Here is a 57,671-nt window from a genome sequence, read left to right on the forward strand (position 1 = left end):
CCATCTAATGTAAGTATTGGTAAGGAAGAAAAACCTACAGTACCACTTGATGTTAATGGTAAAGGTCGGTTTGCAGGTCAAGATTCAGGTAAACAAATACAAATAGGTGGTTTAACGGGTGATAGAAGTACTTCAATGGGTGTTGTTACCGTTACGAATGGAAATTTACATATTGATGCAGCTACAGGTTTCAATTCTTATATCAACTACTATAATCGTTATCCAACATACATTGGTGGTAATACATACATTGGTGCTGATACAGATTCGGATAGTAGAGTATTAAAGATTACATCAAAAGCAGATGCGGGTATACAACTAATTGCTGATACTGATAATGCAACAGAAACACATAACCCTTATATCTACTTTGCACAAGATGGTGCAGGTGTAAAAGGTAATATTGGTTATAATGATACAGGTTTAGATTCAATGCAAAATACTGTAAGTAATGCTACCACTAACTCTATGATTCTTCATAATCAATCTTCTACAAATATTGAATTTGCTATAAACGGGACACGAAGAATGTATCTTAGTAATAGTGGTACACTTGATGTTACAGGTCTTATTCAAGGTAGTTATTTTAAAGCTGATGGTACAGCAGGTTTTTCTTGTGAATCGGGTAATGGTAGAGGTTATAGATTTTGGAATAGTGATAGTTATAAAATCTATATGGCGCAAGATGCTGATGCAACTTGGGGTGGTGCTTTGGTAGATGATACAGATTACCACACTTACTTTAGGATGTCAGGTACTAAAAGAGGTTGGGTTTTTCGAAATTTATCAACTACTTCAACAAATAATGGTGCAGTACTCCAAATATCAGGTGAGGGTAATTTAACAGCACGTGGTACTATTAAAGCTTATGCAACATCAGATAGAAGGCTAAAGGAAGATATAAAACCTTTATCTAATTCATTAGATGTAGTTAATAAACTGAATCCTGTTAGTTACAAATGGAATGAAAAAGGAGTTGATTTGATGTCATTGAGTGATGATAAAGTTGATGATATTGGTCTGATTGCACAAGAATTAGAAGATGTTGTACCCGAAGCAATAGGTACATTATACGATGATTATAAAGCAATCGAATATTCTAAACTAATACCACACTTAATTAAAGCAATTCAAGAACTTTCAAATGAAGTTAATGAACTAAAAAAGAAATAATTATGAATGGCGTTAAGCGAAACTAATTTAACAATTGATGATGTTAAAACAGCGATTGGTGATAATTCAAATGATGTTGGTGTTTTGTGTACATCGAATAACATCAACATGTATTCATTAAAGAAACCTGTATATCAGGAAAATAACACTGCGTCAGAATGGTATAAATCAAAAGATGGTAATTATTCACTATTAATACCATCATATAGTTATGGTCAAACTCCATCAGATTGGACTTATAATAAACCATCAGGTGGCAGTGTTGAACCGTTCGACCTTGGTCATTTCAGGGGATACAATCACAGCGGAGAAATTCCGATGGTACAACCACAATCATCAATATCTTTTAATAAGTGGTCAGATAGTTATGTAACATTTATGTTTACATTATCACCCCAAAGTGCATCAAATATAAATATGAGTGATTTAGATTATAATGGTATACCATTAGACCAAATGCATCTTGGTGTAGAAGTGAGTAAGTCAGGTGAAGCAACACAATATTTAACTGCACAAGCACCAATATCAGGTGGTGATGGTGCTGTTTTAGATTTCAACCTATCACCTTTTAATGGATGGTCAACAGGTACGGCAACGGTTAAATTTTTCTTATCTAAACTACCACGTGCACAAGGAGCAACAGAACCAACAGCAAATGAGAAATGTAATTTACCATCAGGTACAGGTACATATAGAACATGTACACTAAGTATAACTAATTCAAGTGTGTTAAGTGTTACTGACCAATGGTTAGGTAAAACAAAAACGGGTACTTTTTATGACCCAGAACAAACACCTGAAACACCTATTGTATCGGGTAGTTATGCATCTTGGAAAGTAACCATAAGAAATACTGATAGTGAATCTTATACACTCTATGACCATGATTTAGATTGGGAATTAAATCCCAATATGGCAGGTATGAACACCACTATTGATTGTAATGGAAAAATGTATAACACAAGTGGTACAGCAATCAATTCTGTATCAATTGGTGCAGGTAGTTCAACTACTATTGTTCTTTATGGTTCAGTGCTAAATTCTCAATCTACAAGTGATTGGGTTGAATCAGCGTTTAACCTTTTACACAAAGGCACACAAATAGGTTCAACATTAGCTGTTTATGAAGCAATGGCAGGTAATTATGAAGGTGGTGGAGGACCGATGTAATAAAAAATAATCCTTAATAAATTGACTAATAACAAAGAAACACAGCGTTTAGTGTTAAACTACGTTGCAATAGTATTGACTTGTTTATCAATCTTTTATTATGCTGTTGTGGAGAAAGCAACATTTAAAAATAAACTTGATAATCAGAACGCTAAAATTGAACAATTGGAAGAAGATATTAAAGAATTAGAAGCTGAAAAGGTTGATGTTCAGATATTTCAAATGATAATTGACGATTTAAAAGAAATCAAAGCTGATGTGAGGGATATAAAAAAGAATGGTAAGGGATGAAGCAGCTAATTTTAAACTTGTTATCAGGTGGTGATAAAGCTTCATCTAATCGGTTAATTGGTATTTCAGCATTTTTAATAATGATAGTGTTAATTACTCTATCATTATTTGTTTTTGATGTAAATGTTGAAATATTCAATACTTCAATATCTTATTTATTCTATTTAGTAATCATTAGTTTAGGTTATAAAGGAATTGAAAAAACAATTGGATTTTTTAAAAAATCTGATTCAAAAAAAGATGATGATGAATGATTAAAACATCAATGACTTTAGCAGGTAAAATTTTCATGATTTTATTCTTCTTTTCGCTTGGTTTGGGTGTAGGAATTTACATTTCACAACCTGATGAAATAGAGGATAATACAGGGAACAAGACCGAAATAGTAATAGAAAAAAATAAGGATGGTCAAATTATTATTGAAACTGAATCAAAACAAGGTGAAGAAGTTGATAATGATGATGATGAACCAAAGAAGAAAAAGAAATTTTGGTTATTTTAGCAGTTGATAAAATTTACAGAGTTTTCTAAAAAGAAAAGCATGATAGACAACGGTTTATCATGCTTTTTTTGTGCACATCATTTATTTAGCTTCTAATTTTTTTGCAATTTCTTTAATGGAACCAACAACACCAACAAAGTGATTTTTATCGAAATAAATGATTGTATCACCGTCATCAAATCCATTTTTAAGTTCCTTTACATGGTCTGGATTTACCATCGTAATAGTGTCATTCGTTGTTTTAAATTCTATTAGTTTCATTGATAAACGTTTAGTTAATGGTTATTTCTTTTTGGGTGTTTTACCGCTTGATGATTTTACTTTTGGGTTTGGTTGTAGACCTTTTACTAACCTACCTGTAGGTGGTTTTGGTTTGGGTTTTGAACTTGCTTGATTAGATTTTTTTTCGCTCATAGTTAATAGACTTTAAGTTAATACTATCTGATTTAGTTTTATTTTGCTCTATTTCAATTGTTGTATTCGTTCTCTGTTCTTTGAATAAAGAACTATCGTATGAGCTAATACCAAAGGGTATAGATGTTAAACCAATTGTGATTAGTGTGTAAAAAAGAAACTGTTTGGATTTATATAAATCATATGACCTTGCATCATTTATTTGTGTATTGTTATCTGCATAGGTAATATATTCACTTTCCATGTACTTAATAAACTTCCTTTCCGCTTTAGGTGGTTTCTTTTTATATTGCTCTTTTAGTTCTACATAATACTTATCAATGTCTTTCAGTAAAGCTATTTCTCTATAATCGTAGCCTTTGTGAAAGTTATTAAATGATTTAATTAAGTAGATAATTGATATAAATAAGATTATAGCACTGATTGTTACAAATGATAAAAAAAAGATTTTCAGATACAGACCATTACTATAATCAAAGCTTGTACATAAATAAACAATTGAAGCGGTTAGACCAGATAAGATACCTACAGGAATACTAACGGAGTTATTTAAAACATCACGTCTTAAATTTTCCCTTTCGTAGATAGATTTATAAAACTCTAATTTATTCATACTTAATTAGTGTGATAATCAAATATACCAAAAAAAAAAATGATACATCTTGAGTTCTTATGATAGTTTGAAATATAATTAATACATATGGTAGTTTAATTAACTATGTACAAAAAAAGCATGATAAATTTATATCATGCTTTTTTTGTACATTTACATCAATGTTAGATGTAATGATACATACGTAATTGAATAGCTAACATGATTGCAGCAATTAACAATTGTAAGAACATCACCAACGAATTGAACCACCTTGTGGTTTCAACTGTTTCTTTTAAAAATACTTTTTTTGTCATATTATTTATGATTTTAAAACGAATGACCACCTGTACCAGAGGTGGTTTTTTCGTTATTGGTTAATTACACTGTAAAGATAAGTATTATATTCTATATAGAAACATTCTAAATAGTGAATTTTTCAGTAGTTATCAACACTTTTAATCAGGTAATCAGATACTTAATATTAATATTTCATTGTATTTTTATTGCAATAAGTTTCTGAATTGAACAGTATACTTGATGAGTAGAGGATTAGAATTAAGTATTAATCAGATAGAAGGTGGTACATCAATTTGTATCACTTTTTTTCTAATAGTTTAAATTCGTGATGAGGAAAGAATCCCTTAATACAATATTCCCCTTCAAATAGTTCTTTATAATGTGTGAAATCTTTACTATCCATTTTTTTATAAAAGTTATCAAAATGTTCATGATAATCTGATAAACTTCGGTATGAGTTTTTTGTGTCGAATTTTAAAATTTCGTCAATGACTTTATAGTACATCTTTATATACTTGTAATACTCACCTAAATAGATGAATTTTACACTTTCTCCTCCTCTATTAGCCAATATCTTTAATTTACCATTGAGAAAGTCAATATGATTATCTAAAAATACGGGTTTAGGTGCATTTAGATATTCAATTAAACTATGAAGATGAAAAACAACGTATTTTCTTATCTCAAACTTCTTTACCATAAAATCTTTATCAGCACTTGATGAAATTACCTTTGAGAAGGTATTTACTAATCTCTCTATCTCTTTTGTTGGTTTTTCATCAACAGAGTATTCACCATTACTGCTATTGGGGTAAAATTCTTTGTATAAGTAATTAATGTTGTAGTTATCTATGTTCTTTATGTTCTTTTGTAAGTGTTTTTCAAACTCTTCAATGTGCTTATAATAATTAGAAAAATTATTGGTTTCACTTAGTAGTTCTATTTGTTTTCTTGATTGTTCTGAGCGAGCATATGATATAAAGAAGGCACTCCACGGAATCATAGCAGCAAGAACAGTAAAAGGCAATTTAAATTCGTCTAAAAATGTTGTATATCCTTGTGATGTAAATGAAAATTCATATTGTCCATTAAATAAGATGCCAACGAATAGGATTAAAAATAGGATGAAAATAAATATATTGGGAATATAGAACCACGGACTATGAATAATCGGTTTAGTAGTTTTCTTTTGTTCTGTGTTCATATTTGAATTAATCATTAAGGTAAAATTTCACGTTAACTTAATAAAAATTCATTAATTACAGATATTACTTCTTCAACACATCACACACCCACACAGAATTATCATCGAATTTAAATATGTAATTATCAGTTCTTATCATATCTACACCTTCAACCACATTATCAATAAATACTACTAAAATTTGATGCTGTTCGGGTAATGGTAAAATATGTTCTTTCTTTAATTGATACTTCACATCATTGTGGTAAAATTCACCATCACCACCAATAGAAAATGATGAACGTGTAGATATTACTATTCTATTATTAGTAGATATTACCATGTACCGCTTCAATATTTCCTTTTCTATTTCGGGTAGTTTTTCCCAAAAGTTAGTAATAATGATACTATCAATATCTTTGAAGTATGGGTACATCTATTTATTGAATGATTTATTACCTAATTCTATCACTTCCATATCTTTAACTTCACTTTTATCTAAAGTAAATCTTAACGCAGTTCTGACAGCGTGAAATCCTGAACGACCACAAGCACCTGAATTTAAATGTAGTAAATCGTACTTTTTATCATACATCACTTTAAGTATATGTGAATGACCTGTTATAAGTAATTTAGGAGGTTTTTTATTCAATATTTCCTTTACTTGGTAGGTGTATTTATTTGGGTAACCTCCTATGTGAATAATCATTACATCTACACCATCACATGTAAACCTTTCTATTTCATTTAGTTCATTACGTAGTTTAGCGTCATCTATATTACCATATACAGCAACAGTTGGTTTAAAACTTCTTAACTCATCTAATACACGAATATCACCAATATCACCTGCATGCCAAATTTCATCTACATCTTTGAATAATTCTTTAAGCTTTGTATCAAAATATGAATGTGTATCTGAAATTAAACCTATCCTTGTCATCTACTTTTTTCTACAAAAATAATATAATTTAATAGATGTCTGATATTTAGAAATATTCTAAATAAAACACTAAGGGCTAAATATCAATTAATTAACAGATGACACATAGAGACTACAAGGATATCCACCAATGTGCGTCATCCACACATCCACACCCTCGCACATGAATCGTTCATGGGCTTTTAACTCTTGCCTGATATCCAATCCGTCAATATTACCATAAACGGCCCTCACCGTTTTCAGTTCCTTTAATTTGTCGAGCACTCTGATATCACCAATGTCGCCTGCGTGCCATATTTCATCAACATCTTTAAATAATTCTACAAAGCGCTCATCCAGATAAGAATGCGTATCTGATAGTAAACCTATTTTAGTCATGTGAGTTCGAAATGTCGTAAATCATTGTCAAATCTACCCTATTTTTAATATTTTTAAGCAAGCAAGAGACTAAACTATGCCTATCGAACAACAATTTTTCAATCGGGATATCAGTTGGCTTTCATTTAACCACCGGGTACTCGAAGAAGCTAAAGATACAAGTCTTCCATTATTCGAACGCTTGAAATTCCTCGCTATTTACTCCAATAATCTGGATGAATTTTACAAGGTAAGGGTGGCCGAATATCGCAATGCCACGCTTCATCCCGATAGTTACCCTGATATCCCCCGGGCAGGTCAGATATTGGAAAAAATCAATACAATTGTTGGTCAGCACTGGATAGAATACAGTAAAATATTCAAAGGTGAGATACTTCCGTTGATGGAAAAAAGCGGCATTATTCTGCATCTCGATGGCTATTCTGACAAAAAAGAGCATAAAAAGTTTATTCACAACTTTTTTCATACCGAACTCATACCCTATTGCCAGCCGGTACTTCTTAATAAAGGAACCCGCAGTTTTATGCGAGACAATCGTTTATACCTTGCTGTTAAGTTGTATCGAAAAAGGAAGAAGAACGATAAAAAAAATAAGAACCGACGAGCCAGGTATGCCCTGATAAAAGTACCAACCAACGACCATAAACGCTTCATAAAGCTTCCCCGTGTTGACAACCAGTATCATTATATGTTTTTAGATGATGCCATACGCTATGGCCTGCCGGAGTTGTTTCCGGGTTATGATGTTGTTGGCAGCTGGGGAGTTAAAATTGCACGCAATGCAGACCTTGGCATTGAAGATGAGTTTTGGGGAGACCTGGTTGAAAAGATCAGGAAAAACCTGGCCCTAAGAAAAACCGGTACACCGGCAGGTTTGTATCACGACAGAGCTATACCACCCGATGTATTAAAGTTTCTGATGAAATCGTTTGATATCAAACCGATCGAATTAGTTGAAACAGGCAGTTATCAGAATTTGCATGACTTCTTCTCATTTCCAAATCCCTACTCACCAGACCTGGAATGGCAGGCGCCCGAACCGATAAAACCATTTGAGCTAGAGGAAGCAGGGTCAATGTTTGAAGCTATCAAACGCAAAGAACGGGTTTTGCACTATCCGTATCACTCATTTGACTATGTTATACAGTTTTTACGGGAAGCGGCCACCGACGAGAAAGTGGACGAAATAAAGGTAACCCAATACCGTGTTGCCAGTAACTCAGAGGTTGTGGGCGCTTTGATATTTGCAGCACACAACAAAAAGAAAGTAACTGTTTTTGTTGAAGTAAAAGCTCGTTTTGATGAAGCCAATAACCTTTACTTCGCACGACAGATGGAAAAAGCAGGTATTAAAATCATATACAGCATTCCCGGCCTGAAAGTGCACGCTAAAATGGCATTGGCTATCAGACGTGCCGATGGTGTCAGGAAACGCTCATTTGCCTACTTAAGCACCGGTAATTTTAACGAAAAAACAGCCCGCCTGTATGCCGATCATGGCTTCTTCACCTGTAACGATGCTTACCTGGATGATATGGAATGTTTGTTCAGGTACCTGGAAGATCAAAGCGTTAAGCCAAAACTCAATAAGTTACTTATCACACAGATAAATTTGCGTAAGGAAATAATGAAACGCATTAATCGTGAGATAGATCTGGCAAAAAGAGGAAAACAAGGGTACATACTTCTTAAGATGAACGGTATCCAAAACAAAAACCTGATAAGCAAGCTATACGAAGCCAGCCAGGCTGGTGTTAAAGTCGACCTGATCGTCAGAGGCATTTGCTGCCTGGTTCCAGATCAGGAATACAGCAAAAACATCAGGGTATTACGTTTGGTTGACAGCTATCTGGAACATGCCAGAATATGGGTATTTGGAAATGACAATGACACCGAGATGTTTTTATCTTCCGCCGACTGGTTGAATCGCAATATAAACCGACGTATTGAAACTGCCTTCCCTATTGAGCAAGCAGAACTAAAAGCGGAGATACTGACGATGCTTGAAATGCAGTTGGAGGATAACGTAAAGGTAAGACGCATTGACAAGCATCTGAATAATGTACCGGTAAAAAATACAGATAAACCATTAAGAGCACAACGTGCGTCTTATGAATATTTGCATCAGTTAGATAACATTATCAGAGAGGAAATGAAAGGTAAGCAGCAATTACCCTGAATCTGCCATCTGAAATTTAAAAAACTATAAACAGATGAAAACACTTATTCTGGTTCGCCATGCCAAAACTGAGCAATTGGGATATATGAGCTCGAAATCTGATTTTGAAAGAGCCCTGAAACCTCGTGGTTACAACGATACCAAACTGGTTGCAAAGGATATGATCAACAGAGATAGTAAGCCCGATTTACTGATCAGCAGCAAAGCCATGCGAGCAAAACAAACAGCTCGTTTATTTGCCGAAGAGCTTGGTATTGATAAACAAGAAATAATACTGGAGCAATTCTTATACGACGGCTACACTACCTCAGAACTATTGAGTTACCTGGAGAAATTTGACAGCACACATGAAAGTATAATGATCGTCGGGCATAATCCTGAAATCGCAATGACTGCCATCAGTCTTACCGATAGCGACTATCTGCATTTCCCTACTACAGGAACTATTGCCATTTCATTCAATGTTGACAATTGGGAAGACATTAATGCCCGTGATGGTAAAATTGAATGGTTTGTAACACCAAAGATGTTTAAGTGACCCGTTTTATTACAGCTAAAACAATCCTAGGTGGCTCAGCTTCCAGGGTTGATCCATGGTTTGGAACATCATATACCATAAATTTATACAGGGGCTGTTCTCATGGCTGTATCTATTGCGATTCAAGAAGTACATGCTATCAGATTGATAATTTTGACGACATACAGGTCAAGCAAAACTCAATCGAATTATTACATAAAGAATTGCGTTCAAAAAAAGTAAGGGCCACTATTGGGTTTGGATCAATGAATGACTGTTACATGCCCATTGAAAAGCAACTACAATTAACACGTAAGGCGCTTGAGATAGTGCACATTCATCGATTCCCCATTCACATCATCACCAAGGGAACACTGGTAACACGCGATATTGATTTAATTAAAAAAATATCACAGGTTTACGCGGCCATTTCTATTACGATAACGACCGCTGATGACAGTCTGAGCCAGCTAATTGAACCCAATGCACCTCTCCCTTCAGAACGCTTTAGTGCAATAAAAACTTTGTCGGATAATGGTATATATTGCGGAATAACCCTAATGCCCGTACTTCCATTCATAAACGACACGAAAGAAAACATAGAGCAACTGATTATTAAAGCCAAAGAGTCAGGAGCCAGATATATGATCGGAGGATTTGGACTTACATTGCGGGAAGGCAACAGAGAATACTTCTATCGGCAATTAGACAAGCAGTTCCCTGAGCTCAAACAAAGGTATATTAATACCTTTGGTGACAGGTATAATTGCCACACACAACAATCAGATAGAATATTTAATTTTTTCAAGCAGAAATGCCAGCAATTGGATATTGACACAAAAGTTCTATTCTACAACAACACTATCAACCGTCAAACAAGCCTTTTTTAAAGCTTAAAATTTTTCTGATATGGAACTTACCGACATTTACTGAGGACGTCTTAGTTTAAACCTTATCCTCAGCACACCATCAGCATAACTTGTCGAACCAAGCACAAACTCCCCTACTTCGCGGGTGTTTTTCACATGCTCTCCAATACAGGGGCAGGCATCATAAGTCCCCACCCTGACGATCCGGATCTCTTCTCCCGATGCATCCGGCAGTTTAGCTAAGTTGAATTCCTGTGATGCATCATCCCTTAACACAAGCTCCTCGGTTACATCAACATGCTGCTGCAATACTTCATTGACCTTTGTATTGACATTTCGCTCTTCTTCTACCGTTAGAGCACGATCAAAATGATAATCACATTTTGATTTTTTTCGCTCCAGGTGATTGGAGAAAGAACGATCACATCCAAATAACTGAACCATCGTTTGGTTTAAAACATGTTCAGCCGTATGCATTTCAGGGTTATATGTTTTCATTAAAATGGCTTTATGATATTTGGCAGTTTTGTCATAAGGAAAAATACAGAACCTATTAACTTATTACTCCTGAACCTATTAACTCATCATCATCGTACCATGATGCAAACTGTCCCGCTGTGATACCTCGCTGTGGTTCATCAAAAACCAGAAACATTCCATTTTCGCGACAATGCAGTACGCCTTTTTGCAGTGGCTGTCGGTATCGAATACGCAAATTCAATCGTCTCGACTCTCCCACCTTCATGGCTTGATCATCTCGTACCCAATGAATCTCATCAGGCATGATACGAAGTACTTTTCGAAACAACCCCGGATGTTGTTTACCCATCCCTGCATAAACCTGGTTATATTCCACATTGGTTCCTATAATGAACAAAGGCTCAGGGAATCCTCCAATATTCAATCCTTTACGTTGTCCTATGGTATAAAAGTGGGCACCATTATGGTCACCAATCTTCTTACCATATTTTGGATGAAACATATATGGCATTGACAACTCTTCGAGATCAGCATCAGCAGGGTTCTCAACTTCTGCTTTACTCCAGTCACGAACAAATAACTCACTGTCTTTATCTACGATGAAAACACGTCCCTTCTTTGGCTCAAGCTTTTGCTGAAGAAAAACCGGCAAATCAACCTTTCCAACAAAGCAAATACCCTGAGAATCTTTCTTATGCGCTGTCACCAGGTTTAATTCATTGGCTATGCGACGTACTTCAGGCTTAACAATGTCTCCTATCGGGAAAAGAGCTTTTGCTAATTGCTGCTGGCTTAACTGGCATAAAAAGTAGCTTTGATCTTTATTGTCATCACTTCCGGCCAATAGTCGATGTACTTCTTTTCCATCAATCACCACCGTCTCTTTACGACAGTAATGTCCTGTTGCCACATAATCAGCCCCAAGCTCAAGTGCCTTATCCATAAACACATCAAACTTTATTTCACGATTACATAACACGTCCGGATTAGGCGTTCGTCCACGTTCATATTCAGCAAACATATAATCGACTACACGCTGTCGGTAAAAGTCGCTTAAATCTACTGTATGAAACGGGATATCCAATTTCATCGCCACAGCCTTAGCATCAAACTGATCATCTAACCAAGGGCAATCTGCTTTTAAAACGCCGGTGGTATCGTGCCAGTTTTTCATAAACAGACCTATTACCTCATAGCCCTGCTCTTTTAATACATAGGCTGCTACACTTGAATCTACTCCTCCAGACAGACCGATTACAACTTTCTTCTTTTGCATTTCTTATTCTCCTTCATTGCCAATTAGCGCACAAAAATACTATTTTTTCCTGAGTTTAAACCTGTTTAACAAATTGCTAACACGTTCCTGTTTTGAATACCATTCTTTCATTTTAAAATTATGTACCCAGGGCATGGAAATAGAATATAATAAGACGGGCAGGTAGAGATTGGCGTGGGTGCATAATAGTCAATCTGACCAGGCAAATCGTTGTATAAGGTAAGAAGCGATCATAAGTTGAAAGTTCTGCCAAACAAAAACCGCTACTTCAATGAAGCAGCGGCTCGAATATTTAAAGTACAAACAAAAATTACACGTTAATCATCATAGGCATCAATAACATTAATTCTTCTTCATTTTCACCATTTTCAAAAGGTAACAAGATACCTGCGCGAGATGGATCAGATAATTCAAGAATAACATCAGTTGAGTTAAGGTTGTCCAGTATATCAGCTAAGAAACCTGATTTGAAACCTATTTCCATTTCATCACCTTCGTACTGACAATTCAAGCGCTCATGTGCTGAAATACTAAAGTCGATATCCTGAGCTGAAACAACCATTTCTCCAGGAGTCATTTTCAACTTCACCAAATTACTCGCCTGGTTAGAGAAAATAGATACACGACCTAATGTATTATGGAATTCACTTCTGTCAATAATAACCTTATACGGATTATCCTGTGGAATAACAGCATTATAGCTTGGGTAATTCCCTTCTACAAGGCGACAAACTAATTTATAGTTCGGCAAAGTAAAAAAGGCATTCTTATCATCAAATTCAATAGAAACCTCACCACTTTCCTTAGGTAAAACATTCTTCAGAAGTCCGGCAGGTTTCTTAGGTAAAATAAATGACGCTGAAAATTCTGTCTTGGCATCTAAACGACGATAGCGAACCAATTTATGTGAATCGGAGGCCACAAATGTCATATTTTCCGGAGATAGTTCGACTAATATACCATTCATTACCGGACGTAACTCATCATCAGCTGTAGCAAAAAGTGTTTTATTAATACCAACTTCCAACAGATCAACCCCTACCTGAAGACTTGAACTCTTATCTGCATCAAGCTGCGGTAACTCAGGAAAATCAGCTCCATCCTGCCCTACAATACTGAACTTACCTTTTTCAGTAATAATATTAACACCGAATGTATCCATGTTAATATCAAAATTTAACGGTTGTTCAGGAAATTTCTTTAATGTTTCCAATAAAATACGAGAAGGTAAAGCAATGATCCCTTCACCATCAGAATTATCTATTTCTAAGGACGTAACCATAGTAACCTCCAAATCGGAAGCCGTCAATACAAGCTTATTGTCTTTTAGGTCGAATAAAAAATTATCGAGGATTGGCAATGTACTTTTATTACTAATCACGCGACTGATGGCTTGTAGATGCGATAGTAATTCTGTACTGGAAACTACAAATTTCATAAATTCTTACAGTTATTAGTTCTTATCAAATATATCAAAAAAACAGATAATTACGCGCTTATACAATCTCATAAATTATGCTTAAAACGCAACATGCAAGATACGAAAAAACACTACTGTACAAAACTTGATCTCAGCAATCTTTTCAGTAGTTATCAACATACATCAAATCAGAAAAGAATGCACTGAAAATCACTTACCAAACCTACGATGACGGATGTATATAAACACCAGGCTGCCTATTCCCATTAGTAGAATTGGCAAGACAACATTTAACCACTTTAACCACGCTGTACCTTCTGCTATTCGTTGTTTATCCAGCAAGCGCAGGGTCAAATGACGACCACGCAACTGCATCCAACCATCCTCATCGCAAAGGTAATTAACCGCATTAACGATAAAATCCTTATTCCCATATTGCTGTTGTGAACCCTCATCATACCCAAGAGGTAATATCTGAGGATTAGTTTCCTTAAAACGAACCTGGTTTCTAATGATATCCCCATCTGCCACCACCATAATTCGCGTATTGACACTCTTATCCTTTCTCTCATTAGCTCCCCTTATGCCGGCAGGCATCTGACGATTGGTGAAAACAGAAGGAAAGCTGCCTTCCTGGATGATCGCAACTGTTTGGTGCGGCGTATTGAACTCAGCCTGCTTAGGTTGCTTATTTACATCGGCCATAGAGATAAAAACCGGCGTTTGATTAACCTTGGTATACTGAGATGTGCGCAATAAAATATGGCGCGTTATATCAGGGTTATTGCCGACAGTGTCAATAGTACCGGTAAATCCACCTCGCACCAGATTGATATTACGGGTTATCGGGTGATTTTGTGAAGCAGACAACAGTGGACTGTACAACCATGGCACCGGCACAAGTTGTGGCTGCCCCTGTGGCTTGGCGTTCATCAGGATGCGTCCGGCCTGAACATCTTCAACAACAACGGGGTTAACACGAACACCGTACTTAAACAGTTGATCATCAAGATTAATATCATTATATAAACCAATGGTTTGCGGAGCCTGTCGCAAGCTGTCGAGGGTTACATTAACGGCATCAACCAAATACAGTAAACGCCCTCCATTCATCAGGTACTGATCAAGAACAAACTTATCTTTCTCACTGAATGGTTTTGAAGGTTTGGCAATGATAACCACTTTGTATGGAGCCAGCACAGAAGCATCAGTCCCTATTTGCCCCCTGTCAACCTGATAGTAGGCCGATAAAGCATCTGTGGCTTCAATAACATCCAATTCATCCAATTCGCCATGCCCTTCAAGAAAGGCAATCCTACTCTTTTCTTCAGTGAGCAGTTTCCTGAATGCATTGGCAAATTTGTATTCAAGTCCTTCAATGGAACTGTTTAAATTCTCAGATCCGCTTCTCGACGGCAAATTATCCAGCAAATTAACCCCAACAATACGATCATTGAGGTATACCAAAGCATATGGAAAAACATATGACTGAATCTGGCGCCCGTCCTCAGCATTTTCGAAAACACTTTGGGGTTCAAATCCATACTCCGAAAGCTCGCTTAACAAGGCTTTCTTTTCTTCGCCGTTACTATCATCAGGATTAATAAATTCAAAGTACATTGAACGCCCTGCCTCTGACTTGAATTCCTCCAACATCTCACGAGTGGCTTTAGACAAGCGCGAAAAACCAGTATTTAAATCCCCATCCAAATACACCTTCACATACACTTCAGACCTCAGGTCTTTCATAAACTGCTTTGATGTTTCGGTTAAGGTATAGCGTTTTTCAGAGGTTAAGTCAATGCGAAAAAACACCTGTCGGCTAAGCCAGCTTATGGCTATTAAGCCTAAAAAAACAACAGCCAGTTTTACCAGTTTATTCGGATGATTAATACTTATACTCATATAACTAACCGTTAACGTTTATTTTTTGAAAGCGATAGCTTTGAAAGAAACAAAAAGAAAAATACCAATGATGCAAGATGCACAACATCCCGCGAATCAATCACACCACGACTTAATGAGCGATAATGGCTATCAATACCCAGGTAGGTAATTGTATCGCGCCAGTTACTTAAACCCGGAATAGCAGCCATAGATTCAAAGCCTGAATAGAACATAAAACAAATCAAAACGGCTAGAATAAATGCAACGATTTGATTATCTGTCAATGAGGATGCAAACACCCCGATTGATACATAAACAGCCGCCAGAAAGACAAGACCTATATATGAGCCCCAGGTTCCACCCATATCAAGGTTACCTAATGGATTACCTAACTGATAAACGGTGTAAACATAAATTAATGTTGGCAATAAACTAAGTAAAACAACAGTCAATCCGGCTAAAAACTTTCCGAAAACTATTTGCATTTCCGACACAGGACGTGTTAATAGAACATCAAGTGTACCCAATCGTTTTTCATCTGCAAAAAGACGCATTGTAACAGCAGGAACCAGAAACAAATACACCCATGGGGCAATGTAAAACAACGATTCCAGAGTGGCATAGCCACCATACAGGATATTTAAATCATTTGGGATAACCCAAAGAAACATACCGGTAAGTAACAAAAACACTGAAACCACCAATGCCCCTGTCACCGAACTGAAAAATGATGATAGTTCGCGCTTAAAAATAGCCAGCATACTCTACTATTTATTGTTTTTATCGTTTTTTAATGACTCCAGCATCAGTTGGGCTGTTCGGGCACTTGACCCAGGTCCCCCCATGCGTTTATGCAATTCTGAATAATCATTCAACATTTCACTACGCCGATCACTATCTGCCAGCAACAGTCCTAACTCTTTCTCCAGCTTATCAAGAGAGAAATCTTTTTGAAACAACTCCAGAACAGCTTCCTTTTCAAGGATAAGGTTAACTAAAGAAATAAAAGGCACCTTAATCAATATTTTCTTGGCAATAAAATCGGTGAAGCCCCCGCCCCACATTTGATAGCATACTACCTGCGGACAATTAAGCAAAGCCGTTTCCAGGGTAGCTGTTCCCGAAGTTACCAGCGCTGCGCGCGATTGCTGCAGCAGTTCATAAGTCTGACCACTGACCACTGCCACATCCATATCTTTAATATACGGCTCGTACTCTTCCACAGAAAAGGATGGTGCTCCGGCGATTACAAACTGATAACCGGGAAATTTCCCAACCATCTCAAGCATATCGGGCAGGTTCTTCGTTATTTCTCCTTTCCTGCTTCCAGCCAGCAAAGCGACTTTGGGTCGCATATCAAGATTATTACGCCCAACAAAATCATTAAATGATTCATCCTTATTAGGGCGGTTATCTATGGCATCTAAAACCGGATTGCCACTGTATTGCACTTCAACATTATGCTCTTCAAAAAACTTGGTTTCAAAAGGTAGAATGGTAAACATCCGGTCAACATTGGCCTTTATTTTCTTGACACGTTTTTGATTCCAAGCCCATATCTTGGGTGAGATATAGTAATATACCAACAGCTTATTATCATGGGCGAATTTTGCCATACGCAGATTAAAACCAGCATAATCAACAAGAATCAAGACATCGGGTTTATAAGCCATCAGGTCATCCTGGCATAACTTGAAGTTCTTTTTAATGGAATTCAGATTCATCAGCACATCCCATAAGCCCATAACGGCTGTATCCTTATAGTGACGAACGAGGGTCCCGCCCTGGGCCTTCATCAAATCTCCACCCCAGTACCTGAAGTCTGCATCAGGATCCTGCTCCTTAAAAGCCTTCATCAGATTCGATGCATGCAGGTCACCGGATGCTTCTCCGGCTATTATATAATAACGCATAATGATATATTAAAGTAAAAAACGGAACGCAATAACAACAATGGCATACAAAACAGTTGAGGTAACAATACCCCTGGCAGCCAATAATCGTTCTTTATTGATGGCTATTAAAAAAACGATCAGATTGGGTAGAACACTAATACTCAAAAGCTTTCCAATACTACCCATGTTAACCATTTGTTTAATAAAGGGCCAATAACTCATGTCACCCTTATAAACAAAATAATACAGAGCAAAAGACATGATAATGGGTAACACCACCCCTATTAAAATACCAATATAGAGTTTATTGCACTTACAATTCATAATTCTGTTCTTTCAAATAAGGTAAAAGGTTAAAGTTTGTGGCATCCAAATGACAGGGAACAATAGCTGCATAGCCTTTTGCCAGATAGTATTCATCCGTATCTTTGGCTTCAGGCTCCATGTTTTCAAAATGTCCGGTCAACCAATAATATTTACGCCCCCGCGGGTCCTCCCTTTCTACAAATTCTTCGATCCATTTTCCTTTACTCTGACGAGCTATTTTGGCACCCTTTACAGGATGAGCATCCGGAATATTAACATTTAAGAATGTTCCAGCCGGCAATTTGTCATTTAATACACTGCGAACCACATGTTCGGCAATCCTGGCCGCTTCTGAAAAATCGGCACCATAGCTGTAATTCAACAATGAGAATCCAATGGCAGGAACCTGATTCAACGCACCTTCACGTGCAGCACCGACAGTACCTGAATAATGCAGGCTGATGCTTGAGTTAGTTCCATGGTTAATACCTGAAACCAACAGATCAGGTTTGCGTTCCAGCAATACATTAATGGCCAATTTAACACAGTCAACAGGCGTGCCGTTAACCTTATAAAGTTTTAAGCCCTCCTTTTCTTTAACAAGCTTTGCATACAACGGAGTTTTAACCGTTATGGCATGCGACATTCCTGAATATGATTCATTGGGGGCCACTATAACAACGTCACCTATGGTTTTTAAAACCTTTACCAGCGACTCCAGACCACCTGCTTTAATTCCGTCATCATTAGTGACAAGAATTAGTGGTCTCAAACTTTTTTCTTTTACCATTTTTGAATCTATATGAACATCAAAGATATGGATTCGCAATTGAAGGGACAAAAGCCATTATTTTATTATTGGAATAAATTCCATCTTTATATTTAAGGATAAGATAATAACGGGACCGGATTTAATTATTTAACTATACATCGCATTAACAGTCATATTTCTGCTTTTTTAATTATCTGAAATGGTCAATTCCCTGACGAGCTGATACAAAATTTACTATCTAAGCCAGTTTGTTACTTAAATCAAATCTTATTTTTTTCGTTATTCGAAATCTAATTAACTACTTTTGTTAGCTCTTTTTGAAAGAGACTAATGATGCATATCGCATCATATTGATGTTCAACTTATAATGATTTTAGACGAATGAATATTTCATACAACTGGCTAAAGAACTACCTTAATATTGATTTAGCACCAGGAAAAGTTTCTGAAATACTTACCGACATTGGATTGGAAGTTGGTGGAATGGAAGAAATTCAATCAATCAAAGGTGGCTTAGAAGGCCTGGTTATCGGTGAAGTTTTAACTTGTGAAAAACATGCTAATGCTGATAAACTAAGTGTTACAACAGTTAATGTCGGTGGCGAAGAGCCCCTGCCAATTGTTTGTGGCGCACCCAATGTGGCAGCCGGCCAAAAGGTTATTGTTGCAACTGTTGGAACTGTATTATATAGCGGTGACGAGAGCTTTACCATTAAAAAATCTAAGATCAGAGGCGAACAGTCGATGGGAATGATCTGTGCGGAAGATGAAATTGGTCTCGGAGCAAGTCACGATGGCATCATGGTACTTCCTGAAGATGTTAAACCAGGTACATTGGCCAAAGAATATTTTAACATTGAGAATGACATTGCCATTGAAATTGACTTAACACCTAACCGTGTTGATGGCTCATCTCACTACGGTGTAGCACGCGATTTAGCAGCTTACTTAAAGCAGCATCAGGAAGGCGTGGAATTAACACTACCTTCTGTTGATGACTTTAAAGTTGAAAACACCAACTATCCTGTCAAAGTTACTGTTGAAAATACGGAAGCATGTCCTCGTTACTGCGGTGTTACAATAAGTGATGTAACTATTAAAGAATCTCCCGAATGGTTACAAAACAGATTAAAGGCCATAGGCCTTAGCCCGATCAACAATGTTGTCGACGTTACCAACTTTGTTTTGCATGAGCTTGGCCAACCACTTCATGCATTTGATGGTGATGAAATTATTGGCGACGAAGTAATTGTCAAAACACTTGCCGATGGTACTGAATTTATCACTCTCGATGAAGAAAAAAGAGAGCTATCTGATAAAGACCTGATGATATGTAATGCGCAAAACGGCATGTGCATAGCGGGTGTATTTGGTGGAATTAAAAGTGGTGTTAGCGAGAAGACTACCAAAGTTTTCCTTGAAAGCGCCTATTTTAATCCGGTATGGGTACGTAAAACAGCCAAACGCCATACGCTTAGCACTGATGCCAGCTTCCGCTTTGAGCGCGGTGTAGATCCTAATATGACCATCTATGCTCTTAAACGTGCTGCTCTTTTGATCAAAGAAGTTGCCGGAGGAACTATTTCAAGTGAAATTACTGATATTTATCCGGAGAAAGTTAACAATTTTGAAGTTAAGGTAACATATCATAATATCATACGCCTAATTGGTAAAGAGTTAACAAAAGACACTATTAAAAGTATTCTGACTGCGTTGGATATTGAAATTGTTACGGAAACAGAAGAAGGCTTAACACTATCTGTTCCTCCATACAGAGTTGATGTACAACGTGAAGCTGATATAATTGAAGAGATTCTTCGCATCTATGGTTATAACAACATTGAGATGCCATCATCGGTCAATAGTACGATAGTCTATTCTCAAAAACCAGATGACCATAAATCAAAGAACATTATTGCTAATCAGTTAACATCACAGGGTTTTAGTGAAATCATGTGTAATTCACTGACCAAGGCAGCTTACTATGAGTCTTTGGAGTCATATCCTCGACAAAATGTGGTTGAATTAGCTAACCCTTTGAGTAATGACCTAAATGGTATGCGTCAAACATTATTATTTGGTGGATTAGAATCAATCAACCATAATGTTAACCGACGCAACAGCGATTTGAAATTCTTTGAATTCGGTAACAGCTATCACTTTAAAGCAGAATCAGACAAAAGCGACTTAAACAACTATGATGAGGAGCAAAAACTTGCTTTGTTTATGGTTGGTAACAAAGCTACCTTAAACTGGAATACACCTGAACAAAAAGTTAGTTTCTACGATTTGAAAAACCTGTTGGAAAATATCTTGTTACGCCTGGGCTTAACTTTCACTGATCTCAAAGAAACAGAAACTGATTCAGATCTTTTTTCAGAAGGTTTAAGCTTGTCGCAGGGAGATAAATCCGTGATTGATTTTGGTTTAGTTAATGGTAAACTGCTTAAATCATTTGACATTGATGTACCCGTATATTTCGCTGAAATTAAATGGGATATAATACTTAAGAAGAGTAGTAAGAAAACTGTTACTTATACTGAAATATCAAAATTCCCTGAGGTTAAAAGAGATTTGGCCTTAGTACTTAATAAGGATGTGAAGTTTGAACAGGTTAAGCAAATTGCACATAAGACAGAAAAGAAATTACTTAAACGCGTTTCTTTATTCGATGTTTTTGAAGGTGAAAAACTAGGTGCCGACAAAAAATCTTATGCAGTTAGCTTTATACTGCAAGATGAAACAAAAACGCTTAACGATAAGCAGATTGATAAAATTATGAATAAAATGATGAGCAACTACGAAAGAGAGTTAGGTGCTTTAATCAGAAAATAAAATTCATGACCACAAAAGAAATGGGCTATCCAAACCGGATAGCCCATTTCTTTTATATTCTCCTTAATACTTAATTCTACAAATAAGCCAAAGTCCATTTATAAGCAGCATTTGTAAAAGCATTAGACCATTTTATGTAATAAGTCTCTCCCTCTTTCACCTCTACAATAACCTCTGACTGCAAAGTCCCCTTTGCAAAATTACTGGAACCAATGACAATTTCACACGATTTGTCATAAACAAACAAACATGTATTTTCAGTCGTTTGACCATAACTTGAGAATGCAACCTCACCTGTACGATCTGCAGTATATGCAAACCAACTGTCATAGCCGTTATCGTGATTGACCTCCATCAGACCCTCCGATGCAATGATGGCATTTGAAAAATTTATTCCCTTTTGTTCAAGCTGCTCCACACTCCATACTATATCAATATTATCTTGCTTTAACTGCCATACTATATGATATACTTCACCTGCTTTGGATATAAAAGATATAGGCTTTTCATTTCGGTGAAGACTTTGCGTCACTATCGTCTTATAGTTGTTTGTAAAAACCGTTACAAGCCCAATTTCATCAGACAAACCATCACTATCAATAGTAATAACCCCATCGTAATTAGCTTTAACTTTAAACAGCGTATTACCTTGATTAGTAACAAGACCTTTGCTGTTTACATCAGAAATAATAACGGCGTCATCCCCAGCTCCTAACGCTTTAACACCTTCTCTGGCAAGCATATTGCCACTTACAACAATCGTAAAAAGAAACAAAAAGAAGCTTCTTTTAATAATAAATCCCCAATTCATAACTCAATAATTTACATTCCCCGATGCAAATATATTAAAAACCGTATAAAATGAGTATCAATTTATAATAAGAATAACGGTTATATACTATAAATTAACAATAATAAGACATTAGTTTCAAATTGCTTACATATATTTGAATTTATGACCGTTTTAGTCCATTTAATAACAACATAACGGCCCAGTACTTATATCAAAAAAGGAGTTATTGAATAACTCCTTTTCCTTCTAACCTTAACTCAAAATCCAAATCTATGAAAAAAATCTTAACTGATTATATAACACCCTAATGCATAAATGGTTCAGTTAGCACAAAAAAAAAGAGGAATGTTTGACTTTTCAAACATTCCTTCTTCAACCTAACCTTAACCCTAACTTATGAAGAAAGCTTCATAAATCTTTATACTCAATTCGCATATATAAAGTTCTCTAATAATTACTCTAAAAGCAATCTTTTAAACTTTTTTAACGCGACTTTGTAAATCTAAACTATTGTGTGATTTCCCATTTATAATTATTCACACATTTTAACATTCACAAATATGAAGCTTTTTTAATTAATTCAAAAATTTTTTTTCAAAATCTTCATAAGATAATACTTCAGCATAACTTCTAAGTGTTGATAATGTGGAATAATGTACTTGTTCGGCGGAAATTATTTTTTCATCAAATTTTAAATCCCTCGTCGCACAAGCTTCATTTACAACACTTACTTTATAACCATAATCTGCGGCTGCCCTTACAGCTGCTTCCAGGCACATATGTGTTTGCATTCCAATTATAACCAACTCATTGATATTGTTTTTGTCTAAAAACTCTTTTAAACCGGTATTTTTAAAAGCATTAACATCTGATTTAACAAATACCTTTTCACTGTCCCGGGCTTCAACTGCTCTATGTATATCACCACCTGATTTAACCTGATGTGCTACATGCACAACTAAATCTCCATTGTCTCGAAAGCATTGCAGAACTTTTGAGGCTACCTCTGCAGCTTCAAGTGCACCAACCAACTCTGCATTACCGCCTGGGAAATAAAAGTCCTGAATATCGATTAAAAGCAATGCTTTAGACTCCTCAGATTGAGCGCCGGCATCAATTAAGCCCATCAGGAAAACTGCAAAAATCACTAATGTTTTCATACTTTCTGTTATTGATACATTTAAAGAAATAAAAAAAGGGTGACTTTCGCCACCCTTTCTTAATTGTATATCATAGAAATTACTTGATACCAAGCTTTTTCTTTAAATCTTTAGTCAAAGCATTCTTATTGATCATGATTGACATTGTTTTATACTTCACAAAAGCTTCTGAGGCATAAAAATAGCCATCGTACTTATTGTTTGTATTCCATGAGTTTTTAACCTTGAAATACTTCGTACCATTCTGATCAGTCACCATACCTGTAATCTGCATACCATGATCATCAGTAGTCTGATAATTGTCGTATGCTTCCTGACGTATTTCAGGGGTAATTACTTTTTCTTTTACAGGCTTATCGAAGCTATAAAGAGCTTTGTTACGATCAGCACGTGACATGCTTTCCCAACGAGAGCGCTCTGAGCCTGACATTTCTTTCGCATCACTTTCCGGTACAATGGCAACACCATTGGTATGAGAAAATCCTTTTTCACTAACATCAGCAGCCCAGCCAATAGTATAACCATTCTCTAAAGAGTGCTCAAATATTGTCATCAGGTCATCTAATGTTACATTGTAAACTTCACCCCATAACCAGTTATCCGGCACTTCGATAATAAAGGTTTCATATGTTGGGTGGTGTGTATAAGAAGTTACCTGAATATAGTCATCCATATCCAAACCAACTTTCTCTTTCATATATGTCTGTGGAGTATAAGATTGACCATCTACTTCGAAAGATGTTGGTTCTGCACCTAAATATGCATCTAAAACACCATCAAAACCAACTTTCCATGCCGGAGACAGTTTCTTATTCTTATTCTTAATAACAGCGTCTACATAGTTTTTAAGAATAGCGTCCATTTCACCGTGAACATGTGATTCTTCACCATATTCAAGCCCTGCATAAACTTCTTCAGGAACCATACCATACTTTTTCATAACGTATACAGCATCATGAAAAGCACCTCCGGCACCAAAGTTCAATGAACCATGCAGGCGCACATATTTTTCAGCTTTATCTGAATAGCAGTGACGTACAACAAACATCTCAGAAAGATTTGAAGGCTCTTTACCAATACGAATCATCTCAGACTCAAAAAAGCCTAATGCCGAAAAGCTCCAGCATGTTCCTGAACGATGCTGATCTTTTACACATGTAGCTTCCAGGTCATAAACCGTTTCAAACTGATAACCATCCTTTTCCTCCTGCGCCATAACCATCAGGCAAAACAGGCTAAGTAGTAGTGTTGATAATACTTTCATTTGATTCTATTTGATTTTAATAATTTGACAATAAAAGACTAATCCTAATCGTATCAGGACCACAAATAAATAAAAGATTAGCCGATAGTTAAATGATAATATTCATCTATTGGTAATTGCTAAGTCATTAACAGCATACTAATATGCTATTCACTCACAATCTGATTGATTAATAACTGACCGTTAGCAACCATCTGCTTAGCGCTTTCACGCGGAATCCGGTTAATAACAAAATCACTGAGAACCTCATCGATCAACTCTAAATTTTTAGCATTTTTCTGCTCATTCACAGATGACAACTGCTCCTTTAGTATCAACAATTTTTCATAGTCCTGTATTCCCTCAATTAACCTTTCAAATCTGATTGAACTTCGTGCATTGGGGTAAATAAGAAAATTGCTGCCCGAACTTGATCCCGCCAGTCGGGCCTCAGTTAAGGGCTTACGGCGCCAGTTATTAAATTGCTCGACATGAATCCCATCAATTCCCTGGGATGCTGCATACCAACCCAGCCAGGTCGCCTGTGCAGATGGTGATGACAAGTTCAAATTAGGATAGTGATCTTTCGCCTCTACCATATAAGAAGTTTCTAATCCTTGTTGATGACGGATCTTAAACCATTCTTTAAGATTACTGAACTGAGCAGGAACATTAGCAGCATACACATTTTTCATTGTACCCGAACTCCACTCCTGCGCGACAAGCTCAAACTTAATTCCATTATCAATGGATACAATAAGCTCTTTAATAAATGATATATCTTCTGCACTGCCAGCTCCCAAAACAAAAACAGATTTATTAAAACGCCCGGTTTTCTTAAGGTGTTCAACTACCTGACGGTAGCAATCTCTGATCAATGAGGCATCACCATAAACATCTAAGGATTTATTGATAATTTGTCCTGCATTATCCTTATATGTAATTGTATTAGTTCCATTGGGACGATAAGCCAAACAGTCAAGCTGCCCATTTATTCCAAGGTCACTTATGGCAGCAATCCACTTATCGAAATTTGTAAAATCAGCAATCAGTTTACCTTTATCATATTCTCTCCAGGATATAAGTGGCGACTGAGACGGACTGTTAAACTGATTAAAAATGGGAACATTAATATTTTTCTGTCCAGCCAGCTTCATTAAGCCAATATAAGCGTCAATTTGCTTAATATGCTCATCAGACCACAGTTCGACCTGATGCCAATCAGCTACCGAAACCGGATTAAAGTACATGTTTGTTTGAAATCGCCACTCATCAGCGGAAGGTAATTCCTTATCAATAACATTAAGCTGAACACGCAGTTCCTGTGGTGGGTTTTGCCTTGAATAAACTTTCAATGATGCATTGTATACTCCCTGGTTGATATTATGTGGCAACTTAATGGTCACCCAAATTGGCCGTACCGATTCAGCTTCAACATCAATACAGGGTAAATCATCCAGCATATCAGGCATCAGGCATGAATCGCGCCTGGTTATTTCATTCGATTCTTCACTGACAAAATTAACATCACTCATGATATAGCGTACAAAGTGAGAGTCAATGATATCATTTGAAAGAGTATCTCCGCTTGAGGATACAAAATCACTCCACACACATTCAACCTGCTGAACATCAAACGAGCTCCACAAAACCGCCTGAAATGAGACACGCTCTCCTTTCCATGCTGTTAATTGTAACTCTTTGTTTACGGCTTTCATTGGAACCACACCTTTCTTATACTTGACATCTTTTGAACCAAAAGACAGATGCAGTCCCCGCCCGGTTGCCTTCCAGGCTTCTGTATCTTTCTTTTCAGGATTTGAAGGTTCAACAAAGGTATTATAAGTGATTTTTTCACGCTGGTTGTAGCACGATGTAAAACAGAGCATCAGAGCGATGCAACTACCTAACAGATAAGCTCTCATTGTAAATATTAAAAATAAGTGTGCAGCAAATATAACATATTGCAGTCTGCATAGCACTATTTATCGATGAGTTGTTGCAATTTCTCGCGTTGTATTTTTCCGGTTTCTGTTTTTGGTATCTCATCAATGCATATTATCTCCTTAGGTAACTCATACTTTGCCAACAAGGTCCAATCAACATCACTCAAAGACAGAGGCTTTAGTGACTCACATACCAAGACAACTTTCTGACCTAAAATATCATCAGTCTTCCAGCTAACAGCAAAAGGTATTGAAAGAATTGCGCACAACTTTCGTTCAATCTCTTCAGCCATCACTTTTACTCCTCCTGTATTTATAATGTTATCAAAGCGACCTTTTAAAACAAATTCCTTATCTGACTTAAGCTCGACTATATCATTCGTTACCAGCCTCTCCTCATTAACATCAGATGGTTCAACAACCAGGCAATCGCGATCATCTGTCGTAACGGAAAGTCCGGGCAATACAATAAATGATGCATACGCATCCTTAATACTTCGCAGAGCAATATGCGAAACAGTTTCAGTCATTCCATAGGTTTCCCACGACCGGGTTGTCAACTCTTTTAATTGAGCCGACACCTGAGTATTAACACTTCCCCCTCCTATGATCAAATGGTGAATATTATTCAGGGCCTCTTTATTCTCATTGAGTATTTTAATTACCTGCATGGGCACCATTGCAACAAAATCAAATCGTCGATGCAATGATTTCAGGGGAATTCCACTTACCGGAGAGGTAAAGAGTCTTAAGTGCCCAACCAATGCCCTTACCAGCATCATTTTACCTGCAATATACCTGGCCGATAAACACAAGAGGGCACTTGAATCGGGCTTTAATTCAAGAAATTTTAAAGTACGTTGAGCAGATGCGATCATTGCGTTCTTATGCACTCTAATTATTTTGGGAGTACCTGTGCTGCCTGATGTTTGCAATTCAATGGTTTCATCTTCCTTAAGCCAATCGATTAGAAAACGGCCAATATGATTCTTTTCTTCGTCCTTTTCGTTCAATAGTAATTGCGCTAAAGACAGCAATGACTCTTTACCCTCATGTTTTATTCCATTAAAAATCAGGGTGTGACAGGACAGGTATGACTTAACATTTTTCATTGAAACGGATTAGCCCAATTAGCATGAGGATCATAAAATAATTTCTCACCCGAAAGATAAAGAGGTGAATCGATATTATTGGTAAAAACCTGGCCTGTTCCAAGCCCCTGGCGCAATGTGTTATTTTTGGTGTATACCCACTGGGCTATGGCATTGAGCCCCACATTGGCTTCTAAAGCTGATGTGGCCCACCATTCTATATTCAACTCTTCAGCCAGCTGTATCCATTCATCACTGGCTTTGAATCCCCCCAGCAAACTTGGTTTCAATATAATGTATTGCGGCCTGATCGACTCCAGCAACTCTTTCTTGGTCTCGTATTCATTGATCCCTATCAATTCTTCATCCAGAGCAACAGGAATGGAGGATACTTCGCAAAGCTTACGCATATCATTGATCTGACCGGCTTTTATAGGCTGTTCAATTGAATGAATTTTAAACCTTGACAGATCGTGTAATTTCCTTTCTGCTTCATCAACAGCAAAAGCACCATTAGCATCAACCCTAATTTCCAGGTCATCTGCTGTATACTTATTTCGAATAAGCTCCAGGAGCTGAAGTTCCTTATCAAAATCAATAGCACCCACCTTAAGCTTTAGGCATTTAAAACCACTCTGAAGCTTTTCATTAATGCGGCGTAGCATCTCATCGGGCTCTCCCATCCAGATTAAGCCATTAATAATGATTGAATCATTGCCATCAACGAACTTTGAATTGAATAACTGAAGGTGTTTTTTGCCAGATAGATCAAGTAAAGCCATTTCAATGGCGAATCGTAAGGCGGGATAATTAATTAAGGTCTCATGCAAGTTCGCAGCATAGTCATCAATATTCAGGCATACATCTTTGATCTTTCGTTCAAGATTGGAGTTATCATCAATACTCAGACCAGGAATAATTGAACATTCGCCTATCCCAAAATTTCCATATGCATCAGATACCTTGATAAACCAGCTTGGTTTCGTATGCAATACTCCCCTAGAAGTTCCTCCGGCTTCTTTAAATATCAATTCTCGTTTTACAAAACTGGCTTTAAGCATATTTTAAAATACTACTAATCCGACACCAAATAAAATAACAAATACAAGAGTAGAAAGAGCCAGTTTCTTTAGTTCCGGATCAAAATCAGATGCCTCTTCCGCTTTTTTGACAACATTTAAATGACGGATAAACAGTGGTATACCTAACAGGAAAATGTATTGAAAAAGACCAAAACCATTAATAATTGCAAATATTGCGATATTGAGTATGGCTGCTACGATTAAGAACGAATGATAGGTTTTAGCCCATTTTATACCATTTTTGACAACAAGGGTGTTTTTCCCGGCTGCTCTGTCACTTTCCTCATCACGCATATTATTAAGGTTTAGTACACCTGAACTTAGGAATCCTACAGAAAAAGCTGGTAATAACACCTTCCAGTCAAAGTAATTGGTATATAAATAAAATGAACCTGCCACCCCAACTATACCAAAAAATATTAAAACAAAAATATCACCAAGTCCATTATAGCCATAAGGGTTGTTCCCCATGGTATATTTCATGGCTGCTGCAATTGCGGCCAGTCCAAGAACAAAAAAGAATAAACTGACATAGGCACTCGCACTACCAAAGGCCACATATATTAATAACAGACCGGATAAAAGGGAAAAAACAGAAAAAAGGATGATGGCCATGCGCATACTGGTCAATGATATGGCACCAGTCTGAACCATCCGGTCTGGCCCTTTGCGATCGGCATGATCGGCACCATTAACTGTATCACCATAATCATTCGCCAAATTAGATAATACCTGTAGAAATAAGGTGGTGAATGAAGCAAGTATTAATATTGACCAATTAAAGGCATTATAGTAGGCTGCCAAAAAACTCCCCATTATAATTGAAGAAAGTGCCAATGGTAAAGTACGTAAACGAAATGCACTTATCCATGCTTTTACTTTTGTCATAAATCTGTTTTACCACAAAAGTAAATATTTGCTTTTATAAACGAGCAGTTAGATGCATTTCATCTTCATGTGATCTTATCTCGCTGCAACATTACACAACTTATTTTTACCATATACAAAGCGATATAAGAGATTACGCAGTTCTTTAAATTCGTTATAGCTAATGGCATGCGGATAACTTAAAATCCTTTGTGGAAATGAGGCATAGCCTTTATGGTAAGCAGGTTGAATGTAAACAAAGGGGTTCTCAACAAAACCAGAGAGTTTATACAGCTTCTTAATGATACTCTGTGATTTATTTTGTAGTATATCGATTTCTGCAATGACAATCACCCCCTTTTCTGTTGTACTAAGCAATTGTTTTAATAAGGTGGGAATGATCAGCATTTCGTCCTCCCCTGATTGCACTGCCATGTGTTCTATCGCAATCCACTTACTGAAGTCCCAATAACCAACAAACCCCTGGAGCTGATTATTATTGCGCAACTCTATCAGGCTATATGAAGAACGTTGACATATCTCTTCAAATTCCTTTTTACATCGTCTACGTTCATAATCAAACGAACGACTCATCAAATCCCAAACATCATTTGCCATCATAACCTTTTCATTTTGAAAAATATAATCAATCGGCATACCATTATTATTGAATAAATTAAAAAGAATGTGAAATAACCTAACCCGCCAATTAGCAAAAAGCTGATTTCTTACTGAGAATGATGAGTAACTTATGAATGAATTGACGACAAGATATTGAGAGCTTTTTGAAAGGGCAAAACATAAAAACGATCAGCCAAATTAGATAATTAAAGGTTGTGAACTAATAATCAGGCCCTTGGATTACAATATTTAAGCGGCAAGAAGGGGGATTAGAATGTTATCATTACGAAACTATAGTCATTCGACATATATTAACACCAATTCAATAATCCTATGGGGCATTTTAGAGAACAGTAACGCAATTTAACCAGAATACAAGCACCTAAAGGTGAGATTTCAAGTAGTGTATTGAGTATAATCTTTCATTAATCAAATAATATTGGAAGTTGAATAATAATTTCCGTATCATTGATGCGGGAATGTGAGAGTCAGGAAAATAATCCAAAATCTGAATGTATGAAATGGAATGATTTAAGACTCAGCAGAAAATTTTTGAGTGCTTTTGGAATTATTATCCTATTATTAGTAGTAAGTGGTCTGTGGGCCATATTCGGCATCAATGGCATAGTTGGCGATGCTACGGAAACCATAGATGGTAACAAGCTTCGGTCTGACCTGGAGTCCAAATATGTTGATCACTTAATTTGGGCAAAAGAGGTAAACCGTTTGTTAACGGATGAAAATGTTACGGAATTAACCGTACAAACAGATCCTCATCAATGTGCCTTTGGGAAATGGTACTATGGTGAGGGCAAGCAGCATGCTCTGGCTTTAGCACCGGAATTAGAGCCTATATTGAAAGAATTTGAAGAACCCCACAAGCATCTTCACGAATCTGCAATAAAGCTGTCTGGTGTTTTCAAGCAGATGGACTGGCATGTCTCCTTACAGCTTAAACAGGCAGAGCTGGATCATATATTATGGATGGGTAAAGTAAAAGATGCCATATTTATTAACAACTCAAAGTATATCAATGTCACCAAAGACCCGACACAATGTAACTTTGGTAAATGGTTAAAATCTGATGGCCTGGCGAAACTAGTTAAAGAGCATCCTGAGGTGCAAAATTACCTGGACAGAATTATTGACAAGCACAATAAACTTCACACAAGTGTATATAAGGCAGAATCATTACAGAGAAATGGTGATAACGCAGCTGCCCGAAGTTATTTTAATTCAACCATTAAAAAGAATACAGAAGATGTCCTGGCCGAATTAGGTGAGTTAGGTAGCTGGAGTACCGAGAACCTTAAAGGCATGGATGATGCCAATGCTATCTATCAGAATGAAACCATGGCCCACCTTGAAACCATGGGCAAATTATTTGACAAAACTATTGAGGCCTCCAAGGAACACATTCTGACGGATGAAGTTATGCTTGGAAAAGCTAAAAACACGCAGTCAATGGTGTTTATCTTTATCATTGGGGCTGTACTTATTGCCGGAGCACTTGCCTATTTTATAACAGGTAACCTGGTTAATCCAATCAAAAAGTCGCTGGCCTTCGCCAATAAAGTCGCTGAAGGAGATTTAACGGCTAATGTTAAAATCGAGCAAAAAGATGAAATCGGTCAGTTAGCCGGTGCACTAAGCAATATGGTATCACAGCTCCAAGGCATTGTGACGAATATAAAAACAGGATCAGACAACCTGGCGGTAGCTAGTCAGCAATTGACAGGTGGAGCCCAGCAAATATCTAGCGGTGTGAGCGAACAGGCAGCATCAGCCGAAGAGATTTCTTCTTCGATGGAAGAAATGACCGCCAACATTCAGCAAAATGCCATTAACGCCAAAGAAGCTTTAAAAATATCAAACGAAGCTTCCAATTCTATTACCGATGTTGCAAGCGCTTCTGAAAAGAATGTGGAAGCATCGGCCAACATCAACTCTAAGATCAAGATCATTGTTGAGATAGCCCAGCAAACCAATATCCTGGCTCTGAATGCTGCTGTTGAAGCAGCACGAGCGGGTGATAGCGGCAAGGGTTTTACTGTTGTCGCTACCGAAATACGAAAGTTGGCGGAGAGAAGTAAGAATGCAGCTAATGATATTGTTGAGCTGGCCGATAGCGGTGCAAAAATATCTGAAAATTCGCATGACTTATTGAAAAAAATAATTCCGGGCATCAATAATACATCCATGTTGGTGCAGGAGATAGCTTCAGCGAGTATGGAGCAGGAACAAGGTGTTAACCAGGTCAATTCGGCCATTCAGCAGTTTAGTATGGTTACTCAGCAAAATGCCACTTCGGCTGAAGAAATGGCCAGCAGTTCAGAAGAATTATCAGGACAAGCCAGTGAATTGGATACGATGATCAAATTCTTTAAAGTGGATGCAACAGTTGAAAATATACAGGCTCCGAAACCAGAATTAAGGTCAGAAGATACTGGCTCAAATGGTAATGGTAGCCAAAATAAACAAACACTAATTAATCTTAATGAAATTATTGAAGAAGACGAATACGTCAGCATGTAAACTAACAAGCTGAATTACATTAATATTTACAAACCCAGGTTTTATCGTACCAGGGTAAAAACGAACGATAACAAAAAGGGGAGTCAGTAAGGCTTCCCTTTTTACTTATAATCGGCAATTATTCTTATATCTTTGTGTGTTCAAGAATTAAGACATGATAAACACCACAAACAAGGTCAGCTTGCGTCAATACAACACATTTGGCATTGATGCAACTGCAAAAGAATTAATTATTTGCAACACCATTGAGTCCATTCAGGAAGCCCTTTCATACCTGAATAATAATCCTCAGCCTTACCTTGTGCTTGGCGGAGGTAGCAATATATTATTTCGCAATGACTTTGATGGAATAGTTATTCATCCGTGCCTGACTGAGATCGAACTTATTAAAGAAGATGAAAAGAACGTATGGCTTGAAGCAGGAGCAGGTGTTGAATGGGATGAACTGGTTAAATACAGTGTGGACCACAATTGGTATGGCCTTGAAAATCTGTCTTATATACCGGGTAACGTAGGAGCTTCACCTGTGCAGAATATAGGTGCGTATGGAGTTGAAGCCAAGGATACCATCGTAAGTGTTAAAGGCTTTTATATTGCTGATGCCAGTCGCTTTGAACTGAGCAATGAAGAGTGCTGCTTTTCCTACAGGCAAAGTATTTTTAAATCGAAACTTCGAAACAAAACCGTTATTAGCTCGGTCATTTTCAAACTTAATAAAACAGAAAGCTACACCCTTAACTACGGCCACGTTAAAGAAGAACTTGAAAAAAGAGGGAAGCTGAGTTTAAATAATGTACGTCAAACTATTATTGACATACGAAAAAGTAAGTTACCAGAACCTGAAGAATTAGGTAATGCCGGTTCATTCTTTAAAAATCCGGTTATTGATCTTGAACATTTCAAAAAACTGCAAAGTAACTACGAATCAATACCGAATTACCCTGTCGAAAGCAAACATGTTAAAGTTCCGGCCGGATGGCTGATCGAACAATCGGGTTGGAAAGGTAAGGCTATTGGTGATGCTGCCGTGCATAATAAACAGGCTTTGGTCCTCGTTAATAAAGGTAATGCAAGTGGGCAGGACATCATTGATCTTGCTCAGCAAATCATTAACGATGTTTGTGAAAAATTCGGTATCACTATTGAACCGGAGGTGAATATTATTTAATGTCAGCTTGTAATAAGTAAAACCTTAATCGAAAGATATGTCTTTAAAACAACGAAGTAAAACAACCAAACCCAACAAACTACTGATGCGCCTGATTTATGGAGCTTTATTAATGATTCTGGTTGCTGTATTTGTTGGAAAATCTTTTTACAACAAAATATATACCCCAAATATTACAGTTAGCGAGGGTTCAGAGTATTTCTACATCACCACAGGTTCTGACTTTGAAGATGTGTGCATAGCTCTTGAAGAAGGTGGTTATCTTAATGATGTGGAATCATTTAAATGGCTTGCTCAGAAAAAAAACTATACCAGGGTAAAATCTGGTCGTTACCGCATCAAAAACAACTGGACCAACAACGACTTGGTGAACACCCTGCGCTCGGGTAATCAAACCCCTGTAAAAGTCACTTTTAATAACATACGCACCATGGCCGAACTGGCAGGTGAAGTGAGCGATTACCTTGAATGCGACAGCGTTGAGCTTTTAAATGCGCTTAACAAAGAGTCTCTTTTTGAAGAATTGGGCTTTAATAAAGCAACTGCTCCTGCCCTCTTCATTCCTAACACCTATGAATGCTGGTGGAATACTTCGCCTGAAGCTTTTATCAAACGCATGCATAAGGAATATAAAAAGTTCTGGACATCAGATCGACTGGACAAAGCCGAAAAGGCCGGGCTTACTCCTGTTGAAGTAAGCACACTGGCAGCTATTGTTGATGAAGAAACCATTAAGCAAGATGAGAAACCCAAAGTAGCAGGACTATATATTAATCGTTTGAATAAAAACATACGCCTACAGGCCGATCCGACCGTTAAGTACGCCATTGGCGATTTCACTATTCAGCGGGTTCTAAAGAAGGACTTAAAAACAGATTCACCGTATAATACATATATGTACGCCGGTTTACCACCCGGACCTATTCGTATGCCTTCTGTTTCTGGTATTGATGCAGTACTGAATTACACAAAGCATAAATACCTCTATATGTGTGCCAAAGAAGATTTTTCGGGCTATCATAATTTTGCAAAAACACTAAAGCAACATAACATTAACGCTGCAAAATTTCAACGCGCTCTTAATTCAAACCGAATTTACAGATAATTGATTCAAGAAGGGATTCGCTCTTTTGTTTCAAAATGACTATTTTAAGCTCATATAAAAGCAATTGAATTTTTTATAAAGTCTAGTGCGAAAATTATTTAAACTACAATGGTTAATGCAAAGAGTCAATTAAAGAGCCATAATGAGTGAAGTCAGAATAAGGTTCAGCCGATGGTTATCGGGTTTAATAGCTAATCGGTATAATTGCTTCATCTTATTTAAAACATCACACCATGAAAAAAGATAAGCGAGAGTTACTCATCGAAATACGCAATTATTTGCACAAGGCACAGGCAAAGAAAATCAACATGCTTGATGTTTGCAGGCACATTAATTGTGAATTAAACGAGATAACACACTGGGCTCCTACTCCTGAAGTTTTAATTGAGCAAATACTTGATTTAAAAAGCCAGGAGCTGATCGATGTGTTGAATTTTGACAAATACAAGTCAGAAAATGCTATTGACAGCATGGTAATAAGTGGTCAGGAAATTTATGAACGCTTCGAACAGCTATCTCCAGCCAATTATGTTTTTATTTCTGACATCAACCCGGAGTTGTATCACAAGTGTCAGGCTAAGAAATTTGATCTGATAAGAAACCACCTTAGTAACAACCTTGATAAGGGACGTGAAACTGGTGAATACAAGCAGAACATTGACAAAGAGTCAATTCTTGACAAATACATTCAACGCATTAAAGACCTGCATACACCAGAGTTTCTGAAATCAGAGCACTTTACCTTTTCCAATGTTTTCAGTAATATTTTTGAAGATTATTTAGAAGAAGTAGCAACAGAAGAAAATTGGAATTATTTTCGCAAACGCAAACAGTTTTATGAAGCAATAAGCTTTATTAATCGATAATATTTAAATACGATCAAATGCAACTATTTAAAAACTTAACATTAGCCGTAATCTCAATATTTATTGTTTCCTGCGCATCTTTTAACGGAGGTTCTTCAAGCTTTGATGACAGTGACAGTCCTTATGTGCAGGAAGAAACAACACCCGTTGTCAAGGAACAACCAAAACCTAAAAATGAAAAAATTGTTGTAAAGGAAGAGAAGGTAACGGTTGTTGATGATAAAAGTGCTGAAACATTTAAGTACTATGTTATTATTGGGTCTTTCAGAGTATTGGAAAATGCCCAGAACTATAAAAAACAACTAATAGAGGAAGGATTTTTACCGGTATTACTTGAAAATGAAAATGGTTTATACCGCGTGTCTGTTTCGGCCTATAACGAAGAAGACGCTGCTCGTTTTAAAATTGGTTCAATCCGCCAGAAATATGAAAAATATAATGATGTATGGCTACTGATCCGTAAAGTGTAAGCATCATGGGATAAAGCACTAAAGCCGGTTCAGATATGTTCCGGCTTTTTTAATACACAAACGACACATATCATGATAATTATTCTTTCTACTCGTTAACTTTTTCCTATTTTTGCGCATTCAAATACCGAAATAAATTAGATAAAATATAAACCAGACAAATATGTACAGACCGGTAAATCTTTCTGAAGATATTTTTTACGTTGGTGTCAATGATCGTCGCACAAATTTATTTGAAAACATGTGGCCGCTTGACCGCGGTGTTTCATACAACTCATATGTAATTGCCGACGAAAAGGTTGCTATTATTGACACTGTTGAAGCAGGTCATTTTGAGAAATGGATTGCTAAAGTTAGGGCCATATTAAATGGTCGTCCTGTTGATTACCTTGTTGTTAACCATATGGAGCCTGATCACTCAGGTGCTATCCGTATTTTAACAGAGTTATATCCTGAAATGAAAATTGTTGGTAACAAAAAAACGGTTCCGATGATTGAAGGGTATTATGGCATTAACAGTAACTTCGAAATTGTAAAGGAAGGTGACAACATTGACCTTGGAAAGAATAAATTGACCTTCTACACTGTACCTATGGTACACTGGCCTGAGTCAATGGTTTGCTTCGAAGAGACAAATCAGATTCTTTTCTCATCAGATGCCTTTGGTAGCTTTGGAACACTTGATGGCGGAATTTTTGACGATGAACTGGATTTCGAACATTACACTGACGAAATGCGCCGCTACTACTCTAATATTGTAGGCAAATATGGCAACCCAGTACAAAAGGCTCTGCAAAAATTAGGTAGTCTGGACCTTAAAATGGTGGCACCTTCACACGGACCTGTTTACCGTGAAAACATTGCACGCATGGTTGAAATGTACGATCAGTGGAGCAAATACGAAGGCGAAGAAGGTGTTGTTGTAGCTTACGCTTCAATGTATGGAAACACTGAAGAAATGGCAGAAGTAACAGCCAGGGCCATTACTGAAAGCGGAATAAAAAATGTGCGTGTTTACGATGTTAGTAAAACACATCCATCATATATTATTTCTGACATTTTCAAATTTAAAGGTATCATTCTTGGCAGCCCTACTTACAGTAATGAGCTGCACCCAAATATGGAAGCTTTGACAAACAAGTTGCAGCACATGGGTGTTACCAACCACTACTTTGGTGTATTGGGTTCGTTTACCTGGGCCGGTGCTTCAGTTAAAAAGCTGCGTGAAGTAGGTGAAAACCTTAAATGGGAAGAAGTTGCAGATGCAGTAGAGGAAAAACATGCTTTAAAAGAAGATAAGTATGAAGCGTGCTGGCAATTAGGTATTGCAATGGCAGAAAAGCTGAAAGCAAACAGATAATTTGCCCGCCTTATAAAATAGTAAAGAGCAATCAGTATGGTTGCTCTTTTTTTATATCAATGGTTTTAAAATGGCACATATGAATCATGTTCCAAGGTAAGGTCTGATGATTAACAACTCAACTAAATTGGTAATTTGTACTGTGCCCCATACATATTCCATGTCATTAAATACAAAATGACTTAGCATCCAATCATTGGGAATTTGAATATAAAAAAAGCCCGAAACCATATGGTTCGGGCCTGTAATGTTATTCTAAGGGTTTTCGATTAAACATCACCGAACCCAGCTTATTAATCGTTATAAGAATTCGTAACGCACAAAGGCCTCAAACGCCTCGTATTCTGCCATACCCAATTCATTATACAACTTAGCAGTTCCGCGGTTACGATCTTCTGCCCGTTGCCAGAATTCACGCATATCACCCCCCAGGAACATAGCTCCATCTTTTTGAGACTGGTGCTTAAAGATAGCATTACGCTTTCGCATCAGTTCATCAGGACTGATTGGTACGGCCATTTCAATGTTATGTATTTCCCACTCATGCCATGCACCACGGTATAACCATACCCAGCAGTCTTTCATCCATGCTTCTTTCTTCAAAACATCAATGGCCTGGAAAATGGCATCCAGACAAACACGGTGTGTGCCATGCGGATCAGACAGATCACCAGCAGCAAATATCTGATGTGGCTTTACTTCCTTAATAAGATCGGCTACAATTTTCACATCTGCCTTACCCATTGGGTGCTTTTCAACACTTCCTGACTCATAGAAAGGAAGATTTAAAAAGTGAACGTTCTCATCTTTTACATTGGCATATCGACAACCTGCTTTTGCCTCTCCTACTCGAATCAAACCTTTAATACGGCGCACTTCAGGCAGATCAATCTGATCGGGCTTTTTGTTAGCAAGGAACTTACGAATCTTATCGTGTTCTTCTTGTATTTTCTTATCATCGCTGGTCAATCCACCGGTGTAACCGCCAACAAAGTCAAGATAACGCAACACATCATCATCAGAGACTGCAATACTACCCGATACCTGGTATGCCACATGTACTTCATGTCCCTGGTCAACAAGGCGAAGCATGGTACCTCCCATCGAAATTACATCATCGTCGGGGTGCGGGCTAAATATGATAACACGTTTCTTTTCAGGCGATTTACGTTCCGGCCTGTTCGAATCATCGGCATTGGGCTTTCCACCTGGCCAGCCGGTTATTGTATGTTGTAATTCGTTAAAAATGCGGATATTTGTCTGGTAAGCCGAGCCTCTTTCAGCTAAAATATCTCCCATCCCGTTATCGTTGTAGTCGCGGTCGGTTAATTTCAATATTGGCTTTTTAACCTTCTGGCATAACCAAAGTACTGCTTTCTTTATCAAGCGATCATCCCAAACAACACTGTCAATTAACCATGGTGTTTGTACACGAATTAAATCAGCAGCTGCCGCTTCATCCACAATCATTTTACAGTTTTCATGTTTCTGTAAAAATGATGCAGGAATCTCTTCCGTCATATTTCCTTCGATGGTCTTCTTTAAGATGGCTGCTTTACCCTCACCCCAGGCCAATACACGAATGCGCTTGGCATTCAATATTGTTTTAATACCCATTGTAATAGCCTTACGCGGTGAATTATCAATACCAAAGAAGTCTGAAGCAGCTTCGGTACGCGTAATGTTATCAAGAGGAACGATACGGGTTAATGAGTTGGCTGAAGAACCAGGCTCGTTAAGTCCGATATGCCCTGTACGACCTACGCCCAAAATCTGCATATCAATGCCACCTACCTTTTGAATCTTTTCTTCAAAAGCATGGCAAAATTCATAAATACTTTCCTGAGGCAGAGTACTGTCAAGGTAGTTAATGTTCTCCTCCGGAATGTCGATATGATTAAAAAATTTCTCGCGGATATTTCTGTTAAAGCTTTGCAATGCGCTTGGTGTAATAGGATAATACTCCATTACATTAAAAACAATCACATTCTTAAAGCTCAGGTCATCCTCTTTGTGCAAACGCACCAACTCAGAGTATACCTCACTTGGCGCTGATCCAACAGCAAGTCCTAATACACACTTTCCGCCTTCAAGTTCTTTTATTTTAATGATTGAAGCTATCTCAGAAGCAACTGCTTTTGAGCCTTCAGTTGAAGAGCCATAAATTTTTGTTGAGATCTTCTCATCTTTTGTAATTAAAGCCCGTAAATAAGGATCATCGTGATAACCTTCATTCTTGAACTTCCCAGCCGGGGAAATCTTCTGATTGAATTTTTCTATCATAACTACTCTAAATTGAAGTTTTGTGGTTTTAGATTATGCAAATTTACAATTTATAATCAGTAAAAATAGAAATAATAGAAAGTTTTAATAACCTTTTTTGAATAATTTAAAAGTTACCGAAAGTTTCGCATGATTATTTAACGGTTGAAATATTAATTCAAGGAATTATATATTACATCCTGAATTTTAGTCCGCACATTCATTTTAATCAGTTTTTTATTATATGAATGCGGATGAATACGATTGGATAAAAAGATGTAGATAATGTCATTTTCCGGATCAATCCATAATATGGTACCTGTAAAACCTGTATGACCATAGGATGCTTGTGAAACCTTTTGTGAAACATGGCTGTTATTATCGGGATCCAGTTCGGGCTTATCAACGCCTAAACCTCGTCTGTTTCCATGGTTTACCGATGTTGTAAATGTGCCAATGGTTCGAGGTGAAACATATTGCAATCCACCATATTTACCTTCGTTCAATAGCATTTGTCCCAGCTTGGCCAGATCACCGGCATTGGCAAATAAACCAGCATGGGCTGCAACGCCACCTAACATCGCTGCCCCCTGATCGTGCACATAACCATCTAATAGTGTCTTTCTGAAACCCAGGTCTTTTTCTGTTGGCACAATGCGTTTTGATGAAATGCCGTCAAGTGGCTTGTAAACAAGATTTTCAGCCCCAAGCAATCGACTAATACGACTGTAATAAATAGAATCAAGGCTTTCGTTTTCTTCTTTTTCTATTATTCTTTGCAATATATAATACCCCAGATCACTATAGCGATAATCTTTATAGTCCCTCAAAGGCGAAGCATAAATATGTGCATACATCGAATCCACATATTCCTCATTCATAAACATACCCGATGTTAATTGCCGGTTATACTGGTCGTGTTGCTTACGGCTAAAAACATCCTTTCGATACCTGGCATATTTATTCTGATACAAGCGTGAATCGACACGTATATTATATAATCCCGAATAATGACGACTATACAGGGAGCGTTTCCTCAAGGACTCACGGTCTAATGCTTTATAATGAAACGGGATGTAACTGATCAACCCGCTTTGATGCAACAGCAACTCCCTGATCGTTATATCAGCTTTATCTGTTGTATCAATTTCAGCCAGGTATTCAGGTAATCTGGCATCCAGATTCAACTGTCCTTTTTCATACAACATCATAACGATAGGAAATGTAACTGCCAGTTTGGTTACTGAAGCCACATCGTACAGATCATCATTAGTAACTTTCTGTCTCCTTTTATAAGTATGATAACCGTAACTCTTTTGCAATATAATGTCTCCTCCTTTAACGACCATTAACTGCGCTCCAGGTGTTGCTTTTTTCTTAATGGCATCAAATACAATACTGTCTATTTTAGCAATTGAATCCTGGTGAAACGTATGTGCGACAGAGCTGAATGCCAATCTTGTTTTAGAACTCTTTATCCGCTCAAAACCCAGCTGCTTTAACTCTTTATGAACCGGAGAAATACCACTGACCTGAATACCTCCGTATATTGCTTCGGCCAAAAGTTCCGGCGATTCGTTTATTGCCTGTGGCATGGTTATGATGGCATCAAAAAGCCAGCCGGCCCGACGATAGGTCTTGCTGTCAAGCTCACCTATATAAACCAGCGTGTTGTATTTTCGTCCTTGCGTCAGGCCCCCTTCTATTAAGGACATCTCTTTTGACAGGCTCCTGACATCATCACATAACAACAGCTGCACATAGGCCGACGAGTCATTCTCACTAAGCTTAGGCTGGTAATACCTTGATAAACTGACAAAACCCGCAATATCTTTGTTTGTTCGGGCATTAATTGACAAAGTCAGGCTATCGACACGAAGAACGGGGAACATTGCCTTGCGCTGGTAGATGGTAATGGAATTCGTATAGGCTTTATACCGGTTGTTTATTTCATCATCCCTTTGAATCACCAGACTATCAGCAACACCCGTATCAACATTATTATTCAACAACTTAATCACACGCCTATCCAGGATTGATTCCTGAACCTTACCATCGTAAACGGCTTGAACCATTTCTTCATAACATGATTTGTCAGCATCCTCCCAAAACAACAAATCCTGATCTAACAGATCACTAAAACAAACTCGCTTATTGACAGATGCCTGCCACATGTTAAAAGCAGGTATATATGCAAGCGGGTAATTTTCCTCTCTGTCATATTCAGCGTTAGTAAGTAGCTCATCGAGTAACTCACAAGGGAAATCAATTATCTGAACATAGCGATTGTCTTTGATCGATTTGCTTCCGATATACAGGCGTGAAACATTAACTAACTTATCAAAGGTAACAATGCCATCATATCCCTTTGTTTCCGCCTGAGAGCACGCATCATTAAGCAAATTACTGATGGTGGGCTGATGCGCAATCGTGCGAAATGTTTCTTCATTGGGAAAAGACAAGGCAAGTTCATCCTTGTAACCTTTTCTGATATTAAGAACTGAATATGAATCAAACCGGGTATTGCCAACCAAAACACTATCGGGCATGGTATTATCAGGAATTTTCACAAAAAGCATAGCTACTTTTTCTTCAACACTGAGCTGATTCAATAAGGTATCCGCTCTGCTGATTGATAATGCAGAAATAGAAAAAACCAATAATAGTATACCTAAAAAGTATGTTTTCATCACAATGCAAATCCCAATATATTATGGTCAACGAAAATAATTAAAATAGGTTATGCCAAAAACCAATTTCATACCAAAGTACATGATAAAAGACCATTCGACATATAAAATTTATAAAACCTGATGAATAACAGCTCCTGTTTTTCAGGCGCTTTTTTGGATAATAAAGAAACAACCGCTATTTTAGGAATCGAATTTGGATATTAACCCATCTATAAAAACAATGAGTGTGAGTGATTCAATTAACAATTCGCTGGTTCAGGATTGGGCTGACAAGGTGATTTTAGTAGTTGAAGATGTGGATACCAACAAGATTTTTTTTGATGCCGCATTGCGTAAAACAAATGCTAAAATCCTTTGGGCGAAGGACGGTAAAGAAGCTATAGAGCTATTCAAAGCCAATGAGATTGACTTGGTTTTAATGGATTTGCAATTGCCTATAATGGATGGGTACACAGCTACTCGTGAAATTAAAGCCATTAACAAAGAGATTCCTGTAATTGCCCAAACGGCACATGTAATGTCTGGTGAGCGGGAAAAATGCATGGAAGCCGGCTGTGATGATTATCTGGCAAAACCTATTCGATTGCAAATTTTGATGGATACGCTCTCAAAATATTTAAACAAATAAAAAAAAACTGCCCTCGGGCAGTTTTTTTTTATCCCTTTTTATTCCTCCACTATCTTTAATTCTGTTCGTCTGTTCTTGGCTCTTCCTTCAGCTGTGTTATTATCGGCAACAGGCTGACTAAAACCATAACCATTATACTTGAGCTGCGTTTCCGGAATACCCTTGCTCATCAGGTAATCACAAACAGCCTTTGCCCTGTTTTCAGATAACAACTGATTGTATGAAGCACTTCCTTCATTATCTGTGTGACCTCCAATCTCAACAATAACAGAAGTGTTTAACTGCAGTAGTCTCACTACATAATCAAGCTCAACATTCGATTCTTGCTTGAGTTCGTATGAGTCACTGGCAAAAAACACGTTACGTAATACAAAACTGGCGCCCGCTTTGATTTTACTTAAATACACATTTAATACCTGGGGTTTTTCAATGGTTGCCTTTGAATTCACATCAAAATTATCGGAATAAAACAGGTAACCTTCTTTTTGAATATTTAAGGCGTATGTATCTCCGGCTGGCAAACAAAATAAAAAGTCGCCCGAATGCGGTGCAGTAATAGTATTAACTGCTAATTCTCCATTAGTCAGTTTATTAATACGGATATTGGCCGACAAGACCTCTGAGGTCTCATTGTCAAACACCTTTCCTTTGATATAAGTCACCGGTGTTGGTCTTATCTGCTGAGGTATCGTAAACTTATAAATATCTTTATCATCACGCTCATGCAAGCCATCAGATGAGAAATACCCGAGGTCACCCTTAGCAGTGATTACAAGGCCAATTTCATCATTTTCGGTATTTAATGGATACCCCAGATTAACGGGACGTTGCCATCCGTTATTTTTGTCATGCTTGGAGTAAAACAAATCCATTGCTCCCATACCAGGCCAACCGTCTGAAGAAAAATACAATGTCTGATTATCGAGATGAATAAAGGGCGAGTTCTCGTTACCCGCTGAATTAATATTCTCACCCATGTTCTCAATCTTTCCGAAGAAAGGCGTTCCATCCTTTTTAAAACCAACGATACTGGCCTTCCATATATCTTTTTTACCTTGTCCTCCGGGACGGCTGCTTACGAAATAAAGTGTCTTTCCATCGGATGAAAAACTTGGCTGTGATTCCCAGAATGGAGTATTAACAGGCGCCCCCAAATTAGTTGGCTTGCTCCACCCGTCAACTGTTCGTCGCGAAAACCATATATCACAGCTGCCACGGCCTCCCTTTCTTCCACAGGCAGTAAAAAACATCCAGTTACCATCGGCACTGAGTGCCTGAGCCCCTTCATTGCTCAAGGTATTTAAAGAAATCACAGCTTCCCTGTCATTCCAATTATCGCCATTTTTTCGGGAAACATAAAAGTCTTCACGGAAGTTAATGGCATTTTTAGTCAGTGACTTAACATCCTCCACCAATGGATCCTGCGGAACCAAAACGGTAAATATCATGGTTTCCCCATCAGCACTCAGGCTCGGCCAGTACTCATCCAATTCACTATTGATTTGCTGCCCCAGGTTAACAGGCTCTATATAAATAGGGTTAACAATTGCCTGTTTGGCAAAGGCCGCCTTTTCAATCCAGAAATCAGGATTCAGTTTTGATCGTTTGTTCTTGTTATAGTGCCGGTAGATATTCATCCACGGCTCCACCTCATCATATTGCCCCGTGTTATATTTAGCTACTCCCATATTAAATATGGCCGGAACAAAGAATGTACTGTCTATTGCAAGGGCCTTACTTAAGGCATTGATCTCCTTATCATAGTGCTTATTTGAAAAGTGAATGTCAGCCATTAACAGATAAGCCTCAATAAATGCCGCTTCCTTTTTAATGGCAGCATTCAGATAATTAATGGCCTCTTCAGGTTTGTTATTGGAATAACTGGACTGAGCTTCTTCAAAAGCCGTAATCGCTTTTTTAGATTTCACACTATACTTCTGCCCCATAGCACTAAGGCAAATTAAGCTGACAAAAACGGATAAAAAATACTTCATAGGCATGTCATACGGCAATTGAGGCAATAAGTTCATGTAAATTTAACGCAATGCCGATTGAATAGTTGAACGTGTCAATTCAATCAGCTCATTGGCTTCATCCTGGTACTGCTCTGTTTCAATTGGTTCATGTATAACCATCTGAACACTACCGGGCATCAGGTTTAATCCTTTGTTGTATACTTTATGCGTATCCACTATTGTTACGGGTAATATGGGCAAACCCAATTCAAAGGCGATTTTAAAAGCTCCCTTTTTAAAATTACGCATCTGGTTAGAACCGCTGCGTGTGCCTTCTGGAAAAATCACAACAGAAGTACCGTTTTGCAGTTTGCGCTTTGCTTCTTCTATTGACTTCATGGCTGCCCTTGGTGATGAACGATCAAGGAAAATATGCCCCACCTTATGACTGGCATAACCAATCCCGGGGGCATGACGCAATTCCTTTTTCATTATCCATTTGAAATCTATTTTCAACCACCCATAAAGAAGAAAGATATCGTAGCCGCTTTGATGATTGGCTATGATAACATATGATTGCTTCTCATCAATATTTTCACGCCCTTTTACCGATACCAGCATTGGCGTCAGATAACCCGTAACTCTTGCCCATGTCGCACCCCAAAAACTTCCGGCTCGAGGACTAAGCAATATTGAGAAACTGGCTGCCAGGAATGAAAATAAAAAACTGGCGACAATAAACAGAGGTATAAAAATAAAAAACTTATAAGGCTGATAAAGCCAATAGGCAAACTTCTTCATTATGTAACAATCATCATTTTAAACAGTTAAAGATTACAATCACTTAATAATTTATAATCTTTCAAAACAGCATCATCTAAATGAACTAAATGGCTCTTTATGTTTTGCTTGGCAAATTGACAAAAGCAAAAATAATTAAAGAGTCTCATGCTACAAAACAAAACTACTTCATCAGAGTAATCACATTACTTATATTTGCCCTCTCCATAAATCGTAGTTTCATGCTTGTAATATCAGAAGACAATTGTATTAAGTGCAAAAAGTGCGAAAGTGTATGCCCGGTAGAAGGTATAGATATAGACAATAAAAGCGTAGCCAAAGATTGTATTAAATGTTACCATTGCAGCGCCATATGTCCACGCAAGGCCATTGGTGACAGGCACACAACAGGCCACACATCGCAGAACAATATTCAACCTTACGATTTTGAATTACTGATGCAACAGCGACGTTCGCATCGAATCTTTAGTACGCAAGAGGTAGCTCCTGCAATATTGAAAGAATTTGTAGAGCACATGCGCTTCAGCCCTACAGCCAGCAACCTGCAGAGTTTAAGGTTTACCGTAATTACCAACAAGAACAAATTAAAAGAAGTCAACGACTTAACCATCCAAACCATCAGCAAAGCCTACCGTTCTATCAACTGGGTCACGAAGCCCTTAATTGCTTTATTGAAAGGAAAAGCAGCCCTAAAAAAAATGGAACAGTCCAAACGTAAGTTTATGCGTAAAGCTGAATCGCGCAACGACATGATTTGCTATAATGCCCCTGCTTTAATTGTAATCCACAGCGAAAATATTCCCGTTGGCATGCCCTGTCATGATGCGGGCATCTGGACTGGTATGGCAACATTATATGCCGAATTATTAAACTTATCAAGCTGTATTAACGGCTATATTGTCAATGCTGCCCAAAGAAACAGCAAAATCAAGGAAGTATTACATATTCCCGGGAATAATGAGATCTACAGCACCATCCTGATTGGTTACCCTAAATTGAAATACGAGAACAGGGTTGATCGACCAATACCTAAGCTCCGGTTTATTGCCGAATAAAAGTGCAAGCTACAAATGCTCCCATCTGCTTAAGCCCTGCAGCTTTGCTAATATCTCAATGGCTTCACTTCGGCAGCTGCCGCAAAACTCCGGCTCTGGTGTGAAGCCACCACATACTTTTGGTCGTTCTGCTGAGTTGAAAATATCACATTGCAGATCATGAGTCAGGTGCGGGCACGGCACGCCACCTGCTTTCCCCCCCGGCAACTTGGGTAAGGGAGATGATATACTTGGCACGATACAACAGGCGCCACAATTCTCTCTGCACTCCATTTACTTTCCTTTTTAACGGCTGCAAAAATAAAGGTTTAAGAATTATAACTACATTAGAGTCGATAAATTATTACTATGAAATTTGACACTCCCCTGATACACGGTTATTTAATTAAACGTTACAAGCGTTTTCTGAGTGATATAAAACTGGATGATGGCAGCATTGTGGTGGCCCATTGTACCAACAGTGGCTCTATGAAAACCTGTATTGAAGAAGGGGCTGAAGTATACCTGTCGCCTGCCAAAGATCCTAAACGCAAAACGCGTTACACCTGGGAGATGATCAAACTGAATAATAAATGGGTTGGCATTAACACCTCGCACCCAAATTTAATTGCCTTTGAGGCTGTTAAAAACGGGGAAATCGACAAATTAGCAGGCTACTCTCATGTACAGCGCGAAGTAAGGGTAGGTAACAGCCGCATTGATATAATGGCGCAAAATGATCGGGAAACCTGCTTCATCGAGGTTAAAAATGTCACCATGAAAGATGGTGAATACGCCCGTTTTCCAGATGCAGTTACTACACGTGGCAAGAAACACCTTGACGAGTTGATACAACTCAAAAAAGAGGGTATACGGGCTGTTATGCTATATGTCATTCAGCGCAGCGATGTGTCTGTTTTCGCACCTGCCGGTGATATCGACCCTGATTATGCCAATACGCTGCGGGAAGCCTGGAAAGAAGGTGTGGAAATCATTCCTGTGAGAGTGAAGGTAACACCAAATGATATTGTTATTGATAAAGAGTTACCTTTTGATTTATCACTATAAAAGAACATATATTAGGATCTTCAGTTTGCGAATAATCATTCTAAATTATTTTATTAAATCATAATAAATCAACTTACCAACAGTTGTATTTAATAAAATGTCTATTTTTAGTACGACAATTTATTAAATCTATCCCAAAATGAAGAGAAAACTAACCTTTCTGCTACTATTGGTAGCATGCGTATCTGTATATGCAGAAAAATCACCTATCAAATTTGGTAAAGTAAGTCTGGAAGAACTTGAAATGACCGTTTATGAGCCAGACACATCAGCAACGGCAGTAGTACTTTGTAAATATGGATATTTTAATTCCAGTGACCTTACATACAGGCTTACCAGAAGAGTGAAAATTCTAAAGAAGGCAGGAACAGAATATTCTGAATACACATTTCCTGGTGGTGGTAATGTAACGATTCGGGGTAAGGTATATAACCTGGTTAATGGCGAAATAGAAGAAGAGAAACTCAAAAAAGAAAGCATTTTTAAAGAGAAGGTGACCGAAGATTACTATCGAATCAGGGTCGCCATGCCCAATATTAAAGTAGGAACAGTATTTGACATTGAAATTTCTCACCCGCTTTTACCGTCTGAGTTCGCATTTCAGGAAGACATACCTGTTAAACATGCGGAGGTAAAACTTGAAGAAGCTACTATTATCAGTTACCGTAAGCGCGCCATAGGGCATCGGCCAATTGTTCCAAAGGATAGATTCACTTATCAAATGCTTGATGTGCCTGCTTTTAAAAAAGAGGCCTACATGAGTTCTGTTGAAAACTACAAATCAAAATTTGAATTCGATATCTTAAATATATCAGCTCATAATTATGGTTTTTACAGCAACTATACCACTTCATGGGAATCAGTTAATGATCGCCTTGCCAGTGATAAATACTTTGGTCATGCCATAATGAATGGTTCATCCTACCTGACGAAAATTAAAAAAAGCATTGAAGCCAATTATACAAGTGATATAGATAAAGTGAAAGCAGCATACGATGCAATTAAAAAGATAAAGTGGAACGGCATCGAATCGGTATACAGCTCAAGCCTTTCACTGTCTACACTATATAAAGAAGGACAAGCCAACTCGGCTGAGATAAACATGATGTTAATGCAGCTACTCATGAAACTTGACCTTCCGGCTTTTCCTGTTGTTATCAGTACACGTGACAATGGTCGCCTTCACCGCTTTTACCCAAGCTACACCAAACTTAATTATATGATGGTCTGGACTGTTGTTGACGGCAAAGAGTATATCCTTGATGCCACAGAACCATTTCTTCCGTTTGGCATGTTACCCAAACGCTGCCTGAATCAATATGGACGACTGGTTACCAATGAATCAGGAAAATGGTTAGACCTTGATACTGACTTACAGGATAAGGATGTTATTATGTACGAGCTAAATGTAACAGACGACATGTCTATGGAAGGTCAAATAAATCAGTATCACTATGACTATTCAGCCTTTAACTTCAGAAAGAGCATGAACGAGTATGCCAGTAATGAGGAATACCTGAATACTTTAGAAAATGTTTATTCAGGCTTAACAATAAAAGATTATTCGGTTGAGAACATGGATATCCTCGACAAACCTGTTCAGGAGAAGTACATTGTCAGCATTAAAAACAAGATTGAGGTGATTAATGACATGGCGCTTATCAATCCATTCTTATTTGAAAAAATGGAAGATAATCCATTTAAAATTGAAGACCGAAAATTCCCCGTTGATTTCGCTTACAAAAGTGAGAAGTATTTGGTCTCAAGAATCAATATACCCGCGAATTATCAGTTTGAAGAAATTCCAGAACCTATCAAAGCAATATTACCCGATAAAACTGCTATGGTATTAATCAACTACCAGGCAGTGGGAAATACATTAACTGTGACTTACAGACTTAAACTTAATAAGCCGGTTTATACCGTTGAGGAATATCAGTACCTGAAATCTCTTTACACTGCCATTATTAATAAGCATGCCGAACCTATTGTAATTAAACGCATACAAAATGAAGCTTCACTATAATCTTATACTATTTTTATTATTACTTGTTGTCAATGGTGCTGCCGCAAGCGGTAACCTCAAATATCCTGTAGACGAAATACCCGAATCACTATTGGCAAATGCTCATGCAGTAGTCAGGTATCAGTCTTCAGCAACAGAATATTTAGGTCCCAACAGGATAGTAAGCAAACAAAAGATTGCAATTACCATCTTAAAAGAAAGTGCCCTTGAACTATCTTATTTTTCAGAAGGTTATACAAAATTGTTTAAAATAGAAAATATTGATGGTGCCGTATACAATAGTTCAGGAAAGCGCATAAAAAGAATCAAGCAGGAAGATATCATTGACCGAAGTGCTATCTCAGACATTTCACTCTTTGAAGACTCAAGGGTGAAATTAATCGACCCCAAATGCACCGATTATCCTTTTACTGTTGAGTATTCGTATACGCTTAAGATTAATAATTCATTTTTATGGCCAGGCTGGTCATTGTATAGTGGCATGAATGTTTCCGTTCAACAATCCGATGTTTCTTATAAGGTTCCCAGGAACTATAACTTCAGATATAAAGTATCCAATTTTGACCAGGAAGTAATAATAAGTGAGGATGAAGGCAGCAAAACATATACATGGAAGGCTGAAAACTATCAGGCCCCAACTTTTGAGCCTTTATCACCACCCGCTTCTTTGTGGGCCCCAACTATCCAGGTGGCGCCAAGTCGCTTTCAGTTAAAAGGCTACGATGGAAACATGGAAACATGGAAAGAATACGGAGATTTTTGTTATTCACTTATCGAAGGACGTGATAATATTCCTGAAGAAACCATCAACGAGATACGTGAGCTTTTTACTGATGAGATGACCGATTATGAGAAAATAAGTAAAGTCTATGAGTATTCTCAAAAAAAGAACCGTTATATCAGTATCCAGGAAGGTATAGGCGGGCAACAACCTTTTGATGCCAAAACCGTTGACCGTTTATCATATGGAGATTGTAAAGCACTGACAAACTATATGATGGCCATACTTAACCACTTGGGTTACAAAAGTCATTACACCATAGTTAGTGCCGGAGATGACAACAGCATGATCGATCCTGAATTTGTAGTCGATAATTTTAACCATGTGTTTTTAAATGTCGAACTGCCCAATGACACCATTTGGATTGAATGTACCAGCTCACATTCCCCTTGCGGATACATTAGTGATTTTACCGATGACAGAAATGTTTTAGTGGTAAAAAAAGGTGGCTCTGAGTTAATTAAAACACCTTCATACTCAGCTGCAGAAAACAGGCAAACCACCAGGGCAACCATCAACCTCGATGACGATGGTTATGCTGAAGCAACTGTAACAACCAGCTACTCGGGAGCCCTGTACAGCAGTCAATTCTGGCTGACAACAATAGATGAGCAGGACAGGAAAAAGCATATTACAAAGTCGATCGACCTACCAAATTTCAGGGTTGAGAAATATGAGATCGATGCAATAAAGAAGCGTCAACCGGAATTACACAAGAATATTGAACTTATTCTGCCCGATTTCGCTACAAAAATGGGAAAACGTTTGCTTCTTAAAACCAACAGGGTAAATGACTTTACAACCATTCCAGCCTATGCCAGAAACAGAAAAAGACCGGTATATATAAGGCATAATTATAGTGAATGCGACACCTTTGTATATAACCTGCCAGAGAACCTGCAGATCGAGTCTACACCTAAGGATGTAAGCCTGGATACGCCCTATGGAAATTATCGCTGCTCTATCAAAAAAGTTGATAAGCAATTAATAGTGCATCGCTACCTGGAAATTAGCAAAGGGACATATCCTAAAGAGGAGTATAATAGCTTCAGAGACTTTTTAGAGAAGATAGCAACAGCCGATAAAGCAACTACTATACTTACTCCAAAGACATAAAAAAAGAGGCTGTCCGAAGTTTAAATTTCTGACAGCCTCTTTTTTATTTATACTTTCAAAATATTGATTACATGCCTGTGTAAGTTAATTCGCCAGTAATTTTCATTGGTATCTCCATAGGAGCAGGCAACTGTGGTGATTCAACAGCCACATTACCATCAAGGTTCTGGTTGATCTTAATTTCAATGGGCCAGCCACTCTTAGCATTCACTTTTGCTTTAAAATCAAAATCACCATCCAGGTTGATATGCTGTGTCATACCCATTTGCTGCACAGTTTGCCCCTCTTTGGTTGCCATCACTCCCTTACCCGACAAGTTAACTTCCTCTTTATTCATCTCATCAACATTGAAATCATACTGATTATTGATTTCAAAAGGACTGATAATGGACTTATTATTGGACCATTTTGAACCAACCTTTACCTTTTCCTCCGGATAGATGATAAACATGTTGCTCAAATTACCTTTCATACTTTCATTAGAAAACTGGTTGGCCAACTGCTTCTTCATCATCTCAGCCTGTTGCGGGTTATCGCTGAAAGCTTCCACTACTTTCTCTGAAATGGTTTCAAAGCCTTTTACTTCCTGGATATTTCCTCTATCATCAAACTTTACCTGGAACAAATGGCCTACCATCAGGTCAAAAGTCTTATTCAGGGGATTGGTCTTATCTGCATCAGCATCATTCGAATCATAAGCCATATTCATCATTGGTCCCTCAAGCTTAAAAAGCATCGATTTAAAAACGACTTCCGATGTATACACATTGCCGTTTTTTTCCTTCACCGTAACAGTAATATCACCTCCCATCGTGGTTTTAACATTTTGGCTCATCCCCGCCACATTTTGTTCGATGGACTGGATAGTGCTTTGCTTTAAATGATAAGTTTGACCGACTTTAAGGTTATAGCGAAGTGCTTTTTGTGCTGTAACATTAAGCGATAATAAAATGGCTGCGGTGAAAAGCAAGACCTTAGTTAATCTCTTCATAATATTAGGTTTATAAATTATCGTTTCACGAAGCTAAGAAAAATTATTAAGGAATGCCTGTTGCTGGTCTTAGCTCTTGATATCCGCCTCTATTCTTCGGTCCGGATATATTTTTCTATCAATAACAAATTCTCATCACCCAATCCAAGCTCTTCCAACTCTTCAACGCCTTGCTGAATCAGGGTATCTCCTTTCAACTCCAGCTTAAAATGAAACGCGTGTGTTTCCCAGTTGCGGGCAGTGCAAAAGTCGAGGTTCTCAGTATAGGTATCATCTTTATAAGCCACCGTACCTCCACCTGACATATAGGCAATATTACTGCTATCTTTACCCTGCTTCAAATCGTGTAAAAAGAAGGCAAAATGTGTGGGAGTAATAATCTTGATCATCTCCTGCCCTTCAATCATGTTTGATGTCACCGAATCCTTGCTGTGGTAATCGGATGAAATCAACTGCCAGGTTCCCACAAATTGCTCAGGAAAGTCAGATTGAGCTTGTTTTTCGCAATTGCAGGCACTAATAAGCCCTGCTACAAGGACTAATAAAATAATTCTCATAGTTGTACATATTTTAAGGTTCGCCATAAAGATAATCAAGCTGATGTAAAATCAATGCCTATGGCAGTAAAAGACATGGTAAAGCTCAATAAGGGGTCTCACACATCTCAAAGTAGAAATTGAAAGACTATTTTTTGCAGATATGATGTACTATTGCTTTAGTTGAAAAAACCATTTAGATACTTTGACCGATAAAATTCACCATATCTTATTTATCAAAATAACAACACTACTCCCATTATGAGAGGTCGGTTAACAGATGTCCCTGCTTCGTACTATTTACGGGTCTTCTTCGGGATCAACCTCGCTGCCAGCGAGGTTGATCCGAAGCGGTTCCGAAGAAATACCGAAGAAGCCCCGAAGAACTACCGAAGGATTACCGAAGCAATTTTCAGTGAATAAGTTGATAAAATTGGATGTGGTCTACCTTGTGATATTGATTATTGTTAAGCAGCACGTTAATTAAAGCATTCTATTTAGAAAGGACATATTTTCAACCACCAATTACTCTAATTACTCAAGTTTTAATTCCGCATGGCAGAACTATTTGTGTTAATTGGTGAAATTTGTGGTTGTGTATTTTGCGATAAACGCAAAAGTGAAACTGCTTCTCAATCTCCTACTCCTTGCCTCTTTATCATGGCGGTGCTTATTGCACCTTGTTTATAACCGGCTTTAATCCGATCAGGTACTGGTATTCAACCCTGTTTTTATCATCATCCATGGTCATACCTATCAAAAAGTTATCAAGCATTGTAAATGCATAATCAGTGTAAATCCAATGAAGAAGATTATCCGGATCATCAGGGTATTAGTGGATCGTGTTATTTCTCTGCTTCCACCTGCTTCCTTGATGAATCTTTCCCGTCAAACAAACCAATTTTCTCCCGCATTCATCTATGTCTTCCCATCGCCGCCCCATGCCAGTTTGTTCTGACTCAGACGGAAGACAAGCCAACACACTGTCAAAACTTTTGTTATGAGTGGTAAAGTGTAATCTTTTGTTGAGTCATTGCTCTGAGCGATTTTTATGTATTATTGACACGTACTATTTATTCAGCGTGAGTTCCCTGATTTTCATCGATAATCTTCCAGTTTAAATTTACTTCTTTGTGGAAGTGTAGCTCCATTCATAACATCTACAGATATCAATTCCTTACAAACAAACCTGTTATCAACCAGACTATCTACTTTAGCGACTATCCTGACTTTCTGATTATTAGCAAGTAATTCTTTGTATGTAAAATGATTAAGACTCTTGTAATCTTCCGGTTTCAGATACAACAATAGCTTTTTTTCTTCGTCTGTCATAACATAAACATACGGAGCAACAAGCAAATCATTATCATCCAACAGTTTAATATAAACTGCGAAAACAGAATCTTCTTTCATGAGACCTTCATAGCCCACGCTATCCATTAAGGTCTTAAAATTAGCCAGTACACTATCTGGTTGCCCATAAAAATTTCCAAGCTTAAGCCATTCGTAATATAAGTCACCTTCAATTGTTTTTAGTTCTTTTTGTGGTATGCAACAAAACGTTAGAAGAACAATGACCATGAATAATAATCGTCTCATATATGAATAATACCTTCTCATAATTATTGTATTCTACCCTGGTATTGAAATATACCTCCATTCTGATTAGTGTTGAACTGCAAAGTCTCTTATCCTTTACCAGTTGCAATATATATTACATGACCATATTTTGGAGTTACTATTTCTATTTCGCATTCCTGTCTTTTTTGCAGGGTAATTTTGATTCCTGATTTCGTTAATGTTTCATTTTCACTTTTGGAAACTTCTTGTCCATCAGTATCGCACTGTTCATATTCAACTTTAACGATCATCTTACCGGTTGATAAGTTAAAATCCACCGACTTCCAATTCTCGCAGGGTTTTCCGCTCAAACTTGTATACCCTATCAAATAAAACTCACCATTTTGGAAGCGATATTTATCAGTAAATCCCCATTTCCAACTGCTACCACCATTTTGGCTAATGAGCAAAACTCCATTCTTTATTTCCATTTCCCCATAAGGATCTCCCATCATTCCTCCGTCCCGACTTCCATATAAGGCTTCATCAGATCTTTTCCATTCTTTCCAATGGTCCTTGTCGCGTTGATATATGATCAATACCCTGGGAACACTTTCAAAATCTATTTCAGGCTTTGTATTATAAGCAACTACCAATTCATTTATACCATCCTTATTCAAATCTCCATACACCGAATCTATGATCACATGATTTTCAGGTACAGTTAGAGTTTGTCCATCGACAAATTGAACGAATGCCAATAAAAAGGTCATTATATATATTCCAGTTTTCATATTGTGGTTAGTTAATCAACAACAACTTATCTGCTCTCTAGCATCATTATAAGGTTGGCTATTCCATACATACATTGCAGGCTAAGCTCACTTACTGCTTAAACTTAATCATTTAATTGGAAAGTAAGTCATTTGTCACTCTGCCAAATACATCTAAATAGTTAATGTTATGTTATTATACTTTTTTATATTTGCTTTCCTGATATGGGTTTAGGGAAAATAAATGTGAGAACCAATTTAATTGATAGTTAAAGAATGTATTTGTATAAGATATATCACAGACAAGTAATACTTCTAAATGTTTAGCTTAAACCTAAAGAATGAAAAACCTTACAACCATAATATACCTGCTTCTTTGCATTAATATCTCTTCACAAAACTTAGTAACTAATTATGGTTTTGAAAATTATCAGAGTATTTCTAAAGACCAGGGAACAATTAAAGTTGTTGATGACTGGTGGTCGCCATTTGGTGAAGCAAAATATTTTAACTCCAATAACAATTATAAGACGCCTTACAGGAAATATATTCCACCTGGTGAAGATGTCTATCAGTCAAATCCGGTGTACCCCTTCAAAGGAAAGGCCTACGTAGGGCTTAGTATGTCTGGAGTTATTGATTCAGATGAACAGGATTATTTAATGACGCAACTTTCTGAACCATTGCAAAAGGGTTTAAGCTATCGTGTTAGTATGTACGTAAGATTGGGTGAGGTATGGAAGTATATAGATTTTATTGGCGCTTACTTTTCAAAGAATGAATATAGTGTATCTAAAGATCAAACCATCTTCCATTACATTCCATATAAAAATGACTATGAAATTATTAAAAAAACAAAGCGTGGTTCTTTAATATTTAGAGAAGACACTCTTCAACTTCTAAATGATACGCTTAAGCTAAATAACAGGGATGATTGGGTAAAAATACAAGGAGAATACCTTGCTAAAGGTGGTGAGGAATATTTAACCATCGGTAATTTTAGTATCAATAGAAATGGTTTATTTAATAACAATATTGCACCTAAGGTAAAAAGTGAGTTTTACGACTACTACTATCACGACAATACTTTTTACTTTATCGACAATATCAGTGTATCACCACTGGAAATCAAAGATTCTAAAGTATATAAAAACTTTTCTTCGAATATAGTAGAAGAAGAAGCTATCATCTTGAATAATATTCTTTTTGACTTAGGAAAGGCCAGCCTGCAGCCACCATCATACCAGACACTGAACCTCCTTTTAACCTATATGCAGGAAAATGATCAATTAAATTTACTTATTGAGGGGCATACTGATAATACCGGAACTGAGAAGAAGAATAAACTATTGTCTGAAAACAGAGCTAAAGCAATAGCGGATTATCTTATTGCGAATAATATCGCATCAGATCGGCTAAAATCGATTGGTTATGGAAGTTCCAAACCAAGTCATGATAATTTGACTGACGAAAACCGAGCTAAGAACAGAAGAGTAGAATTTACTTTAACTTCCAAACAGTGAAAAAAGAAATTGAAGTTAAATAGTTTATCGGTTAATCTTTCAACTCCCGAATTCTATGGATAAGCAGTTTGACAGTTAAGCAACTTTTAATGAGATGAACCTATTACTCACTTATGTAAATTGAATCTTTAACCAGCCTTTAAATTACTTTATTCTTGATATTCCAACATGCCTCTCTCTGACATCGAAATGTATCTCACCAGTATTTTCGATAATAGCCAAGACATCATTAAAG

54 protein-coding genes (2 of these 54 cut by a window edge) are annotated in these 57,671 nt (G+C 37.4%); 21 read left to right on the forward strand and 33 right to left on the reverse strand.

The window, feature by feature from the left end:
• The 5 genes in view from ACRD69_RS11380 to ACRD69_RS11400 are tightly spaced (at most 21 nt apart) and all read left to right on the forward strand, a layout consistent with a single transcriptional unit that may run on beyond the window.
• Positions 1-1,173, forward strand: the end of a protein-coding gene (locus tag ACRD69_RS11380) for a tail fiber domain-containing protein (protein ID WP_430815211.1). The gene continues 1,911 nt to the left of window position 1, outside the view; the window shows 1,173 of its 3,084 coding nt (coding positions 1,912-3,084); its start codon lies beyond the left edge, outside the window; it ends in the stop codon at positions 1,171-1,173.
• Positions 1,174-1,179: 6 nt separating this feature from the next.
• The gene (locus ACRD69_RS11385) at positions 1,180-2,343 is read left to right on the forward strand and encodes a hypothetical protein (RefSeq protein WP_430815212.1); all 1,164 of its coding nucleotides are present in this window, start codon (positions 1,180-1,182) and stop codon (positions 2,341-2,343) included.
• Between the two features lie 21 nt (positions 2,344-2,364).
• Positions 2,365-2,634 (forward strand): hypothetical protein, encoded by a 270-nt coding sequence (locus ACRD69_RS11390; RefSeq protein WP_430815213.1) that lies wholly within the window; start codon positions 2,365-2,367, stop codon positions 2,632-2,634.
• Entirely contained in the window at positions 2,631-2,888 is a 258-nt protein-coding gene (locus ACRD69_RS11395) for a hypothetical protein (protein WP_430815214.1), read from the forward strand. Before ACRD69_RS11390 ends, ACRD69_RS11395 begins: the two co-directional genes overlap by 4 nt.
• Positions 2,885-3,136 (forward strand): hypothetical protein, encoded by a 252-nt coding sequence (locus ACRD69_RS11400; protein WP_430815215.1) that lies wholly within the window; start codon positions 2,885-2,887, stop codon positions 3,134-3,136. Before ACRD69_RS11395 ends, ACRD69_RS11400 begins: the two co-directional genes overlap by 4 nt.
• 81 nt (positions 3,137-3,217) lie before the next feature.
• Here ACRD69_RS11400 and ACRD69_RS11405 read toward each other — a convergent pair whose 3' ends face one another.
• The 7 genes from ACRD69_RS11405 to ACRD69_RS11435 all read right to left on the reverse strand — a co-directional run bounded on the left by ACRD69_RS11405 (position 3,218) and on the right by ACRD69_RS11435 (position 6,946).
• Complete coding sequence (locus tag ACRD69_RS11405; protein WP_430815216.1) at positions 3,218-3,397, reverse strand: hypothetical protein; 180 nt, start codon at positions 3,395-3,397, stop codon at positions 3,218-3,220.
• A gap of 133 nt (positions 3,398-3,530) precedes the next feature.
• Complete coding sequence (locus tag ACRD69_RS11410) at positions 3,531-4,163, reverse strand: hypothetical protein (RefSeq protein ID WP_430815217.1); 633 nt, start codon at positions 4,161-4,163, stop codon at positions 3,531-3,533.
• A gap of 164 nt (positions 4,164-4,327) precedes the next feature.
• Positions 4,328-4,459 carry a hypothetical protein gene (locus ACRD69_RS11415; RefSeq protein WP_430815218.1) on the reverse strand — a complete coding sequence of 44 codons (132 nt, stop codon included), beginning with the start codon at positions 4,457-4,459 and terminating at the stop codon, positions 4,328-4,330.
• Between the two features lie 281 nt (positions 4,460-4,740).
• The gene (locus ACRD69_RS11420; protein WP_430815219.1) at positions 4,741-5,661 is read right to left on the reverse strand and encodes a hypothetical protein; all 921 of its coding nucleotides are present in this window, start codon (positions 5,659-5,661) and stop codon (positions 4,741-4,743) included.
• A gap of 49 nt (positions 5,662-5,710) precedes the next feature.
• Positions 5,711-6,061 carry a hypothetical protein gene (locus tag ACRD69_RS11425; protein ID WP_430815220.1) on the reverse strand — a complete coding sequence of 117 codons (351 nt, stop codon included), beginning with the start codon at positions 6,059-6,061 and terminating at the stop codon, positions 5,711-5,713.
• Entirely contained in the window at positions 6,062-6,568 is a 507-nt protein-coding gene (locus ACRD69_RS11430) for a metallophosphoesterase family protein (RefSeq protein WP_430815221.1), read from the reverse strand.
• Between the two features lie 87 nt (positions 6,569-6,655).
• Entirely contained in the window at positions 6,656-6,946 is a 291-nt protein-coding gene (locus ACRD69_RS11435) for a metallophosphoesterase family protein (protein WP_430815222.1), read from the reverse strand.
• A 76-nt stretch (positions 6,947-7,022) separates the two neighbouring features.
• Between ACRD69_RS11435 and ppk1 the strand changes: the two genes are divergently transcribed.
• The 3 genes from ppk1 to ACRD69_RS11450 are packed head-to-tail and all read left to right on the forward strand — an operon-like array spanning position 7,023 to position 10,532.
• Positions 7,023-9,125: a polyphosphate kinase 1 gene (gene ppk1 / locus ACRD69_RS11440; RefSeq protein ID WP_430815223.1), complete on the forward strand. Its 2,103-nt coding sequence runs from the start codon at positions 7,023-7,025 to the stop codon at positions 9,123-9,125.
• Between the two features lie 34 nt (positions 9,126-9,159).
• Positions 9,160-9,663, forward strand: coding sequence for a SixA phosphatase family protein (locus tag ACRD69_RS11445; protein ID WP_430815224.1), 504 nt, complete (start codon positions 9,160-9,162; stop codon positions 9,661-9,663).
• Entirely contained in the window at positions 9,660-10,532 is an 873-nt protein-coding gene (locus tag ACRD69_RS11450) for an SPL family radical SAM protein (protein WP_430815225.1), read from the forward strand. Before ACRD69_RS11445 ends, ACRD69_RS11450 begins: the two co-directional genes overlap by 4 nt.
• A 36-nt stretch (positions 10,533-10,568) precedes the next feature.
• On the opposite strand, the gene ACRD69_RS11455 is transcribed toward ACRD69_RS11450, so the two are convergent.
• The 8 genes from ACRD69_RS11455 to surE form a co-directional block, all read right to left on the reverse strand.
• Positions 10,569-11,009: an alanyl-tRNA editing protein gene (locus ACRD69_RS11455; protein ID WP_430815226.1), complete on the reverse strand. Its 441-nt coding sequence runs from the start codon at positions 11,007-11,009 to the stop codon at positions 10,569-10,571.
• A gap of 55 nt (positions 11,010-11,064) precedes the next feature.
• Complete coding sequence (mnmA, locus tag ACRD69_RS11460; RefSeq protein WP_430815227.1) at positions 11,065-12,267, reverse strand: tRNA 2-thiouridine(34) synthase MnmA; 1,203 nt, start codon at positions 12,265-12,267, stop codon at positions 11,065-11,067.
• 310 nt (positions 12,268-12,577) lie between these two features.
• Positions 12,578-13,705 (reverse strand): DNA polymerase III subunit beta, encoded by a 1,128-nt coding sequence (gene dnaN / locus ACRD69_RS11465; RefSeq protein ID WP_430815228.1) that lies wholly within the window; start codon positions 13,703-13,705, stop codon positions 12,578-12,580.
• A gap of 192 nt (positions 13,706-13,897) precedes the next feature.
• A complete protein-coding gene (gldG, locus tag ACRD69_RS11470) occupies positions 13,898-15,592 on the reverse strand; it encodes a gliding motility-associated ABC transporter substrate-binding protein GldG (protein WP_430815229.1) in 1,695 nt (564 codons plus the stop codon).
• Positions 15,593-15,603: 11 nt separating this feature from the next.
• Positions 15,604-16,335: a gliding motility-associated ABC transporter permease subunit GldF gene (gldF, locus tag ACRD69_RS11475; protein ID WP_430815230.1), complete on the reverse strand. Its 732-nt coding sequence runs from the start codon at positions 16,333-16,335 to the stop codon at positions 15,604-15,606.
• 6 nt (positions 16,336-16,341) lie between these two features.
• Positions 16,342-17,487, reverse strand: a complete 1,146-nt coding sequence (lpxB, locus tag ACRD69_RS11480; protein WP_430815231.1) for a lipid-A-disaccharide synthase — start codon at positions 17,485-17,487, stop codon at positions 16,342-16,344.
• Positions 17,488-17,496: 9 nt separating this feature from the next.
• Entirely contained in the window at positions 17,497-17,793 is a 297-nt protein-coding gene (locus tag ACRD69_RS11485) for a hypothetical protein (RefSeq protein WP_430815232.1), read from the reverse strand.
• Entirely contained in the window at positions 17,783-18,547 is a 765-nt protein-coding gene (surE, locus tag ACRD69_RS11490) for a 5'/3'-nucleotidase SurE (protein WP_430815233.1), read from the reverse strand. Before surE ends, ACRD69_RS11485 begins: the two co-directional genes overlap by 11 nt.
• A 381-nt stretch (positions 18,548-18,928) precedes the next feature.
• Here surE and pheT point away from each other — a divergent pair, with 381 nt between their 5' ends.
• Positions 18,929-21,382 (forward strand): phenylalanine--tRNA ligase subunit beta, encoded by a 2,454-nt coding sequence (gene pheT, locus ACRD69_RS11495; RefSeq protein ID WP_430815234.1) that lies wholly within the window; start codon positions 18,929-18,931, stop codon positions 21,380-21,382.
• 76 nt (positions 21,383-21,458) lie between these two features.
• Here pheT and ACRD69_RS11500 read toward each other — a convergent pair whose 3' ends face one another.
• From ACRD69_RS11500 to ACRD69_RS11535, 8 genes are all read right to left on the reverse strand, one after another.
• Positions 21,459-22,193: a hypothetical protein gene (locus tag ACRD69_RS11500; RefSeq protein ID WP_430815235.1), complete on the reverse strand. Its 735-nt coding sequence runs from the start codon at positions 22,191-22,193 to the stop codon at positions 21,459-21,461.
• Positions 22,194-22,750: 557 nt separating this feature from the next.
• The gene (locus ACRD69_RS11505) at positions 22,751-23,335 is read right to left on the reverse strand and encodes a cysteine hydrolase family protein (RefSeq protein WP_430815236.1); all 585 of its coding nucleotides are present in this window, start codon (positions 23,333-23,335) and stop codon (positions 22,751-22,753) included.
• A gap of 79 nt (positions 23,336-23,414) precedes the next feature.
• Positions 23,415-24,599 (reverse strand): C1 family peptidase, encoded by a 1,185-nt coding sequence (locus tag ACRD69_RS11510; RefSeq protein WP_430815237.1) that lies wholly within the window; start codon positions 24,597-24,599, stop codon positions 23,415-23,417.
• A 146-nt stretch (positions 24,600-24,745) separates the two neighbouring features.
• The gene (locus tag ACRD69_RS11515) at positions 24,746-26,503 is read right to left on the reverse strand and encodes a DUF4091 domain-containing protein (protein ID WP_430815238.1); all 1,758 of its coding nucleotides are present in this window, start codon (positions 26,501-26,503) and stop codon (positions 24,746-24,748) included.
• Between the two features lie 56 nt (positions 26,504-26,559).
• A complete protein-coding gene (locus ACRD69_RS11520; protein ID WP_430815239.1) occupies positions 26,560-27,636 on the reverse strand; it encodes an AMP-binding protein in 1,077 nt (358 codons plus the stop codon).
• Complete coding sequence (locus ACRD69_RS11525; protein ID WP_430815240.1) at positions 27,633-28,676, reverse strand: o-succinylbenzoate synthase; 1,044 nt, start codon at positions 28,674-28,676, stop codon at positions 27,633-27,635. The genes ACRD69_RS11520 and ACRD69_RS11525 overlap by 4 nt, the downstream gene beginning before the upstream one ends.
• 3 nt (positions 28,677-28,679) lie before the next feature.
• Positions 28,680-29,585 carry a 1,4-dihydroxy-2-naphthoate polyprenyltransferase gene (locus ACRD69_RS11530; protein WP_430815241.1) on the reverse strand — a complete coding sequence of 302 codons (906 nt, stop codon included), beginning with the start codon at positions 29,583-29,585 and terminating at the stop codon, positions 28,680-28,682.
• 75 nt (positions 29,586-29,660) lie between these two features.
• The gene (locus ACRD69_RS11535; protein ID WP_430815242.1) at positions 29,661-30,185 is read right to left on the reverse strand and encodes a hypothetical protein; all 525 of its coding nucleotides are present in this window, start codon (positions 30,183-30,185) and stop codon (positions 29,661-29,663) included.
• 516 nt (positions 30,186-30,701) lie between these two features.
• On the opposite strand from ACRD69_RS11535, the gene ACRD69_RS11540 reads away from it, so the two are divergent.
• The 6 genes from ACRD69_RS11540 (at position 30,702) to ACRD69_RS11565 (ending at position 37,689) form a co-directional block, all read left to right on the forward strand.
• A complete protein-coding gene (locus tag ACRD69_RS11540; RefSeq protein ID WP_430815243.1) occupies positions 30,702-32,720 on the forward strand; it encodes a methyl-accepting chemotaxis protein in 2,019 nt (672 codons plus the stop codon).
• 154 nt (positions 32,721-32,874) lie between these two features.
• Positions 32,875-33,888, forward strand: coding sequence for a UDP-N-acetylmuramate dehydrogenase (gene murB / locus ACRD69_RS11545; protein WP_430815244.1), 1,014 nt, complete (start codon positions 32,875-32,877; stop codon positions 33,886-33,888).
• Positions 33,889-33,925: 37 nt separating this feature from the next.
• Positions 33,926-34,993: an endolytic transglycosylase MltG gene (mltG, locus tag ACRD69_RS11550; RefSeq protein WP_430815245.1), complete on the forward strand. Its 1,068-nt coding sequence runs from the start codon at positions 33,926-33,928 to the stop codon at positions 34,991-34,993.
• Between the two features lie 233 nt (positions 34,994-35,226).
• Complete coding sequence (locus tag ACRD69_RS11555; protein WP_430815246.1) at positions 35,227-35,859, forward strand: hypothetical protein; 633 nt, start codon at positions 35,227-35,229, stop codon at positions 35,857-35,859.
• Between the two features lie 17 nt (positions 35,860-35,876).
• Positions 35,877-36,329: an SPOR domain-containing protein gene (locus ACRD69_RS11560; protein WP_430815247.1), complete on the forward strand. Its 453-nt coding sequence runs from the start codon at positions 35,877-35,879 to the stop codon at positions 36,327-36,329.
• 163 nt (positions 36,330-36,492) lie between these two features.
• Positions 36,493-37,689: an FprA family A-type flavoprotein gene (locus ACRD69_RS11565; protein ID WP_430815248.1), complete on the forward strand. Its 1,197-nt coding sequence runs from the start codon at positions 36,493-36,495 to the stop codon at positions 37,687-37,689.
• Positions 37,690-37,989: 300 nt separating this feature from the next.
• Here ACRD69_RS11565 and ACRD69_RS11570 read toward each other — a convergent pair whose 3' ends face one another.
• Together ACRD69_RS11570 and ACRD69_RS11575 are read right to left on the reverse strand one after the other, a co-directional pair.
• Positions 37,990-39,972 (reverse strand): glucosamine-6-phosphate deaminase, encoded by a 1,983-nt coding sequence (locus tag ACRD69_RS11570; RefSeq protein ID WP_430815249.1) that lies wholly within the window; start codon positions 39,970-39,972, stop codon positions 37,990-37,992.
• Positions 39,973-40,124: 152 nt separating this feature from the next.
• Entirely contained in the window at positions 40,125-42,641 is a 2,517-nt protein-coding gene (locus ACRD69_RS11575; protein ID WP_430815250.1) for a serine hydrolase domain-containing protein, read from the reverse strand.
• Positions 42,642-42,864: 223 nt separating this feature from the next.
• On the opposite strand from ACRD69_RS11575, the gene ACRD69_RS11580 reads away from it, so the two are divergent.
• On the forward strand, positions 42,865-43,272 hold the full coding sequence (locus ACRD69_RS11580) for a response regulator (RefSeq protein ID WP_430815346.1): 408 nt from the start codon (positions 42,865-42,867) through the stop codon (positions 43,270-43,272).
• A 38-nt stretch (positions 43,273-43,310) separates the two neighbouring features.
• On the opposite strand, the gene ACRD69_RS11585 is transcribed toward ACRD69_RS11580, so the two are convergent.
• The gene (locus ACRD69_RS11585; RefSeq protein ID WP_430815251.1) at positions 43,311-45,218 is read right to left on the reverse strand and encodes an OmpA family protein; all 1,908 of its coding nucleotides are present in this window, start codon (positions 45,216-45,218) and stop codon (positions 43,311-43,313) included.
• A 90-nt stretch (positions 45,219-45,308) separates the two neighbouring features.
• A complete protein-coding gene (locus ACRD69_RS11590; protein ID WP_430815252.1) occupies positions 45,309-46,028 on the reverse strand; it encodes a lysophospholipid acyltransferase family protein in 720 nt (239 codons plus the stop codon).
• Positions 46,029-46,249: 221 nt separating this feature from the next.
• Here ACRD69_RS11590 and ACRD69_RS11595 point away from each other — a divergent pair, with 221 nt between their 5' ends.
• Positions 46,250-47,083, forward strand: coding sequence for a nitroreductase family protein (locus ACRD69_RS11595; RefSeq protein ID WP_430815253.1), 834 nt, complete (start codon positions 46,250-46,252; stop codon positions 47,081-47,083).
• Between the two features lie 9 nt (positions 47,084-47,092).
• Here the strand turns inward: ACRD69_RS11595 and ACRD69_RS11600 are convergent, their stop codons facing one another.
• Positions 47,093-47,356 (reverse strand): YkgJ family cysteine cluster protein, encoded by a 264-nt coding sequence (locus ACRD69_RS11600; protein WP_430815254.1) that lies wholly within the window; start codon positions 47,354-47,356, stop codon positions 47,093-47,095.
• 75 nt (positions 47,357-47,431) lie between these two features.
• On the opposite strand from ACRD69_RS11600, the gene sfsA reads away from it, so the two are divergent.
• From sfsA to ACRD69_RS11615, 3 genes are all read left to right on the forward strand, one after another.
• Positions 47,432-48,130 carry a DNA/RNA nuclease SfsA gene (gene sfsA, locus ACRD69_RS11605; protein WP_430815255.1) on the forward strand — a complete coding sequence of 233 codons (699 nt, stop codon included), beginning with the start codon at positions 47,432-47,434 and terminating at the stop codon, positions 48,128-48,130.
• A gap of 139 nt (positions 48,131-48,269) precedes the next feature.
• A complete protein-coding gene (locus ACRD69_RS11610) occupies positions 48,270-50,156 on the forward strand; it encodes a DUF3858 domain-containing protein (RefSeq protein ID WP_430815256.1) in 1,887 nt (628 codons plus the stop codon).
• A complete protein-coding gene (locus tag ACRD69_RS11615) occupies positions 50,140-52,053 on the forward strand; it encodes a DUF3858 domain-containing protein (protein ID WP_430815257.1) in 1,914 nt (637 codons plus the stop codon). Before ACRD69_RS11610 ends, ACRD69_RS11615 begins: the two co-directional genes overlap by 17 nt.
• A gap of 67 nt (positions 52,054-52,120) precedes the next feature.
• Here the strand turns inward: ACRD69_RS11615 and ACRD69_RS11620 are convergent, their stop codons facing one another.
• The 4 genes from ACRD69_RS11620 to ACRD69_RS11635 form a co-directional block, all read right to left on the reverse strand.
• Positions 52,121-53,044, reverse strand: coding sequence for a DUF6263 family protein (locus ACRD69_RS11620; protein ID WP_430815258.1), 924 nt, complete (start codon positions 53,042-53,044; stop codon positions 52,121-52,123).
• 89 nt (positions 53,045-53,133) lie between these two features.
• Positions 53,134-53,601 carry a hypothetical protein gene (locus ACRD69_RS11625; RefSeq protein ID WP_430815259.1) on the reverse strand — a complete coding sequence of 156 codons (468 nt, stop codon included), beginning with the start codon at positions 53,599-53,601 and terminating at the stop codon, positions 53,134-53,136.
• A gap of 1,077 nt (positions 53,602-54,678) precedes the next feature.
• Complete coding sequence (locus ACRD69_RS11630) at positions 54,679-55,179, reverse strand: hypothetical protein (RefSeq protein ID WP_430815260.1); 501 nt, start codon at positions 55,177-55,179, stop codon at positions 54,679-54,681.
• An 89-nt stretch (positions 55,180-55,268) separates the two neighbouring features.
• Positions 55,269-55,934 carry a hypothetical protein gene (locus ACRD69_RS11635; RefSeq protein ID WP_430815261.1) on the reverse strand — a complete coding sequence of 222 codons (666 nt, stop codon included), beginning with the start codon at positions 55,932-55,934 and terminating at the stop codon, positions 55,269-55,271.
• A 320-nt stretch (positions 55,935-56,254) separates the two neighbouring features.
• On the opposite strand from ACRD69_RS11635, the gene ACRD69_RS11640 reads away from it, so the two are divergent.
• Positions 56,255-57,436, forward strand: coding sequence for an OmpA family protein (locus tag ACRD69_RS11640; protein WP_430815262.1), 1,182 nt, complete (start codon positions 56,255-56,257; stop codon positions 57,434-57,436).
• 144 nt (positions 57,437-57,580) lie between these two features.
• Here ACRD69_RS11640 and ACRD69_RS11645 read toward each other — a convergent pair whose 3' ends face one another.
• Positions 57,581-57,671 carry the 3' portion of a FecR family protein gene (locus ACRD69_RS11645; protein ID WP_430815263.1) on the reverse strand. It continues 1,070 nt past the right edge of the window, so 91 of the gene's 1,161 nt are visible here — the last part of the coding sequence; the start codon falls outside the window, past its right edge; its stop codon occupies positions 57,581-57,583.

This window comes from Carboxylicivirga agarovorans (genome assembly GCF_050589845.1).
Taxonomy (GTDB): domain Bacteria; phylum Bacteroidota; class Bacteroidia; order Bacteroidales; family Marinilabiliaceae; genus Carboxylicivirga; species Carboxylicivirga agarovorans.

What these genes read in the sequence shown, in the direction of transcription:
- ACRD69_RS11385 (WP_430815212.1), top strand. Translation starts at nt 1,180, where the DNA reads ATGGCGTTAAGCGAAACTAATTTAACAATTGATGATGTTAAAACAGCG.
- ACRD69_RS11395 (WP_430815214.1), top strand. Translation starts at nt 2,631, where the DNA reads ATGAAGCAGCTAATTTTAAACTTGTTATCAGGTGGTGATAAAGCTTCA.
- ACRD69_RS11400 (WP_430815215.1), top strand. Translation starts at nt 2,885, where the DNA reads ATGATTAAAACATCAATGACTTTAGCAGGTAAAATTTTCATGATTTTA.
- ACRD69_RS11405 (WP_430815216.1), bottom strand. Translation starts at nt 3,397, where the DNA reads ATGAAACTAATAGAATTTAAAACAACGAATGACACTATTACGATGGTA.
- ACRD69_RS11410 (WP_430815217.1), bottom strand. Translation starts at nt 4,163, where the DNA reads ATGAATAAATTAGAGTTTTATAAATCTATCTACGAAAGGGAAAATTTA.
- ACRD69_RS11415 (WP_430815218.1), bottom strand. Translation starts at nt 4,459, where the DNA reads ATGACAAAAAAAGTATTTTTAAAAGAAACAGTTGAAACCACAAGGTGG.
- ACRD69_RS11420 (WP_430815219.1), bottom strand. Translation starts at nt 5,661, where the DNA reads ATGATTAATTCAAATATGAACACAGAACAAAAGAAAACTACTAAACCG.
- ACRD69_RS11425 (WP_430815220.1), bottom strand. Translation starts at nt 6,061, where the DNA reads ATGTACCCATACTTCAAAGATATTGATAGTATCATTATTACTAACTTT.
- ACRD69_RS11430 (WP_430815221.1), bottom strand. Translation starts at nt 6,568, where the DNA reads ATGACAAGGATAGGTTTAATTTCAGATACACATTCATATTTTGATACA.
- ACRD69_RS11435 (WP_430815222.1), bottom strand. Translation starts at nt 6,946, where the DNA reads ATGACTAAAATAGGTTTACTATCAGATACGCATTCTTATCTGGATGAG.
- ppk1 (WP_430815223.1), top strand. Translation starts at nt 7,023, where the DNA reads ATGCCTATCGAACAACAATTTTTCAATCGGGATATCAGTTGGCTTTCA.
- ACRD69_RS11445 (WP_430815224.1), top strand. Translation starts at nt 9,160, where the DNA reads ATGAAAACACTTATTCTGGTTCGCCATGCCAAAACTGAGCAATTGGGA.
- ACRD69_RS11455 (WP_430815226.1), bottom strand. Translation starts at nt 11,009, where the DNA reads ATGAAAACATATAACCCTGAAATGCATACGGCTGAACATGTTTTAAAC.
- mnmA (WP_430815227.1), bottom strand. Translation starts at nt 12,267, where the DNA reads ATGCAAAAGAAGAAAGTTGTAATCGGTCTGTCTGGAGGAGTAGATTCA.
- dnaN (WP_430815228.1), bottom strand. Translation starts at nt 13,705, where the DNA reads ATGAAATTTGTAGTTTCCAGTACAGAATTACTATCGCATCTACAAGCC.
- gldG (WP_430815229.1), bottom strand. Translation starts at nt 15,592, where the DNA reads ATGAGTATAAGTATTAATCATCCGAATAAACTGGTAAAACTGGCTGTT.
- gldF (WP_430815230.1), bottom strand. Translation starts at nt 16,335, where the DNA reads ATGCTGGCTATTTTTAAGCGCGAACTATCATCATTTTTCAGTTCGGTG.
- lpxB (WP_430815231.1), bottom strand. Translation starts at nt 17,487, where the DNA reads ATGCGTTATTATATAATAGCCGGAGAAGCATCCGGTGACCTGCATGCA.
- ACRD69_RS11485 (WP_430815232.1), bottom strand. Translation starts at nt 17,793, where the DNA reads ATGAATTGTAAGTGCAATAAACTCTATATTGGTATTTTAATAGGGGTG.
- pheT (WP_430815234.1), top strand. Translation starts at nt 18,929, where the DNA reads ATGAATATTTCATACAACTGGCTAAAGAACTACCTTAATATTGATTTA.
- ACRD69_RS11500 (WP_430815235.1), bottom strand. Translation starts at nt 22,193, where the DNA reads ATGAATTGGGGATTTATTATTAAAAGAAGCTTCTTTTTGTTTCTTTTT.
- ACRD69_RS11505 (WP_430815236.1), bottom strand. Translation starts at nt 23,335, where the DNA reads ATGAAAACATTAGTGATTTTTGCAGTTTTCCTGATGGGCTTAATTGAT.
- ACRD69_RS11510 (WP_430815237.1), bottom strand. Translation starts at nt 24,599, where the DNA reads ATGAAAGTATTATCAACACTACTACTTAGCCTGTTTTGCCTGATGGTT.
- ACRD69_RS11515 (WP_430815238.1), bottom strand. Translation starts at nt 26,503, where the DNA reads ATGAGAGCTTATCTGTTAGGTAGTTGCATCGCTCTGATGCTCTGTTTT.
- ACRD69_RS11520 (WP_430815239.1), bottom strand. Translation starts at nt 27,636, where the DNA reads ATGAAAAATGTTAAGTCATACCTGTCCTGTCACACCCTGATTTTTAAT.
- ACRD69_RS11525 (WP_430815240.1), bottom strand. Translation starts at nt 28,676, where the DNA reads ATGCTTAAAGCCAGTTTTGTAAAACGAGAATTGATATTTAAAGAAGCC.
- ACRD69_RS11530 (WP_430815241.1), bottom strand. Translation starts at nt 29,585, where the DNA reads ATGACAAAAGTAAAAGCATGGATAAGTGCATTTCGTTTACGTACTTTA.
- ACRD69_RS11535 (WP_430815242.1), bottom strand. Translation starts at nt 30,185, where the DNA reads ATGATGGCAAATGATGTTTGGGATTTGATGAGTCGTTCGTTTGATTAT.
- ACRD69_RS11540 (WP_430815243.1), top strand. Translation starts at nt 30,702, where the DNA reads ATGAAATGGAATGATTTAAGACTCAGCAGAAAATTTTTGAGTGCTTTT.
- murB (WP_430815244.1), top strand. Translation starts at nt 32,875, where the DNA reads ATGATAAACACCACAAACAAGGTCAGCTTGCGTCAATACAACACATTT.
- mltG (WP_430815245.1), top strand. Translation starts at nt 33,926, where the DNA reads ATGTCTTTAAAACAACGAAGTAAAACAACCAAACCCAACAAACTACTG.
- ACRD69_RS11555 (WP_430815246.1), top strand. Translation starts at nt 35,227, where the DNA reads ATGAAAAAAGATAAGCGAGAGTTACTCATCGAAATACGCAATTATTTG.
- ACRD69_RS11560 (WP_430815247.1), top strand. Translation starts at nt 35,877, where the DNA reads ATGCAACTATTTAAAAACTTAACATTAGCCGTAATCTCAATATTTATT.
- ACRD69_RS11565 (WP_430815248.1), top strand. Translation starts at nt 36,493, where the DNA reads ATGTACAGACCGGTAAATCTTTCTGAAGATATTTTTTACGTTGGTGTC.
- ACRD69_RS11570 (WP_430815249.1), bottom strand. Translation starts at nt 39,972, where the DNA reads ATGATAGAAAAATTCAATCAGAAGATTTCCCCGGCTGGGAAGTTCAAG.
- ACRD69_RS11575 (WP_430815250.1), bottom strand. Translation starts at nt 42,641, where the DNA reads ATGAAAACATACTTTTTAGGTATACTATTATTGGTTTTTTCTATTTCT.
- ACRD69_RS11580 (WP_430815346.1), top strand. Translation starts at nt 42,865, where the DNA reads ATGAGTGTGAGTGATTCAATTAACAATTCGCTGGTTCAGGATTGGGCT.
- ACRD69_RS11585 (WP_430815251.1), bottom strand. Translation starts at nt 45,218, where the DNA reads ATGGGGCAGAAGTATAGTGTGAAATCTAAAAAAGCGATTACGGCTTTT.
- ACRD69_RS11590 (WP_430815252.1), bottom strand. Translation starts at nt 46,028, where the DNA reads ATGAAGAAGTTTGCCTATTGGCTTTATCAGCCTTATAAGTTTTTTATT.
- ACRD69_RS11595 (WP_430815253.1), top strand. Translation starts at nt 46,250, where the DNA reads ATGCTTGTAATATCAGAAGACAATTGTATTAAGTGCAAAAAGTGCGAA.
- ACRD69_RS11600 (WP_430815254.1), bottom strand. Translation starts at nt 47,356, where the DNA reads ATGGAGTGCAGAGAGAATTGTGGCGCCTGTTGTATCGTGCCAAGTATA.
- sfsA (WP_430815255.1), top strand. Translation starts at nt 47,432, where the DNA reads ATGAAATTTGACACTCCCCTGATACACGGTTATTTAATTAAACGTTAC.
- ACRD69_RS11610 (WP_430815256.1), top strand. Translation starts at nt 48,270, where the DNA reads ATGAAGAGAAAACTAACCTTTCTGCTACTATTGGTAGCATGCGTATCT.
- ACRD69_RS11615 (WP_430815257.1), top strand. Translation starts at nt 50,140, where the DNA reads ATGAAGCTTCACTATAATCTTATACTATTTTTATTATTACTTGTTGTC.
- ACRD69_RS11620 (WP_430815258.1), bottom strand. Translation starts at nt 53,044, where the DNA reads ATGAAGAGATTAACTAAGGTCTTGCTTTTCACCGCAGCCATTTTATTA.
- ACRD69_RS11625 (WP_430815259.1), bottom strand. Translation starts at nt 53,601, where the DNA reads ATGAGAATTATTTTATTAGTCCTTGTAGCAGGGCTTATTAGTGCCTGC.
- ACRD69_RS11630 (WP_430815260.1), bottom strand. Translation starts at nt 55,179, where the DNA reads ATGAGACGATTATTATTCATGGTCATTGTTCTTCTAACGTTTTGTTGC.
- ACRD69_RS11635 (WP_430815261.1), bottom strand. Translation starts at nt 55,934, where the DNA reads ATGAAAACTGGAATATATATAATGACCTTTTTATTGGCATTCGTTCAA.
- ACRD69_RS11640 (WP_430815262.1), top strand. Translation starts at nt 56,255, where the DNA reads ATGAAAAACCTTACAACCATAATATACCTGCTTCTTTGCATTAATATC.